Here is a 42,236-nt window from a genome sequence, read left to right as displayed (position 1 = left end):
CCGCTGCCGCCGCGCCGGCGCCGGCCGCCGCCGCTCCGGCTCCGGCTGCGGCACCTGCACCGGCCCCCGCGCCAGCCGCTTCGGCCGGCCCGGTCGAAGTCAAAGTGCCGGACATCGGCGACTTCAAGGAAGTGGAAGTCATCGAAGTGATGGTCAAAGTCGGCGACACGATCAAGGTCGATCAGTCGCTGCTGACCGTCGAATCGGACAAGGCCAGTATGGAAATCCCTTCGTCGCACGCTGGTGTGGTGAAGGAAGTGAAGATCAAGGTCGGCGACAAGGTCGCCATGGGTTCGATCGTGCTGGTGGTTGACGCCACCGGTGGGGCTGCCGCTCCAGCCGCTGCTGCGTCGGCGCCCGCTCCTGCCGCCGCCGCAGCACCTGCGGCGGCAGCTCCAGCGCCTACGGCCGCTCCTGCCGCCGCGCCGGCCGCGTCGCAAGGTTCGGTCCAAACCGGCAAGCTGGCGCACGCATCGCCGTCGATCCGCAAGTTCGCCCGCGAACTCGGTGTCGACTTGCTCAAGGTACCGGGCTCCGGTCCTAAAGGCCGTATCACCCAGCTGGACGTGCAGAACTACGTCAAGGGCGTGATCGCCGGCACCGTGGCTGCTCCTTCGGGCGCCGCCGGCGGCGGTTCCGGCGTTGGCGGTGGCGGCAACTTCAGCGTGCTGCCATGGCCGTCGCTGGACTTCAGCAAATTCGGTCCGACCGAACTGCTGCCGCTGTCGCGCATCAAGAAGATCAGTGGCCCGAACCTGCACCGCAACTGGGTGCAGATCCCGCACGTCACGCAGTTCGACGATGCCGATATCACCGATCTGGAAGCATTCCGCGTCGAGACCAACAACGCTAACGCCAAGAACAAGGACGCGGCCAAGCTGACCATGCTGGCCTTCGTCATCAAGGCATCGGTCGCCGCGCTGAAGAAATTCCCGTCGTTTAACGCCTCGCTCGACGAGAAGGGCGAGAACCTGATCCTCAAGCAGTATTACAACATCGGCTTCGCGGCCGATACGCCGAACGGCCTGGTGGTCCCGGTGATCAAGAACGCGGACCAGAAATCGGTCTCGCAGATCGCCAAGGAAATGACCGACCTGTCGCTGCAAGCGCGCGAAGGCAAGCTGAAACCGACCGACATGCAAGGCGCCAGCTTCACCATCTCGTCGCTGGGCGGCATCGGCGGCACGCACTTCACGCCTATCGTCAACGCGCCGGAAGTGGCGATCCTCGGCCTGTCCAAGGCGTCGATCAAGCCGGTATGGGACGGCAAGGCCTTCCAGCCTCGCCTGATGATGGGTACCTCGCTGTCCTACGACCACCGTGTGGTCGATGGCGCGATGGGTGCTCGCTTCTCCGTGTACCTGAGCGAAGTGCTCGGCGACATGCGCAAAATTCTGCTGTAAGGAGCGACTATGACCACAGAAGTGAAAGTGCCGAACATCGGCGACTTCGCAGAAGTTGAAGTGATCGAGGTGATGGTCAAGGTTGGCGACACGATCAAGGTCGATCAGTCGCTGGTGACCGTTGAATCGGACAAGGCGAGCATGGAAGTCCCTTCGTCGCACGCGGGTGTGGTGAAGGAAGTCAAAGTCAAGGTTGGCGACAAGGTCAAGGAAGGCGTGTTGCTGCTGGTGGTCGAGGAGGCCGCTGGTGCGGCCGTTGCGGCCCCGGCCCCGGCGCCTGCCGCTGCCGCACCTGCCGCGGCTCCCGCCGCCGCTGCGGCAGCTCCTGCTCCTGCAGCCGCCGCGCCGATCGCCGCGCCAGCCGGTAGCAGCTACTCCGGCCAGGTCGACATCGACTGCGACATGATGGTGTTGGGTGGCGGTCCTGGCGGTTACTCGGCCGCGTTCCGCGCCGCAGATCTGGGCCTGAACACGGTGATCGTCGAGCGTTACGAAACGCTGGGCGGCGTGTGCCTGAACGTCGGTTGCATTCCGTCGAAAGCGCTGCTGCACGTCGCATCGGTGATCGACGAGACGTCGCACATGTCCAACACCGGCGTCACCTTCGCCAAGCCGACCATCGACATCGACCAGGTACGCAAGTACAAGGAAGGCGTCATCAAGAACATGACCGGCGGTCTGGCCGGCATGGCCAAGGCCCGCAAGACGCAAATCGTCACCGGTGTCGGCCAGTTCCTGAGCGCTAACCACATCGAAGTGACCGCCGGCGACGGCAGCAAGAAGGTCGTGCAGTTCAAGCAGGCCATCATCGCCGCCGGTTCGGCGGTGGTGAAGCTGCCGTTCGTGCCTGAAGATCCACGCATCGTCGATTCGACCGGCGCGCTGGAGCTGCGTCAGATCCCGAAACGCATGCTGGTCATCGGTGGCGGCATCATCGGTCTGGAAATGGCCACCGTGTACTCGACCTTCGGCGCACGCATCGACGTCGTCGAAATGATGGACGGCTTGATGCAGGGCGCCGACCGCGACGCGGTCAAGGTCTGGCAGAAGTTCAACGAGAAGCGCTTCGACAACATCATGACCAAGACGAAGACGGTCGGTGTTGAGGCGCTGCCGGAAGGGATCAAAGTCACCTTCGAAGCCGCCGAAGCCGGCGCCACCGCGCCAGCGCCGCAGATCTACGATCTGGTGCTGGTCGCGGTCGGCCGCAGCCCGAACGGCAAGAAGATCGCCGCCGACAAGGCTGGCGTGGCCGTCAGCGACCGTGGTTTCATCCCGGTCGACAGCCAGATGCGCACCAACGTGCCGAACATCTTCGCCATCGGCGATCTGGTGGGCCAGCCTATGCTGGCGCACAAGGCGGTGCACGAAGGCCACGTTGCGGCGGAAGCCGCAGCCGGCCAGAAGTCGCACTTCGATGTGAAGGTGATTCCATCGGTGGCCTACACCGATCCGGAAGTGGCATGGGCCGGCATCACCGAGGACGAAGCGAAAGCCAAGGGCATCAAGGTTGAGAAGGGCCACTTCCCTTGGGCAGCCAGCGGCCGCGCCGTGGCCAACGGCCGCGCCGAAGGCTTCACCAAGCTGCTGTTCGACGCTGAAACGCACCGTATCATCGGCGGCACCATCGTCGGCACGCACGCCGGCGACATGATCGGCGAGATCGCCCTGGCGATCGAGATGGGCTGCGACGGCACCGACATCGGCAAGACGATCCATCCCCACCCGACCCTGGGCGAATCGATCGGCATGGCCGCCGAAGTGTACGAAGGCGTCTGCACCGACCTGCCGCCGCCGCGCAAGCGCTAAGTTATCGCATCATCACAAAACCGGGACTCGTTCCCGGTTTTTTTATTGTCAGGTTCCACATGTCTTCGTTTCCCTCCATTGTCCCGCTGCTGGTGTCGGTCGCGCTTTACACGAGCATCAACAAGCTGGCCGCTTTCCTGTACAAACGCGCGCGCCTGAGCTGGCGCGACGCCTGTATTTTCAGTTTGATTTTACTGACGGTGCTGGGCGCCGCCACGCTGCTCAATCGTCTCTCCGGCAACGTCGTGCCGATTGCGGTGCTGGTCGTCGCGGGTCTGGTGATACAAGCAGGTATCGGCGCCTGGTTCCTGGCGCCGCGCGCGCGAACCACCGCCGGCGCGCCGTTGGGCAGCAAGGGCGGGGCGGTGCTGGCGCTGATCGCCTATGGGTTGATGGGTGGGGTGGCCCTGTTGGCCGGACTGGCTATGAACAGCCTGAATATTTGATCAAACGGCTGCCGGCGCGGAGGCGGAGGCGGGCAAGCCGAACACACGGTCGAAGGCCAGGCTGAAAAGGAAGGTGTAGATCATGAAGAACACCACCAGGCCGACGTCCAGCACCAGCGCCTCCCACAGCGTGATGTTGAGCCACCAGGCGAACAAAGGCACCAGTATCACCACCAGGCCGCCTTCGAAACCCACGGCGTGCGCCACCCGGCGCGCGACGCTGCGCCCGCGCGTGGCTTGACGCGCTTCCCACGCCTCGAACACGCCGTTGTAGATGAAGTTCCACACCACAGCGACGGTGGACGAGGCGATGGCGGCGACGCCGGAATGGGTTGCGTCATGCCCCGCCAGCAGCATCAGGAAGCTGCTGGTGAGCACCACGGCGAATAATTCGAACAGCGAGACATAGACAACTTTTCGTTTCAAACCTTGCATGATATTTCCTCTAAAAACTATTGCCTGCATGGTAGTTGAGTATTTCTGATTGAAAAAGTCGACAGCTATCAATTTTTCTGACAGCATGTCACATGGCCTTTTCCAGTGACAACGTTTTGATCTTCCTTGCCGTGATCGATCACGGTTCATTTTCCGCTGCCGCCCGCGCGCTGGGGCGGGTGCCGTCGGCTGTCAGCATGGCGATCGCGCATCTGGAGGCGGAGCTCGATCTCCAGCTGTTCGAGCGGACTTCGCGCGATGTGCGGCCCACCGAGATGGCGCGCGCGCTCGAAGCGGAGGCGCGGCAGATGGCGGGGCAGTTGCGGCGGTTGAAGGCGCACGCGCTGTCGCTGCACCAGGGATTGGAGCGGCGCCTGACGCTGGTCATCGCGCCGGAGTTGCTGTCGGCCGCGTGGGGCGATCCGCTGGCGCGGCTGGCCGAAGAATTCCCATCGCTGGAAGTGGAGGTGCTGTCGGCGCCGCAGGCCGACGCGCGGCGCATGCTGCACGACGGTTCGGCGCAATTGGCGCTGTTGTACGAGCGTCCGCAGGTCGATGAGCACGAGAGCTTCCAGGAGCTTGGCAGCGAGGTGCTGGTGGCGGTGATCTCGCCGCGCCATCCGCTGGCGCGCGAGCGGAACGGGCATTTCCGGCTTGAGGATCTGGTCGATATCCGGCAGATCGCGATCGTTAGTCGAGAGGCGCACGAGGAGGATATGCGGGTGCTGGTTTCTCGCAAGCTGTGGCGCACCGATAGCCATTTGGCCACCTTGGGCATGGTGCAGGCGGGGTTGGGGTGGGCTTTTCTTCCTCGGAGGCTGGTGACGCCGATGCTGGAGGATGGGGAGTTGATCGGCATCGACTTCGCCACCATGAGCAATCAGTTGCGGTTGTGGGTGGATGTGGTGTGGCTTAACGACCGGCCGCTGGGACTTGGCGCCAAGCGGCTGATCGCGCTGATGAAGGACATAGCAGGGCTTGAGGCGCGGCCGGGGCATCCATAAGAGCCACGTAGGGCGGATTAGGCGGAACGCCGTAATCCGCCAATCTATGAGCCGTCGAGACGCATGCATTGGCGGATTACGCTGCGCTAATCCGCCCTACGTGTTTTAGACGAGTTTTAGATGAGAGGTCATCGCGTTAGCCGATATAAAAGGATCGCGGTGCGGATCGTTGCGCGTTCGACCGAGGCGATTTCCAGATCCTCGTCCGGCGAGTGGGCGCCGTTGCCGGTTACGCCCAAACCATCCAGGCTGTCGATCAGCGGCGCGATGAACTGGATGTCGCCGGCGCCGCGCTGGCCCGGCGGCAGCGCGGGAATCTCGCCCAGGCCGGCGTCGCTGCTGGCCTGCGAGTACGTCTTGAGAATGGCGATGTTGCCGGCGGTCGGCGCCATCGGCGGATAGGCGTCGTGGAAGACGATGCTGGCGCTGGTGCCCGGCAGGTTCTGGCCGACGATGGCGCGCATCTTGGCGCGCGCGCGGTCGCGCTGTTCGTAGCTCAGATAGCGCAGGTCGCCCTTGACGGTGGCGACGCGGGAGATCACGTTGGTCTTGCCGGCGGCCTGGCCTTTGTCGCCGATGGCATCGACGTCGACATCGGTGCCGCCCAATATCAACCCCGGGCTGAAGGTCAGATCCGGCTCGATCACCTGCTGGCGGAAGCCGTCGAGGATGCGCGCGGCCTCGTACACCGCGCCGTAGCCGGCTTTCTCGCTGAAGATGCCGCTCGTGTGGCCTTGCTTGCCCTTGACCTCCAGCTCCCACGACGACGACGCGCGGCGGCCGATGGTGCCGGTGTCCTTGCCGTCCTTGTCGCGCACCGTGCCCTCGAAGGCGAGCGCGATGTCGCTGCGTTTGGCGGCGGCCACCATGTCCGCGCGCGAGACTTCGATCGGCTCGCCCGCGTCCTCCTCGTCGCCGGTGAACATGACGGTGATGGTGGTGTCGTCCAGTGCCCCGACCTTGTGCAGCGCCCGCAGCGCTTCGATGATGACGACGTCGCCGCCCTTCATGTCGTTGACGCCCTGGCCGCGCACGCGGTCTCCTTCGCGCTTCCACAGCTGCACCGGGCTGTCTTTTTCAAACACCGTGTCGAGATGGCCGATCAGCAGCAGGCGCTTGCCCCGCTTGCCTTCACGCGTGGCGACCAGGTGGCCGGCACGCCGCACGGCCGGCGGCATCTCGATCCAGCGCGTGGCAAAGCCCAGTTGGTCGAACTGCTCGCGAAACAGCTTGCCCACCTCGCGCACGCCTTCGTGGTTCATCGTGCCGCTGTTGATGTTGACCGAACGCTCCAGCAGTTGCAGGCCTTGGGGCGCGTGGGCTTTGACCTCGGCGATGATTTTCTGCTCGGTGGGGGAGAGCGCGGCGGCATGGGCGGGGCCCGAAGCGGCCAGCGACAAGGTCAGTGCGGCAAGGGCGAACGGTGTCATTTTCATCGGGGTTCCGGGTGGCGCGATCGGTATCAGTTGTTAGCAATTGTAGCCGAGGGCGGTTTTGGGCGGCCACGGTCGCCGCGCGGCGCGGGAAGCTGGTATATTCCCATTGCAGATTTTTTTAAAGGATAACCATGTTTCGCTTGAAATTCGTTTTCGCCGCAGCCGCCCTGATGGCCGGTGCCGCCTTTGCCTCGCCTACCGCGCCGAAAAACGGCGCCGAGTACACCACCCTGAAGGCGCCGCAGCCGGTGCAGGCCGAAGGCAAAAAAGTCGAGGTCATTGAGTTCTTCATGTACCACTGCCCGGCGTGCTACGCGCTGGAGCCGGCCATGAACGAGTGGGTCAAGAAGCAGGGTGACAACATCGTGTTCCGCCGCATCCACTTGCCGCTGACCGGCGCCAACGATCCGGAGGCGCATCTGTTCCTGACCCTGGAGGCGATGAAGCTGGAAGAGTCGATGCACGCCAAAGTGCTGAGCACCTGGCACGTCGAGCGCCAGCGTCTGAAAAGCGACGAGGACAACATCAATTGGGCTGTCAAGAACGGCATCGACAAGCAGAAGTTTTTGGCCGTGTATAACTCGTTCGCGATCATCACGCGCTTGAAGAACGCCGGCCGCGTGGCCGCCACGTATGAGGTCAACAGCACCCCGACCTTGATCGTCAATGGCCGCTACCTGACCAATCCGACCATGGTCGACAGCAGCAATCCCGGTCAGATTCCGCGCCAGCAGCTGAACCAGGCCACTTTGCAGGTGCTGGACGCGCTGGTGGCGATGTCGCGCAAGTAAGGAATGGCGGCGAGCGCCGAATTCGTCGCCCACATGCGCGAGCAGTTCGCGCCTTTGGGCGGTGTGACCGATGCAGTGTTTTTCGGTGGGCGCGCGTTTAGCTGGCGCGGTAAGCAGTTCGCTTGGGTGATGGGTAGCACGCTGTATCTGCGCGCCGGTGATGCGACCCGCGCCGAGTTCGAGGAACACGGGGCGGAACCGTTTTCTTATTCGACCAAAAAGGGAGTTGTCCTGGTGCGCAAGTTTTATACGGCGCCGGAGTTTTTGATGGACGATGCGGAGCAGATGCTTGCCTGGGCCCGGAAAGCGGTTGCCGCCGCCGCGTAAGCGATCATGCGGCGCCGACGGAACCTGGCGGATTACGCTGCGCTAATCCGCCCTACGTGTTTTCGCGTTTTTCAGCCGTACCGTGTCTTGGCTTAATTGACCGTGAAGCGGGTCGGGATTTCGATACCGCCCGTGCGCGCGGCCTCGGCGTAGGCCTTCAATTCCTGGATCACGGCGTCCAGCTGCTCCTGTCCAGGATTGGCCTGGAAATTCTTGATGCGCTCGTTCATGAGCGTTACTTGTTTGCTCCAGTCCAGTCGATTCAATTTGCTCATGTGTGCTCCAATTTAAAAATCAAGTATAGAACAAACTGCAAAGTTGCACAGCTTCTAACGTAGCACGCTGCGCAGGAACAGATCGAGCCCCTCCGCCGCGCGCTGGCGCAACTCGTCCGTCGTCGGCGGCGCTTGGTTCGGGTACAGCAGGCGCGTCATGTGGTCGCCGAGCAGGCAGTTGGTCAGGTGTACCGCCAGCATTTCCAATCCCAATTCCGGCCTGAGTCGGGCACTGATCTCCGGCCGCACGAACAGGCGCTTCAGTTGTTCGCGCGATTGTCGCGGCCCTGCCTGATAGAACGTGTCCGCCAGCTCCGGCGTGCTGAGCGCCTCGGCCACCACCATGCGGTGCAGGCTGACGAACGACGGCAACGACACCAACTCCAGGAAGCGCAGCGAAAAGTCGCCGAGGATCTCCTCCAGCGGACGCGGGTCCGTTTCCATGCTGGCCATATCGGCGAAGAAGTGCGCCCGGCCCTCGCTGATGATGGCGCTCAACAGCCCCGCCTTGCCGCCGAACTTGACGTAGATCGTCCTTACCGCCACATGGGCTTCGCGGGCAATCATTTCAAGACTGACCTTGCTATAACCCTTTTCCAGGAACAAGTGCTTCGCCGTGTGCAACAGGGCCAGATGGCGCGCCTCCTTGTCGGCCGCGCGCGGGCGTCCCGCAGCCTTGCCGAAGCAGGGCGATGTGGGATCGGCGACGGCCTCGTCGGGACAGTCCGGCTCCGCTGAAGCGGTGGTTTGTAGGTCGGAAATTTTCATGGCGGCTAATGATAACGAATGCGACCATGCTAGTCCAAAAAAAAATGAAATGCAATCGTTTCATTTCTTGACTTTGGAATTGAACAGGCGAATAATGACCTTATTCCATTTCATTTATGCGGAGCAACACATGTCCAATCCACAAGAACAACAAAAAGTGCTCAGCGCCGTGCCACCAGCACAGGCCGCTGGCGCTCCAGCCTCGACAGCCGCCGCGCCCGCCGGTCCGGCCAAGCCGAACCGCAAGGTGCTGGTCATCGCAGGCCTGATCGCCATCGCCGCCCTGGCCGCCGGTGGACGCATGTGGTACCGCAGCCATTATTTCGTCGAGACGGAAAACGCCTATGTGGCCGGCCACGTCACGCCGGTGTCTTCGCGCATTTCCGGCGTCGTTACCAAGGTGCTGATCGACGATAACCAGATCGTGCGCGAGGGCGACGTGATCGCCGAACTCGATCCGTTCGACCAGGGCGTGAGAGTGGAGCAGATCCGGGCGCAGATCGCCAGCGCCGAGCAGCAGGTGGTGCAGTCCGAGGCCCAGATCGTCCAGACACAGGCCCAGGCCAGCGCCTCGGCGGCGCAGGTGGCGCAATCGCAGGCGCAGCTGGTGCGCGCCAACCAGGACGCAGAGCGTTACGGCCAGCTGTATAACAGCCAGATGAAGGCCGTCTCGAAATCGGAACTGGACACCGCCGTCGCCGGCCGCGCCAGCGCCATCGCCGACCTGGCCGCGCGCAAGGACAGCGCCTCGGCCGCCAAAGCGCAGATCGCGGCCGCCCGTTCGGCGCGCGACGTGCTCAAGGCGCAGGTGGACGTGCTGCGCGTGCAGCTCAAGGACGCGCAGCAGCAACTGGCGTACAACCGGATCCTGGCGCCGGTCGGCGGCCGTATCGGCAAGCGCACCATCGAGGTGGGCCAGCGCCTGCAACCGGGCCAGCAGATCGCCGCCATCGTGCAGGACAATGTGTGGCTGACCGCGAACTTCAAGGAAACCCAGTTGGCCGACCTGCAAAAGGGCCAGGAAGTCAAAGTGAGCATCGACGCGATGCCGGGCAAGGAGTTGATCGGCGCCGTCGAGAGCTTCGCGCCGGCGTCCGGCGCGCAGTTCGCGCTGCTGCCGGCCGATAACGCGACCGGTAACTTCACCAAGATCGTCCAGCGCGTGCCGGTCAAGATCGTGTTCAAGCCGGAGGACATCAAGGCCTTGAACGGCCGCCTGGTGCCGGGCATGTCGGCGATCGCCGAAGTGGCGGTGAACCAGAAGGATGACGCCCGGGCGCATGCCGCGGCACCGTCCAAAGTCGCGGCGCACTAAGGAGCCACTCCATGGCCAGCACCACGATCGATACGCCGGGCGGCGGGAAGCCGCTCGCCCCTCCGCAAGCACCGGTGATGCCAAGCGAGAAGGTCTCCGCCCGCACCTGGATGGCCGTCGCCGCCGGCATGATGGGCGCCTTCATGGCGGTGCTCGACATCCAGATCACCAATTCGTCGCTCAAGGATATTCTCGGCGCGTTGTCCGCCACGCAGGAAGAGGGCTCGTGGATCGCCACCGCCTACCTGGTGGCCGAGATCATCATCATCCCGATGACCGGCCTGCTGACGCGCGTTTTCGGCCTGCGTAATTACATGATGGGCACCACGGCGTTGTTCCTGGTGTTTTCCACGCTGTGCGGCTTCGCGTGGAACTTGCCGAGCATGATCGCCTTCCGCATGCTCCAGGGCTTCACCGGCGGCGCTTTGATCCCGATGGCGATGACCATCGTGATGACGTTGCTGCCGCCGTCGAAGCGCGCCACCGGCATGGCCATCTTCGGCCTGACCGCGACCCTGGCGCCGTCGATGGGCCCGACCCTGGGCGGCTATCTGAGCGAGATCTATGGCTGGCCGTCGATCTTCTTCATCAACTGGGTGCCCGGCCTGCTGCTGATCGGCGGGATCGGACTTGGCCTGGAAAAGCAAAAGTCGCAGCCGTCGCTGTTGCTGACCGCCGACTGGCTGGGCATCGCCTTCATGGCGGTGGGCCTGGGCAGCCTGACGATTTTCCTCGAAGAGGGCAACAGCAAGGATTGGTTCGATTCGGCCTTCATCATCACGTTCGCGGCGATGTCCATCGTCGGCCTGCTCGGCTGGGTGGTCAACAGCGCGCTGCGCCCGCAGCCCTTCGTCAATCTCGGGCTGTACGGCCAGCGCAATTTCGCCGCCGCCACCGCGCTGTCGATGGCGATGGGTATGGGCCTGTATGGGTCGTCGTTCCTGCTGCCGCTGTATCTCGGACAGATCGCCGGCTACTCGCCGATGCAAATCGGCGAGGTGATCATGTGGTCCGGCCTGCCGCAGCTGTTCATCATGCCGTTCGTGGCCAAGCTGTCGTCCAAGATCGACAATCGCATCCTGTGCAGTTTCGGCCTGCTGCTGTTCGGCGGCTCGTGCCTGATGAACGCCTATATGGACGCCACCACCGGCTACGACCAGTTGCTGTGGTCGCAGGTCGTGCGGGCGTTGGGCCAGCCCTTCGTGATGCTGACGTTGTCGAACTTCGCCATGAACGGTATCCAGCCAAAGGACATGCCGTCGGCATCGAGCCTGATCAACATGACCCGCAACCTGGGCGGCTCGATCGGCATCGCCCTGCTGGCGACGGCGCTGACGAACCGCGAGCATTTCCATTCGCAGCGCATCGGCGAGTCGGTGACCAACTTCGCCCTGGCCACGCAGGATCGTCTGGCGGCGTTGACGCAATCGTTCATCGGCCAGGGTATGGACGCCAGCACGGCGTCGGACATGGCGCTCAAGGCGGTCGACGGCATCGTGCGGCGCGAGTCCTTTGTGATGGCCTACAACGACGGCTTCTTCCTGGTCGCGATGGTGCTGTTCGCATGCATCGGCGTGCTGTGGTTCTCGGATAAAGTCAAAGCCCCGTCGGGCGGTGGCGGCGGCGGTGCGCACTAAGCCGGCGCACGCTAACACTAACTAATTTGTGAGGTAACACCATGTTCAATTCAGCTTTGAAGCGCTTGACGCTCGCTGTCTCCGTCACCCTGGCAGTGAGCGGCTGCGCCACCGTCGGCAGCGATTTCACCGCGCCGAAAAACGTCGCGGACGCGTCGTTCCGACATCTGCCGCAATCGGGCGCCAGCGAGGCGCATCTGCCGGCGCAGTGGTGGACGGTGTTCAACGACGAGACCTTGAACGGTCTGGAACAAACCGCGCTGCGCGACAATCCGAGCGTGAAGGCCGCCGCGCAGCGCCTGGTGCAGGCGCTGGAGCAGGCCGGCGTGAGCCGCGCCAGCCAGCAGCCTTCGTTGAGCGTGAACACCTCGGTGGCCAATTCGCGCACTTCGGCGGAGACCTCGCAGGGACTGGCGCTGGGCGGACGTTCGATCAAGGGTAACAACTACACGGTCGGCGCGTCGATGTCGTACGAGCTCGATCTGCTGGGCCGCGTGCGCCGTTTGGTCGAGGCGTCGGACGCGCAGGCGCTGGTGGCCGAGGCGGACCGCGACGGCGTGCTGCTGGTGCTGTCGTCGCAATTGGCGACGACCTACTGGCAGCTGCGCGGCCTGGATGCCGAGATCGCGATCCTGAAAGGCGCGCTCGATACGCGCCGCGAGAGCGAGGAGCTGGTGACGGCGCGCTTCGACGCCGGCCTGTCGAACGAGCTGGATGTATCGCGCGCGCGCATCGAGTATGCCAATGCCAAGGCCGATCTGCAGGAAGTGCAGCGTCAGCGCAACCTGCTGGAACATAGCCTGGCGACCTTGGTCGGCGCTTCGCCGTCGGCGATGCTGACGGCGGCCAACGCGAATGCGGCCGCGCTGCCGCAGCCGCCGGCGATTCCGGTCGGCCTGCCTGCCAGCTTGCTGGCGCAGCGTCCGGATTTGGCCGGCAGCGTGGCCAACCTGCGCGCGGCCAACGCGCAGATCGGCGTGGCCGAAGGCGCTTTTTATCCTTCTTTGACCTTGACCGGCAACTTCGGTTACGCGTCGGAGAGCCTGCGCAAGCTGGGCGAGGGCAGTGCGCGCCAGTTCAGCGCCGGTCCGCTGGCGCTGTCGCTGCCGATCTTCGACGGTGGCCGCAACAAGGCCAATCTGGCGATCGCCAAGGCGCGCTATGAGGAGGCGCTCGCCAATCACCAGACCACGTTGCTGACGGCCTTGCGCGAGGTGGAGGATGCGCTGTCGGATGTGCAGCAGCGCCAGTTGCAGGGCGAGGCGCAGTCGGCATCGCAGGTGGCGGCGGCGCGCGGTTATCTGGTGGCGCGTGCGCGTTATGAGCGGGGTGTGTCGACTTACCTGGACGTGACGGATGCGCAGCGCAGCGCGCTGACGGCCGATCGGGCGGCGGTGCAGATCAATACGCAGCGCTTGCTGGCGGCGGTGTCGGTGGCGCGCGCGCTGGGCGCGGGTTGGCAGCCGTCGGAGCGGCTGGCGGCGGTGGCCAATTAAGTTCTACGGTTACGCGATGAGGCCAGCGGCGGTGCGCCGCTGGTCCTGAGCGTTTTGGAACAGAACTACGAAGTCAATGGACCACGGTGACACGTAGGGCGGATTAGCGCAGCGTAATCGGCCATGCGTGCGCCGCCGACGGCCCATGCATGGCCGATTACGGCGTTCCGCCTAATCCGCCCTACGTGTTTCCATTGGATTTTTGGGTGGTGGCCGGGGTCCAGGTTGGGCCGAATCGCTCCACGATGAAGTCGATGAAGGTGGTCAGTTTTGGCGTGGCTTGCCTGTCGCGCGGGTAGACCAGGTTCATCGGACGCGCTGTCGGCATGTAGTCGCACAGCACCGGCACCAGCCGCCCGGCGGCGATGTCCTGCGCCAGCAGCACCTCCGCCTGCATCACCAATCCAAAATCCTGTAACGCGGCCATTCGCAAGGCTTGTCCGTTGTTGGCGCGGAAGCGGCTGGCCTCGATGTTGCGGTTGCCGGTCTGCCCCTGCAGGCGCCAGCGCATGTTGAGCGACCACGCCATGAAGTCCAGGCACTCGTGCCGCGCCAGGTCGTCCGGCGTTTGCGGCGTCCCGTGCTTTTCCAGATACGCGGGGCTGGCGCAAATCGCCATCGCGTAGTCGAACAGCGGCCGCGCCACCATCGTCGAATCCTCCAGCCGGCCGATGCGGATGGCGGCGTCGTATCCTTCCTCCACCAGGTCGACCGTGCGGTCGCTCAGGCTCAAATCCAGACTGACCTCGGGATGCCTGCGCAGGTAGTCCGTCATCGCCGGCGCGATCCATTCGGTGCCGAAGGATACAGGGGCGGTGACCTTGAGCCGTCCGCGCGGCACGCTGCGCATCGCTTCGGCGCCGGTTTCGGCGGCGGCGATCTGCGCCAGGATGGCCCGGCATCGCTCGACATACTGCGCGCCGATCTCGGTCAGGCTTTGGCGGCGTGTGGTGCGGGTGAGCAGGCGCGCGCCGAGCGTCGCTTCCAGCTGCGCGATGTGCTTGCCGACCATGACAGGGGAGATCTTGAAGTTGTCGGCGGCGGCCGTGAAATTGCCGGCGTCGACCACCGCGACAAAGATCTCCATGCTGCGCAGTTTGTCCATGATTGCTAACCATACGTTTGTAATGAACTTAATCTTAGCTCATTTATTCATCGTGTGATCGCCGCGATACTGGTCTCACTTAACCAGACAGGGAGTGGATCATGAAAGTAGTCGTTATCGGTGCCTCGGGCACGGTGGGCAAATCGGTGGTGGAGGAATTGGGCAAGCGTCACGAGATCGTGACGGTGGGCGTGGGCAGCGGCCAGTATCGGGCCGACTTCACCGACATCGCCCAAGTCCGGGCCGCGTTCGAACAAATCGGCAGGGCCGACGCGGTGGTGGTGGCCGCCGGATCGCTGCATTTCGGCCCGCTGGCCGACTTCACGCCGGAGCAGTTCCAAGTGGGCCTGAACAGCAAGTTGATGGGACAGGTGAACGTGGCGCTGGTGGCGCGCGAGTATCTGAACGACGGCGGTTCGATCACGCTGACCAGCGGCATCGTGGCCGGGCAGCCGATCCGCAACGGCGCCAGTGCGACGATGGTCAACGCGGCGGTGGAGGGCTTCGTGCGCGCCGCCGCCATCGAGCTGCCGCGCGGCCTGCGCATCAACGCCGTCAGCCCCACGGTGCTGGAGGAATCGATGGGCAGCTATGGCCCGTTCTTCATCGGCTTCGAGCCGGCGCCGGGCAAGCGCGTGGCGCTATCGTACGCGCGCAGCGTCGACGGCGCGCAGACCGGCCAAGTCTACCGCGCCTGGTAAGGGGCTGCCATGAAAGTGATCTTGATTGGTGCAACGGGCACCATAGGTTCCGCCGTTGCCGCAGAGTTGGGACAGCGCCATGACATCGTCGGCGTCGGCACGCGCAGCGGACAATATCAGGCCGATATCGCGGACATCGCCCAGGTGCGGGCGTTGTTCGCGCGGGTCGGCACGGCAGACGCGGTGGTGGTGGCCGCCGGCGCGCTGCACGTCGGGCCGTTCGACGAGCTCACGCCGGAGCATTTCCACGTGGGCCTGAACAGCAAGTTGATGGGGCAGGTGAACGTGGCGCTGGTGGCGCGCGAGTATCTGAACGACGGCGGCTCGATAACGCTGACCAGCGGCGTCGATACCGATCATCCGATACGCGGCGCGGTGGCGGCCAGCACCGCCAATGCGGCGGTGGTGGGCTTCGTGCGCGGCGCGGCGATCGAGCTACCGCGCGGGCTGCGCATCAACGTCGTCAGCCCGACGGTGCTGGAGGAGTCGATGCCGGTGTTCGGTCCCTTGTTTATCGGCTTCGAGCCGATCGCCGGCAGGCGCGCCGCGCTGGCCTACGCGCGCAGTGTGGACGGCGCGCAAACGGGACAGGTGTACCGGGCCTGGTAGGGACGTGTGGATTACAATGTGACCCTCACTCCACCCGAGGTTCGAATGAAAAAAATCCTGCTCCCATTGGCGTTGGCGCTTGCTTGCGCCACCGCCTACGCCGCGCCAGCCGACGTGGCCGACCTGAACAAAATGAGCAAGCGGTACGCGCCGATCGCGCTGACCGCCGACACCAGCAAACTCTCCGCCGGCGACAAGAAGGCCATCGTCAAACTGATCGAAGCGGCCAAGATCATCGATGTGCTGCAACTGCGCCAGCGCTGGTCCGGCAACGAGGCGCTGTGGGCCGCGCTGAAGAAGGACAAGACCCCGCTGGGCCAGGCGCGCCTGGGCTACTTCTGGCTCAACAAGGGGCCGTGGTCGATCCTCGACGGCCACGAATCGTTCCTGCCGGCCGAGATCGACGGCATCAAGATTCCCGCCAAAAAGCCCGAAGGCGGCAACTTCTATCCGGGCGACGCCAGCAAGGCCCAACTCGAAACCTGGATGAACGCCTTGCCGGCCATCGACAAGGAACAGGCGCAGTGGTTCTTCACGACGATACGCCGCAACGCCGACGGCCAGTTCACCACCGTCAAATATTCGGACGAGTACAAGGCCGAGCTGCAGCAGGCCGCCGCGCTGCTCAAGCAGGCCGCCGCCGCGACCGACAACGCGTCGCTGAAGAAATTCCTCGAACTGCGCGCCGACGCTTTCCTGAGCAACGATTACCTGGCGTCCGACTTCGCCTGGATGGATCTGGACGCGCCGGTCGACGTCACCATCGGCCCGTACGAGACTTATAACGACGAGCTGTTCGGCTACAAGGCCGCGTTCGAGGCCTACGTCAACATCCGCGACCAGAAGGAGACGCAAAAGCTCGACTTCTTCGCCAAGCACATGCAGGAGCTGGAGGACAACCTGCCGCTCGACGCGCAGTACCGCAATCCCAAGGTCGGCGCCATCGCGCCGATGGTGGTGGTCAACCAGGTGTACGGCGCCGGCGACGGCAACATGGGCGTGCAGACGGCCGCCTACAACTTGCCCAACGACGAGCGCATCATCAGCCAGCGCGGCTCCAAGCGCGTGATGCTCAAGAACGTGCAGCAAGCCAAGTTCAAATCGACGTTGACGCCGATCTCCAAGCTGGTGCTCAAGCCCGCCGACCAGAAGGATGTCGATTTCGACTCGTTCTTCACGCACATCCTCGCGCATGAAATCACGCACGGCCTGGGGCCGCACGTCACCAAGGTGGACGGCAAGGAATCGACGCCACGCCAGGACTTGAAGGAGGCCTATTCGACCATCGAGGAAGCCAAGGCCGACATCACCGGTCTGTTCGTGCTGGCCTATATGATGGACAAGGGCCAGCTGGCCGGCACGCTGGGGCAGGGCGAGGCGGCCGAGCGCAAGCTGTATACCACCTTCCTGGCGTCGGCCTTCCGCACCTTGCATTTCGGCCTGACCGATTCGCACGCGCGCGGCATGGCGATCCAGGTGAATTATCTTCTTGATAAGGGTGGCTTCGTGTCGCACGGCGACGGCACCTTCGCGGTGGATTTCAAAAAGATCAAGTCCGCGGTCATCGACCTCGACCGCGAGTTCCTGACCATCGAAGCCACCGGCGACTATGCGCGGGCCAAGGACATGATGACCAAGTATGTCGTTATCCGCCCCGACGTGCAAAAAGCGTTGGATAAAATGAAATCCGTGCCGAACGATATCCGTCCGGAATTCAAGACGGCGCAAAGCCTGCTGGCGAAGTAAGTCCTCACCTTGCTCAAACGGGGACCGTCCGGTCCCCGTTGTTAAACCGCCTATAGAATGGCGTTTCATACAAATAGTTACACTTTGCCTACGTAGAAAAAAACTTCCGTACGGCAATAAAAGTTTCCGTGGTCGTGATAAAGTTGGTTTGAGGAAACCAAATCATGATCACGCGCCTACTTATCTCCCTGCTGCTTTTGTGCTCCAGCCTCGCTTCCGCAGCGGAGCTGACCGACATGGAAACCCGCTGGCTCACCGCCGGATCGGCCATGCTGAAGTACGCCAAAAAAGAACTCAAACTGCCGATCGACATCATCGTCCAGCCCACCGGCAAGCCGACCGACGTGCCGTTGGCCCTGGGCTTTCAAGATGGACGTTGCAAGCTGGTGCTGACGATGCGCAACCGGACCAACGTCGAAGACGTCCTGTCGACCGTGCCGGCCGAGCAACGGACGCTGATGATCGAAGCGATGTTCGCGCACGAAGTTGGCCACTGCTGGCGCTACGTGCAGGGCCAGTGGCACGAGATGCCGGCCGGTTTCGAGGAGCATGCCGACACCGCCGCGCACAACCACGCGCAGGAACTGGAGCAGACCCGCCGCGAGGAAGGCTTCGCCGATCTGGCCGCGCTGGCATGGATACAACAGCGCCACCCGGAACAGTACGGCGCCGTCGCCGCGTGGATGCGCCAGGTGCGTCAACCGTCGCCGGCCAGCCCCGTCGTCGGCTCGCACACCACCATGGAGTGGCTGCAACTGGCGCCCACCGGCGACGCCTTCGCCGCCGAATTGCCGTTGTTCGAGCAGGCGGGCAGCCTGTGGCGCAAGGGTTTGCTGAACCAGGACGTGCGCCAGGATGCACGCCTGGAATCGCGCCAGGCCTCGCTGCAGCGCTAGCGGCATCGAAGTCACTCTGGCGTCGTTCATAGGCCACAAAATAGCATTTCCCTAACTCTGTTCGTTCCCGCACAGAGCTTTCTCTGTCGTCGGCGTTTAATGTGTCCACCAACCACCACAACAAAGGGACACATCATGAAAAAGCTCCTCTTCCTGGTCATGGCCGGTGCCGCCAGCGCCAGTTTCGCCGCCACTCCAGTCAACGACACGGTGGCCTACAAGGCAGCCACCAACAAGGCTGCCAACGATTACAAAACCGCCAAGTCCGCCTGCGACGCTCAGTCCGGCAATGCCAAGGACGTGTGCGAAGAGCAGGCCAAAGTGGCCCGCGCGACGGCCGAGGCCAACGCTACGATGCAGTACAAGAACGATAAGAAATCGATCGAAAAAGCCCGCACCGAGCTGGCCGATGCCCAGTACGGCCTGGCCAAGGAGAAATGTGATGCGCTGGAGGGCAACGCCAAGGATAGCTGCCTGAGCACCGCCAAGTCGCAGCAGGTCGCCGCCATCAACGCCGCCAAGGCCGGCAAGGACGCCGCCGACGTCGCCCAGACCGGCATCGACTGCAGCGCCATGACCGGCACCGACAAGGCATCGTGCGAAGCCCGTTCGAAAACCGAACTGGCCAAGGATGCGGTCGCCGACACCGTGATCACCACCAAGGTCAAAACCGAACTGATGGCTGAACCATCGCTCAAATCGCTGGACGTCAAAGTGGAAACCAACAACGGCGCCGTGGCGCTGAGCGGCTTCGTGCCGTCGCAGGCTGAAGCGGACAAAGCCGTCGATGTGGCCCGCAATGTCAAAGGCGTCACCGATGTGAAGAGCTCGCTGCGCATCAAGTAAGAGATAGTCTGTCTTACCCCCTGATAGGGGCCTCCGCCGAGGCCCCTTTCTTTTCCTTGCATTCATTATGACCATAATTTAAAATGGCCGGACTCAGCGGATTCACCCCGCCGCTTCCATCCTTGCAAGGAGCACCATGTTCGCACTATCCCTCTCCAACTGGCTGCGTCGGCGCGGCTTGCACTATTCGTGGGTGATCGTCGCCGTCACCTTCCTGACGGGGCTCACTTCGTCGGCGGCGCTCGGCCTGCCCGGCGCGCTGCTGCAGCCGCTGGCGACGGAGTTCGGCTGGAACGTCGAACAGATCTCGTCCGCGCTGGCCGTGCGCTTTGTGCTGTTCGGCTTGATGGGGCCGTTCGCCGCCATCCTGATGGAGCGCTTCGGCCTGCGCCACGTGGTCGTCACCGCGCTGACCCTGGTGGCCGCCGGCATGGCGCTGGCCACGCAAATGACGCAGTTCTGGCACCTGGTGCTGTTCTGGGGGATCATGCTCGGCATCGGCTCGGGCATGACCGCGCTGGTGCTCAGCGCCATCGTCTCCACCCGCTGGTTCGACAGCCACCGGGGCCTGGTGGTGGGCATGCTCACCGCCAGTTCGGCCACCGGCCAGCTGGTGTTCCTGCCCATCGGTGCCTGGCTGATCGAACGCTTCGGCTGGCGCATGGCGGTCATTCCCGTGTTCGCCGCCTGCGCGCTGGCCGCCGTGCTGGTGCTGCTGCTGATGCGCAACCGGCCGAACGAACTCGGCCTCACTCCCTACGGCGCCGCGCCGGGCACGCAAGTCGCGCCGCTGGCGCCGCCGATGCACGTCACTTTCGCCACGCCGTTCAAGGTGCTCGCCAGTGTCGCCGGTAATCGCGTGTTCTGGATCTTGTTCGGCACCTTCTTCATCTGCGGGCTCAGTACCAATGGTTTGATCCAGACGCACTTCATTTCGTTGTGCGGCGACGCCGGACTGGCCGCGGTGCCGGCCGCATCGGTGCTGGCGATGATGGGTGTGTTCGATTTGGTCGGCACCATCGGCTCGGGCTGGCTGTCGGACCGCTACGACAACCGCAAGCTGCTGTTCATGTACTACGGCTTGCGTGGGTTGTCGCTGTTCTGGTTGCCGTACTCGGAGTTCACGTTCTACGGATTGTCGCTGTTCGCCATGTTTTACGGCCTGGACTGGATCGCCACGGTGCCGCCGACGGTGCGGCTGGTCGCTTCCACCTTTGGCAAGGAGCGGGCGGGGATGGTGTTTGGCTGGGTGTTCGCCGGGCACCAGTTGGGCGCGGCGGTGGCGGCGTGGGGCGCGGGCAGGGTGCGGACCATGATGCTGACGTATAACCCGGCGCTGTTCGCGGCCGGGGCGGCGTGTTTGATCGCGGCCGGGGTGATTCTGCTGATCAGGCGGCCGGTGGTGGCGGCCGTGGCGGAGGTCAAAGCGGCTGCATGATGTGGTGGCGGCGGCGCGTGCATGGCCGATTACGCGCTGCGCGCTAATCCGCCCTACGTGTCTCCGTGGTCTGGCGAAGGCGCGGGTGATGGCGGCTGCTTGATGTACTGTTGGTAGCGCATGCATTGCGCCATGTAATCAACCTGTCACACCGGGGTGCCACAATGCGCACCACCCAATACAGACAGATGGAGATTGCATGCGCAACACCTTGAACGCCCGCCGGCCGCTGATCGCGGCCGCCGCCATGATGTCGCTGTTATCCGCATGCGGCAGCGACAGCGTCCCGACCACCGACCCCATCCCGGCCGACGGCTACACGTCCACCCCGGTCGCCTTCATGAGCGACGTGCACTTCGAGAACATTTACGGCGACTTCAAAAGCAGCCAGTTCTCCGGCATCCCCACCAAGGACGGCAAGAACGCCACCATCCGCACGATGTACGCGCAGCTGACGTCCACCCGTCTGTTCAACGAAAACTACTTCGCCTTCCGCGCCGCGCTCGACGATGCCTACGGCAAAAACATTCGCCTGGTCGCGCTGCCCGGCGACATCTCCGACGACGCCCAGCCGATCAACATCGACGGCCTGGCCGACATCCTGCGCGAGTACCAGGCCAAGGGCATGCGCTTCTTCATCGCTCCCGGCAACCACGACCCGAACGAGCCGTACGACGACGATGAAGCCGGCAAGAACGACTTCCTCACGCGCGACGGCAAGGAACAAAAGATCTACGCGCCCAACAACGCCGCCTGCAAGGCCAAGGACCCGACCGTGGTCTGCACCGCCCAACTGACCGAGCAAGGCTACGAGCGCCTGCTCACCAAGCTGGGTGACTTCGGCTACATGCCGAACAAGTCCGACGTCTATTGGGAAACCCCGTTCACCAAATACGCGGACGGCAAATACAGCTTCGACGCCGCGTCGGCCTCGTCCGCGCTGACCAAGCGCCAGTTCGAGATCTGCGCCGAAGGCGAGGGCGGCAGCTACAAGGCCGCCGGCGAAACCAAGCTGGGCAAATCCTACACGCGCTGCACCAACATCATCGACGCCAGCTATCTGGTGGAACCGGTCAAGGGCTTGTGGCTGCTGGCGGTCGACGCCAACGTCCACATCCCCAACGGCAAGTTCGACCCGGCCAATCCGACCGCCTTCGCCGGTTTCGACGGCGCCGGCAACGCCGGTTGGAACAAGGTGCTCACGCACAAGATCCATCAAATGGAGTGGATCAAGTCGGTGGCCGCGCGCGCCAAGGCGCAGGGCAAGCAGTTGATGGCGTTCTCGCACTATCCGACGATGGACTTCTACGCCAACCAGACCGACGCGATGAAGGCGGTGTTCAAGCCGGGCGCCTTCCAGGCCGCGCGCGTGCCGGATGCGGCCACCACCAGGGCGCTGGCCGCGACCGGCCTGCCGCTGCACATGGGCGGCCACATGCACTTCAACGGCACCAACGATTATCAGGACGCCGCCGGCAACTACCTGGTCAATGTGCAGTCGCCGTCGCTGGCCGTGTTCGGGGCCGCGTACAAGATCGTCAGCTACCAGAGCAAGGAGCTGATCGATGTGCAGACGGTTGGCCTGAACAACGTCGCGCGCTATAACGAGCTGTTCCCGTTGTATCAGACCGAGTACGACTACCTGCAGGGCAGCGTGCTGACCGGCGACGTCGCCAAGCGCTGGAACCGCAATATCCTCGACACCCGCTCGTATGGCGAATTCACCCGCACCTACTTCGGCGAGCTGTCGCGGCTGCGTTTCATGGACGAGTACTGGCCGTGCGAAATGAAGCAGGCGGCGACCTCGCTCGACGCGCGCCAGATGCTGATTTTGTCGCAGTTGCAGACCAGGGTGACCCTGGCGCAGTTGAAGGACAATCCGGGTGTGGTGCCGTTGACGGCCGCGTGTGCCGCCAAGGGGACCGCCGCCGAGGGTGGCGTGGCGGCGAGTCAGTTGACGGCCGATTGGGCGGCGGCGACGGCGAAGGCCGAGCAGCTGGCGTCGGCGGCCAATCTGAAGCTGGACGACTTTGCCAAGATCAGCGCGTATGAGTTCTATGGCGACTTCCATCGGACGGTGTACGCGGGTGAGCTGGCGTTGCGCGACATGGGCGCGCAGCGGGTGGCGCAGTACAAGGTGCTGATGGCGGCGTTCCCGGCATCGCCGGCGGCCATTGTGAAGATCGGCGATTTGCCGTCGGACCAGAACCCGGTGAACGTGCTGTTCCAGTATCAGTTCAAGCAGGTGTTCGGGATTCTGAAGGGGCTGGGTTCGGGCAAGCCGAGCGATAGCTTCCGTATCGACCTGAAGGCCAAGACGTTGACCAACACCAGTGCCACGGGGTTGAGTTTCAATTAACCCGCACCGCCATGCAGGGTCGTACCCATCGGGTACGACCCTTAAGCGTCAGCGCCAGCGTATCGCGGAAAGCATACGGGTCGGGTTTACTTCAAATACTTCGCCAGCCAGCCGTGTACCTCGCTGTAGAAGTACCGGCTGTTATCCCCTTTCAAAATCCAATGGTTCTCGTCCGGGAACACCAGCAGCTTGCTCGGCACATTCAAGCGCTGTTGCGTGGCGAAATTCATCAGCGCATTGTTGGCCGGCACGCGGTAATCGAGCTCGCCCACCGAAATCAAAATCGGCGTCTTGAACCCCGTTCCTTTCTCGTGATTCCCCGCCTGCATCACCGGGCTCTGCTCGCGCCACACCGGCAAATTGCCCCACACCGGCCCGCCGCTGTTGACCTCGCGCCCGAAGATGCTATCGCTGGTTCCCCACTGCATCACCAGATCCATCTCCCCCGCGTGCGATACGATCGCCTTGTAGCGCGTGGTGGTCGCTTGCAGCCAGTTGGCCAGATGGCCGCCGTAGCTGGCGCCGCCCGCCGCCAGCTTGGCGCCGTCGACGAAACCGTACCTGCGCACCGCCTCGTCGACCGCCTCGTTGACCTCGTCGCCCGGGCCCTTCAGCGGATCGCCCTGGATCGCGCGCGCGAATTCCTCGCCGTAGCCGGTCGAGCCCTTGTAGTCGGTCAGCAGCACCACATAGCCCGGCTGCGCCAGCAAGTGGTAGTTCCAGCGCAGCACGAACTGGTCGCGCCACATATTGGCGGCGCCGCCATGGATCACGGCGAACAGCGGATATTTTTTCGCCGGGTCGAAGCCGGCCGGCTTGACGATCATGTTGTGGATCATGCGTCCGTCGCTGGCCTTGAACCAGAAGTGCTCAGGCGCCTGCCAGTCGATGGCGGCCGCGCGCTCGGTGTTGAACGAGGTCAGGCGCTTCGGCGCGCCGTTGCCGAAGGCGTACACCTCGGGCGGATTGATGGCCGATTCCCACACGCCGACCAGCGCCTTGCCGCCTGCGCTGAGTGAGCCGATCGAACCGGTCGGCAGCGACGGCTCGGCGCGCAAGTCGCCGCCAGCGTAGTTGATCGAGTGCAGTTGCTCCAGACCGGCGTGCTCGAAGCTGAACACCACGCGGTTGCTTCCGTCCGGCAGCGCGAAGCGCGAGATCGAACGGTCCAGCGACGCCGTGAGGATCTTCGGCGCCGGATCGGCGATCGGCCAGGCGAAGCTGGCGATGCGGCTGACATCGTAGATCTTGCCCGGCTCCTCCGCCTCGGTCAGGCTGAACAAGGTTTTGCCATCCTTGCTGAACTTGAGCGCGCGGTAGCTGTGCTTGTCGCGCGTCAGCTGTTGCGCCTCGCCGCCGGCGGCCGGCACCGAGAAGATCTGCGTGTAGCCGGCCGCGCGCGCCGCCTCGTCGCGGTTGATCGATGCCGAGAACACCACGGCCTGGCCGTCCTGCGACCAGATCGCGTCGAGCGACTGGCCTTCGTCGCCCTGGCCGCCGCCAAAGCCCGGCAGTGCCGCCAGTTTGGTGCCGGACAGCAGGTCGCGCGGTTTGGCGCCGACCGCCGCCTCCATCACGAACAGGCGCACCTGCTTGTCGTCGAGCCATTTGTCGAAGAAGCGCGGCGGGAAGCTTTCGTACGCGCGCACGTTGTACTTGCGTTCCTTGCGTTCCTTGGCGATCTTCTTGATGTCGTCCTCGCCGGCCGCGCCGGGGAAGGTATCGCTGACGAACAGCAGTTGCTTGCCGTCCGGGCTGAATTTCGGCTGGCGCGCGCCCAGGGTCAGCGTGGTCAGGCGCTGCGCCTCGCCGCCGGCCGCGACGTCGATGCGGTAGATCTGGCCGGAGTCGTCGCCGTCGCGCTTGGCCACGAAGACCAGCTGGCGGCTGTCCGGCGACCAGTTCGGCGCGCCTTCGCCACCCTTGCTGAAGGTCAGGCGGCGCGCCGGCGTGTCGTCGGTCAGCGATTTGATCCACAGGTCCGACCATTGCTCCTTGCTGTCGTAGGCCGGATCGGTGACGGCGAACACGGCCCACTTGCCGTCCGGGCTGGCGGTCGGCGCGCCGACCCGTTTCATCAGCCACACGTCCTCGTGGGTGATCGCGCGTTTGGCGGGCGCGTCGGCCGCGAGGGCGTGGCCGCCGAGCGTTGCGGAAAGAAGCAGGGCGAGTAGGGAAAGGCGCGGTGGGGTCATGGCGTGGTCGTTAAAAAGACAAAACGACGATAGTCGCCAAAACTGCGGTTGCTGTCAATCAAGTTTCTGTGGGCCGCGCTTTTGGTCCGTGCTAGCGATCAATCCCATTTCTTCAGCAGGCGGGCCAGCTCGCCGGTTCTTTCCATCTGTTCGACGGCACGGCGCACGCGGGCCGTCACCGCCGGATCGACGTGCGTGCCCATCGCCATATAGGTCTCGGTCTGGTACATCACCTGCGGCAGGATCCTGACCTTGGCGCCGTAGCCGGAACGCTGCACGAAACTCTTCAGTCCCGGTCCCCGGTGCAGGAAGAACCGGCCCCGGCGCGCCACCAGCTTTTGCAGATTGTTCATGGGATCGGCCGCGCTGGCGCTGAAGCGCAGATTGCCGACGCGTTCCAGCGCCTCGGTGGTGCCGAAACCGCGATTGGTCAGTATCACGCCGTTCGCCCCCAGTTTGCGGACATCTTCCCAGTTGCGGATGACGACGGGGTCGTCGGCGCGCGCGAGCAAGTGGAAGCGCAGCGGCAGCAGCGGCAGGTCGATATAGTTGTATTGCACCTCGCGTTCGGGCGTGCGCTGGATCGCGCACAGCGCGTCGTGCTGGTGGTTGACCACCTCGGCGTGGGCGCGCACCAGCGGCAGCCACTGTTGGTCGCCGATGAAGACCAAGCCCGGATCGATGCGCTCGATGGTGCGGAAAATATCGATGCATACGCCGATGATGCGGCCGTCGCCGGCATCGATGAATTTGGGATCGGTGCCCGCCTGCGCCGCCACCCGCAGCGTGACGACCGGTCCGGCGGCAGCCGCTAGTGCCGGAATCGATGTCGCCAGCGCCAGATGGAAGGCGAGCAGGGCGCGTGCGCGCCGCATCAAGCCATTTCCTTCCGTAGGGTTGTCCACACGTCCATTCGCGTTCCAAGATCGTTTCTACATTTATTTTTGGAAAGTATAGCAGTGCGCAGATTTTATGAACACGAACGCGATTATTCAGGTCGCGTCGCAGGCTCGCCATGCCAAAGAAAGGTGTCGAGTTCGACGGCGCCGTGCGCAAGCACGCCTTCCGCCATCAGCCTCGCCGCCTGGCCGGGGATAGTGGCGAGCAATTGGCCGCGCGCGGTAACGATGCGGTGGAGCGGCAAGCCGTTGGCGAGGCTGCGTTTGATGTAGCCGGGAATGGCCCGGACAAAACTGTTGTCGGCGCCGATCGCCAGCGCGACATCGCTGTAGCGCACGACCCTTCCGCGCGGTATCGTCGCTACGAAATCGAGGAACTTTTGGTAGACCGATTCTGGCAGGGCGGGATAGCGGCCGGGGATCAATTCGAGGGCGTCGCCGCGTCGCAGCTGGCCGCCGCCGACGACCACGCCGAGGATGCCGCGCCGGCCGATCATGCCGGCCAAATCGGCGACCAGCGGCAGCAGTTGTTTGCAGGGTTCGCAGTGCATCGTCAGGCGGATCTCGACGCCGCCGGCACCGGTCAGCGCGCTGCCGGGCTGGAAGTCGCCGGGCGTGTCGGTCGCGATGACCAGGTTTTCGCGCAGCGCGCCGGGAGGCAGGGCCAGGGCCTCAAGCTCCGATGCGACAGTCACCAGGAGCTGGCGCGGACTGAGTCGGTGGGCGTTGAGGTCGCCCATGATGCCGAGCCCCGCAACCAGTGTCAGCGTGTCGGTCTCCTCCATGGGCTTGCCGTGGCGGGCTTTGACGAAGAGATGTTCTGCCTTGGCGGTCATGGCCACAGTATAACGTGAGGTCTAGATCATGATGGCCGGCAAAGTCCACCACAGGAACGTGGTATTTTTTAATAGACAATTAAATAATTTAACTTTAGCATGGCTTCACTGCCGTGCCGCGTCTGGCGCGTCTCTCCCTCCAGTCATGCCGGGCCGATATGCTTTTCAATTCGTTCAGCTTTATTCTGCTGTTTCTGCCGATAACAGCGCTGGGCTACTTTGCGTTGGCGCGGCACAGCCAGGTCCTGGCCGCCGGTTGGCTGGCGGCGGCCTCGCTGTTTTTCTACGGCTGGTGGAGCGTCGAGTACATTCCCTTGCTGCTCGCGTCGATCGGCTTCAATTATCTGGCCGGCCGGCGCATCGGCCATGGCGACGGTCCGGCCAAATTGCGCTGGCTGGCGCTGGCCGTCACCGCCAACTTGCTGCTGCTGTGCTACTTCAAATATGCGGACTTTTTCATCTCCGGCGTCAACGCCCTCGGCGGCACCGAGTGGCCGCTGTGGCATGTGGTGCTGCCGATCGGAATCTCGTTCTACACATTCACCCAGATCGCTTTCCTGGTCGACACCTACCAGGGCAAGGTGAAGGAATACCGCTTCGTCCATTACCTGCTGTTCATCACTTATTTTCCGCACCTGATCGCCGGCCCGGTGCTGCACCACGCCGAGATGATGCCGCAGTTCGAACGCAAGGAAAGCTACCGCTTGTCCGCCGCCAACGTCGCGATAGGCTTGAGCATCTTCGCCATCGGCCTGGCCAAGAAGGTGCTGATCGCGGACAACTTGTCGCCGCATGCCAACTTCTTCTTCAACCAGTCGGACCCGCAGGGATTGCTGGTCGCGTGGGGCGGCGTGCTGGCCTACGCCTTTCAGCTGTACTTCGATTTTTCCGGCTACTCGGACATGGCGATCGGCATCTCGCGCATCTTCGGCATCCGCCTGCCGCTCAACTTCGATTCGCCGTACAAGTCGGTCAACATCATCGAGTTCTGGCGCCGCTGGCACATGACGCTGTCGCGCTTTCTGCGCGACTACCTCTACATCCCGCTGGGCGGCGGGCGCCGGGGCAACGTGCGCCGCTACCTGAATCTGATGCTGACCATGCTGCTGGGCGGTTTGTGGCATGGCGCCGGCTGGAACTTCGCCGTGTGGGGCATGCTGCATGGCGCCTACCTGATGATCAACCACGCATGGGCGGCGCTGGCCGCGCGCCTGCGCCTGCGTACCGGCGCGCTGCCGTGGCGGCTGGCGGGCGTTGCGCTGACCTTCGCCGCAGTGTGCTTTGCGTGGGTGTTTTTCCGGGCCACCGATTTTTCGCGCGCGGTGACGATCGTCGGCGCCATGTGCGGCAACGACGGCGTCGAACTGCCGGAATCGCTCGCCGCCCATCTGCACGCGTTGCGGCCTGTGCTGGACAAGCTGGGCGTCACCTTTTACGTGGGCGGCGGAACACGCTTCGTGCAGACGTGGCTGTGGGTGCTGGTGGGGGCGGCGATTTGCTTCACGATGCCGAACACGCAGCAAATCATGCGGCGCTACGAGCCCGCGCTGGACTACAGGGCGACGCAGGGCGGCTCGCCGACCTTGCCGTCCGTGCCGCTGGCATGGCTGCCGAACCGGCGCTGGGCGGTGATGGTGAGCGTGCTGATGCTGGCCTGTCTGTTGTCGCTGGGCCGCCCGGCCGAGTTCTTGTATTTTCAATTTTAGGAAGCGCGCATGGGCGAGGACCGCAGCTACGCCGGGTTTATCAAGTGGATGGCAGCCTCGCTGCTGGCCGGCGTGCTGCTGACCGTGCTGTTTGTCGTGGTGGTCGATCCTTATCGGCTGTTCCGCCTGGTCGATATCGCCGGCTTCAACGCCGTCAAGCCGCGCCCCGATCATTACCAATCGGAGATCAAGCTGGCCGGTGCGCGGGCGCTGCGGCCGGCCGTCGTTTTGATGGGCAATTCGCGCGTCGATGTCGGCATCGATCCCGCCAGCCGGCAACTCGGTGGGGCAAAGCGTTCGGCCTACAACCTGGCGATACCGGGAACCGGTGTTGGCACTTCGCGCGAACAATTCGACCGCTTGCGGGCGGCCGGCGCGGCGCCGTCGACCTTGCTGCTGGGGGTGGATTTTTTTGATTTCCTGCTCGACCCGAATAGCGTCGAAGCGCCGGCTAAAAAGCCGCCGGCCGGCCTGGCGGGCCTGCGCTGGAAGATCGACACGGTGTTTTCGCTGAACGCCTTGTTCGATGCCGCGACGACGCTGAGGATACAAAACGATCCCGATGCCGGCACCATGACCGGTCGCGGCTTCAATCCGCTGTTCGACTATCTGCGCTTCGCGCGCCAGGACGGGTACTACAGCATTTTCCTGCAGCGCGCGCAGGTGAACGCGCGGAGCTTTTCGCTGGCGCCGCACGCCATTGTCCGAACGCGCAGCGACAGTTCCGCCGAATGGCGCGACTTGGGCGGATTGCTGGACGCCGCTGCACGCGAAAAGACCGAGATCCACCTGATCATTTATCCGTATCACGCGCAACTGATGGCAATGCTGGAGCAGACTGGCTTGTGGCCTGTGTTCGAACAATGGAAGCTGCGGCTGTTGCGCGAAGTTGCCCGGCTCAACGCGGCCCATCCCGAGGCGCGCGTCGTGCTGTGGGACTTCAGCGGCTACGGCGCGCTGCAATGCGAGGCTATCCCGGCCAAGGGTGACCTTGTGCACGGCACGCGCTGGTACTGGGAGTCGGGGCACTTCAAGTCCGCGCTCGGCGAGCGGATGCTGGAGAGGGTGTTCGGCGCGGCGGGAGCGGAGCCCCAGCCCGAGGAGTTCGGTTATCGGCTGGACGCGGCCAACTGGAACGAGAACCGCGACCGCATCGCGCGTGAACGCCGGGCCTGCCTCGCCGCAGAACCGGCGATGTTCCGCGACGCTGCCGCGATGGTCGCGGCTTTCCAGGCGCGGCATCCGAACAAACCCAATGGGGTCAGTGCCGACATTCGGACAGGAGCTCTGCCGTACTGAGGTCCAGTCCGTGTCCGAATGTCGGCACTGACCCCGCGCGGGGTTGGGACGCAAAAAAAGGCTAGGGAGACCATGCTCGCTAACCTTCGTTTGTACTGCTGAATTCGGTGGTAGGCCGTGCGGGATTCGAACCTGCGACCAACGGATTAAAAGTCCGCTGCTCTACCAGCTGAGCTAACGACCCCCGAAAGAGGCCGTATTATATACAGCCCCCGGAAAACTGCAAAGGGTTTTCTGAAATCATTTTATTGTTTCCTTCATCCCCAGCGCGGCCGTGACCTTGAGTACCTCGTCGGCGGTGGTCGCGCCCTCCTGGATCTTCATCGCGCCGGCGATGCGCAGCGGCTTCATGCCGTCGGCCACGCTTTGGCGCCGCAGCGCGTGGATGTCGGTCTCCTCGCGCACCTGTTCGCTGAACTCCTGCGTGACCGTCAGCAGCTCGTAGAGGCCGGTGCGGCCCCGGTAGCCGGTCTGGCGGCATTCCGGGCAGCCGACCGGCCGGTAGATCGTCGCCGGCTTCGGCAGCGCCCAGTCGCCGACGATGCTGTGCCAGATCTCGTCCCCAAGCTCGCCATCGGCGGCCTTGCAGTCGGCGCACAAGGTGCGCACCAGGCGCTGCGCCATGATGCCGATCAGCGTCGCCTCCAGCAGGTAGTAGGGCACGCCCAGCTCCAGCAGCCGCATCACGGCCGACGGCGCGTCGTTGGTGTGCAGGGTCGACAGCACCAGGTGGCCGGTCAGCGCGGCCTGGATCGCCATCTCGGCCGTCGCCAGGTCGCGGATCTCGCCGACCATGATGATGTCCGGGTCCTGCCGCATCAGCGCGCGCACGCCGTCGGCGAACGACAGGTCGATGCCCGGCTGCACCTGCATCTGGTTGAACGCCGCTTCGACCATCTCGATCGGGTCCTCCACCGTGCAGACGTTGACCTCCGACGTCGCCAGCGCTTTCAGGGTGGTGTAGAGGGTGGTGGTCTTGCCCGAGCCGGTCGGCCCCGTCACCAGGATGATGCCGTGCGGACGCTTGGTCAGCGCGTCCCAGCGCTCGGCATCGTCGAGCGGGAAGCCCAGTTCCGGCAGTGTCTTGACCACCACGTCCGGATCGAAGATGCGCATGACCAGCTTTTCGCCGAAGGCGGTCGGCAGCGTCGACAGGCGCAGCTCGACCTCCTGGCCGCCGGCGGTGCGGGTCTTGATGCGGCCGTCCTGCGGGCGGCGCTTTTCGATCACGTCCATGCGCCCGAGCAGCTTGATGCGCGCGGTCATGGCGATCATGACCACCGCCGGCACCTGGTACACCTGGTGCAGCACGCCGTCGATGCGGAAGCGGATCGCCGCCATCTCGCGTTTCGGTTCCAGGTGGATGTCCGAGGCGCGCTGTTCGAACGCGTATTGCCACAGCCAGTCGACGATGTTGATCACGTGCTGGTCGTTGGCGTCGACCTGCTTGTTGATCTTGCCCAGCTCGACCAGCTGCTCGAAATTGTTGCGCAGCGATAGGTCGTTGCCGTTGGATTTGTTGGCCTTCTTGATCGACTTGGCCAGGCTGAAGAACTGGCTGGTGTATTGCGCGATGTCGAGCGGGTTGGCGATCACGCGGCGGATCGCGCGGCGCGAGACCTTGGAGATCTCCGCTTCCCATTCGATCGAGCAGGGGTCGGCGGTGGCCACCACCAGCGTGTCGTGCGTGAGCTCGACGGGCAGGATGTTGAAGCGCGCCGCGTAGCTGGCCGACATGACGTCGGCCACCTTGGTGAAGTCGATCTTGAGCGGGTCGATGCGGATGAACGGCAGGCCGGTGCGCTGGGCCAGCCATTCGCACAGCGCGTCGAGCGTGAGCATCTTGTGCGGCGGTTGCGCCGACAGCAGCTTGGCGTGGGCCACCGCGCATAGCGGGTGCATCGGGCCGACCGTATTTTTCAGGATGGCCTGGCTTTGCGCGTACAGTTCCTTGACCTCGGTCTTGCGGATCATGCCGTCGGCCAGCAGCCAGGAGTAGATCTGCTGCAGATCGAGTGGGGCGGGTTTGGTGGCTGGCTGGGCGGAAGGCATCGTTGCGGTCACTTTCAAAGTTGGGCGGAACGGTCCTGCAACTGCGACTGCTTGCTCTGATTTCTTCTAAAACACGTAGGGCGGATTAGGCGGAACGCCGTAATCGGCCATGTATGAGCCGCTGGCAGCGCATGCATGGCCGATTACGCTGCGCTAATCCGCCCTACGTGTTTTAGATGTACTTGTCACACGGTAGCCAGGCTTTGCGCTAATCCTTTGACCCATGACTTTGCCGGGAGTTTGGTCTCGGTGACGATTTGCGCGGCGCGCTCGGCCAGCGCGTCGACATCGATCGCGCGCTTGCGCTTGAACGCGATGGCGACGACGTTGCCGTCGTGGACCTCCGGCAGGCACACCACTTGTTCGAACGCGAACTTGATCGCCTTGATGTTGCGCGCGTAGCTCGGGTGGTCGCCGAACAGGTTGACCGTCATGATGCCGTCGTCCTTCAAACAGGCGTTGCAGGACTGGTAGAACTCGGCGCTGTCGAGCACCGGCCCGCGCGCGGTGGCGTCGTACAAGTCGACCTGCAGCACGTCGAGCGCGCCGGCGTTGGCTTCGTCGTTGACGTAGTCGAGCGCGTCCATTTCCAGCACGCGCAGCCGGGCGTCGTTCGGCGGCAGCTTGAACATCGAGGCGCAGATGGCGATCACCGACGGGTTCAGCTCGACCGCCGTGACCGAGGCCGACGGGAAGCTCGCGTGGCAGAACTTGGTCAGGGTGGCCGTGCCCAGGCCCAGCTGGGCGATGGCCGCCGGCTCCTTAAGCCACAGCATCCACGCCATCATCTGTTGCGCGTACTCGAGCTCCGGCCAGTTGGGCTTGCGGATGCGCATCGCGCCCTGCACCCACTCCGTGCCGAAGTGCAGATAGCGCACGCCATCCTGCTCCGACAAGGTCACCGGCGCATATTTGGCCTTGCGCGCCGGACGGGAGGATTCTTCTTTTTCGATGGATTTACGTTTGATCAGCATGGGATGGGGTTGGGGGAGGGGAGCGGGAAGCCAGTCTGCATTATCCCGCGTTGCCTTACTTCAAGGCAAGCCAAAAACGGCAATGCCGGTCGATGGACCGGCATTGTTGGATGTTGCGGAGGATTCAGGCGATCAACGCTGCATCGGCTCGACCACCACGCGCAGGCGCACGCGCTCGCCCGGATCGTACGACATCACGCTGGTGTAGTTGCGGCCGCGATAGTCGTAGGTGACTTCGTAGCCCGAGGTGCGCGATTCCCAGTGGTCGACGGTGCGGCACTGCTTGACCTGCTGTTCCTGCACGCCGCCGCTGTTGGGCAGGTTCTGGTTGTCGACGCGGTCGCCGACCACGGCGCCGGCGATGGCGCCGGCGGCGGTGGCCACCGAGCGGCCGCTGCCGCCGCCGACCTGGTTACCGGCCAGACCGCCGATCAGGCCGCCGATGATGGCGCCGCCCACGCCGCGCTGCGGCGCCGGCTGCTGGACTTGAACGTATTCGGTGCGGCATTCCTGGCGCGGGCGGTTGATTTGTTCCACTTGCGGGGTGACGCGCACCACCCGGCCGAAATCCTCGAAATCGGCGGCCTGGGCGAAAGGCAGGGCGCTCACGCAAAGTGCGGATGCGATCAATTTGGCTTGCAAGTTCATTTGGTACCTCGTTGTCTGTCAGGGGTGTCTTATCAGGGATTCTGATATTGCATGCTTCCTATGGTATTCCCGTTGGCGAGCCGGGACCAGTGGCTAATCGGTATCTGTGGCAACAAATTGTAACAGCGGCCAAGGCTTGCCGTCGGCGCGCCCTAAGCCGGTCAGCAACCATTCCGAGTCGAAATTGTGCGGATTTGGGGCCAAAACGGCCCGCAAGTCTTCTATTTTTAACAAATATTGCGTGGGCAATCACATTCGTGTTGATCTGGAAGGAACAACACGTTACCCTAATATGCGTATGGGATTCGAGAAAGATGTTGAATCAGCCACGGCAAGCTTAGACCAGCGGGCCGTGTTAAGTGGACAGGTGCTCAAATTATTTACTCATTAATCAACAAGTTAGGCACTCACGACAGCAAAGTGGACACACCGTACATACCAGGTCAAATGGCGGAAAACGAGACGCTGCTGATGACCGTGCCGCCCAACCTCGTGCAGTCGATCCGCGCCTTCCGCGTGGTCGAGTTGCAGGAGGAGGCGGCCCGCCTGGGGCACCACTTTCTGTACGCGCACTGCAACGCCGGCGCGACCAAGCAGCAGGTGCTGGGCATCATCGCGGAATCGTTTCTGTTTCCTAAAGGTATAGGCAAGAATTTTGACGGGCTGCGCGAGACGCTGACCGAGACGATGTTCAAGGCCGGCACGCAGGAAGGTTTCCTGGTGGTGCTGGAGCAATTGCCCAATACCCAGAAATTTGACAAGGAAGCGCGGGAAACCCTATTGGACGTCTTCCGCGACGCTGCCGATTATTGGGCCGAAAAGAAAGTTCCGTTCCGGGTGTTTTACTCCTTCGAGTAAGCCGGAATCCCCCTCCGCATCCCGCTTCGAGCCAGGGGCGGATGCTTGCTGCGCCGCAGCAATTCTCGGCATTTTCTGGTCCGGTCCGTGTGGACAAGGTACAATGTCGGCCTATGAAAAACATCGTCATCCTTATTTCGGGTCGCGGCAGCAACATGGAAGCGATAGTCCGCGCGGCGCAAGCCGAGCGCTGGCCCGCCCGTATTGCCGCCGTTATCAGCAACCGCGCCGACGCCTCCGGGCTGGCGTTTGCCGCTGAACACGGAATCAAGACGGCTGTTGTTGCCAATAAAGACTATGCCAGCCGCGCCGAGTTCGACGCCGCTTTGCGGACCGTGATCGACGGCTTCGCGCCCGATCTGGTGGTGCTGGCCGGTTTCATGCGGATTTTGACGGAGCCTTTTGTCGCGCATTACGCCGGCCGTATGCTCAACATCCATCCATCGCTGCTGCCGCTGTTCCCCGGCTTGGCGACGCATGCGCAGGCGCTCGCCGCCGGCGTGGCCGAGCATGGCGCGACGGTGCATTTCGTGACGGCCGAACTCGACCACGGGCCGATGGTGGCGCAGGCCGCCGTGCCCGTGCTGCCCGGCGACACGGTGGAAACCTTGTCGGCGCGCGTGCTGGAACAGGAGCACGTGATTTATCCGCGCGCGGTCCGCTGGTTTGTCGAGGACAGGTTGACGATGGCGCAGGGCGAGGTCCATGTGGACCATACAAAATAAAATTTAACCAAGGAATTCCATGAGATTGCCACCAGCGATACTCGCCAACGCCGAAGAAGTGTTGCGCGAGATTTTGCGCTTTGCCGCGCCCGCCGACACGACGTTGTCGCGCTACTTTAAAGACCACCCGCGCCTGGGCGGCCGCGAACGCGGCGCCATCGCCGAGTGCATCTACAACGTGCTGCGCAACAAATCGTTTTATACCGATTTCTCCGAAGCCGGCGGTGGCGCCACGATGCGCCGCCTGACCCTGCTGGGCATGGCCGACGCCGTCGGCGTCGACTCGCTGGGCGGGCTGACGGAAGACGAGGTCGCGTGGGTCGAGCGCATCCTGCAGATCGACCGCAAGGTGATGCACAAGTCGAGCCGCTCGAACATGCCGAAGTGGTTGTTCGACAAGCTGGTCGAGCAGATGGGCGAAGAGGAAACCCTGGCGCTGGCCGACGGCATGAACCAGCCGGCGCCGCTGGACCTGCGCGTCAACGCCATGAAAGGCACGCGCGAGGAAGTGGCCGCCGGTCTGGCCGAGGCGCCGATCCGCAGCACGCCGACGCCGTATTCCCCGCTGGGCCTGCGCGTGCTGCAAAAGCCGGCGCTGCAAAACCTGCCGCTGTTCAAGAGCGGCCATATCGAAGTGCAGGACGAGGGCAGCCAGATCCTGTCGGCCATCGTCGGCGCCAAGCGCGGCGAAATGGTGGTGGACTTCTGCGCCGGCGCCGGCGGCAAGACCTTGGCGCTGGGCGCGACGATGCGCAACACCGGCCGCCTGTACGCGTTCGACGTGTCCGAGAAACGTTTGGCCAAGCTGAAGCCGCGCCTGGCGCGCAGCGGCCTGTCGAACGTGCATCCGGTGCAGATCGCGCACGAGCGCGACGCCAAGATCAAGCGCCTGGCCGGCAAGATCGACCGCGTGCTGGTCGACGCGCCGTGCTCGGGCCTGGGCACCCTGCGCCGTAATCCGGACGTCAAATGGCGCCAGCAGCCGAGCGCGATCGGCGAATTGCAGGTCAAGCAGGCGGCGATCCTGGACGGCGCCGCGCGCCTGCTCAAGGGCGGCGGCCGCCTGGTGTACGCCACCTGCAGCTTCCTGGAAGACGAGAACGACTTCATCGCCAAGCAATTCCTGGACACCCACGCCGACTTCGAGCTGGTGCCGATGAGCAAAGTGCTGGCCGAGCAAAAGATCGACCTGGAAATGGGCGACTACCTCAAGCTGCTGCCGCACAAGCACCAGACCGACGGCTTCTTCGCCGCCGTGTTCGAACGCAAGCCGATGCCGAAGAAAGTGGCGCCGGTGAAGGACGAAGAGGAAGCGGCCGACGAGGAGTAATCCTCGTTTGCAGCAACAAGTGAAAGACCGGGAGATTGACCTTGCCCGGTCTTTTTTAACATCCATACGACCGGCCCCGGCGTTTACGCTACGCTACGGCCTCCAGCCACACTCAGCATTAGACATGTCCAGACAACAGCCGCTTTTCAATCTGATCGAAGACCTTTCCGGCGACCTGCGCGACCCGGCCCTGCTATGGCAGATCGCCGCGATCGTCGTGTCGGTGGCGCTGGGATGGACGTTGGCGCGGCTGCTGCGCAAGTACACGGGACGCGATGAAAGCCGCAACGACATCATGCGCTTCGGCGTCGAGAGCGTCGGCCGGGTGGTGCCGCCGATGCTCGTGGTCGGCTTGCTGACGTTGTCGCGCATCGCGCTGCTCGAGTTTTACAAGCATCCCAACAATCTGCTGAAGGTGGCGATACCGATCTTCGGCTCGCTGGCGGTGATCCGCTTCACCGTCTACCTGCTGCGCCGCGTGTTCGCCCGCCGGGGCGAGATCAGCCCGACCATGCTGGCGTTCGAGAAGATCTTCCAGTTGCTGGTGTGGCTGGCGTTCGTGCTCTACATCACCGGCCTGTGGGACGATGTGTTCCTTTATATGGACAACACCATCCTGCCGATGGGTAAATACAAGGTGTCGATCGCCGACGTGCTGCAAGCGATCGTGTCGGTGATCGTGATGCTGATGCTGGCGCTGTGGGCCGGCACCGCGCTGGAGGAGTGGCTGATGCGCCTGCAGGGCATGCACACCAGCCTGCGCGTCGTGCTGTCGCGCACGGTGCGCGCCGTGCTGATCCTGGCGGCCGTGCTGGTGAGCCTGTCGCTGGTCGGTATCGACCTGACCGTGCTGTCGGTGTTCGGCGGCGCGCTCGGCGTCGGCCTGGGCCTGGGCTTGCAGAAGATCGCGAGCAACTATGTGTCCGGTTTCATCATCCTGCTCGACCGCAGCCTGACCATCGGCGACATGATCACGGTCGACAAGTACAGCGGTAAGGTCACGCAGATCAACACCCGCTACACGGTGTTGCAGGCGCTGGACGGCATGGAATCGATCATCCCGAACGAAATGCTGGTGTCGGGCGCGGTGCAGAATTCTTCGCTCTCCAGCAGCATGGTCAACATTTCCACCAAGGTATCTGTGGCCTACGACACCGACGTCGACATGGTGCTCGCACTGCTGGAGGAGGCGGCGTTGAGCGTCGAGCGGGTCAACAAGGAACGGCGGCCGTCGGCCACTTTGCTTAATTTCGGCGCCGACGGTCTCGATTTGCAAGTCGGCTTCTGGATCGACGACCCTGAAAACGGTCGCGGCGGCGTCACATCCGACGTCAACCGTGCGATCTGGCGCGCGTTAAAGGAACACGGCATTTCGGTACCGTTCCCGCAGAGGGAAATGCGCATTCTGGGGGCGTTGCCACCGGCGCTGGGCGGCGAAGAAAGCACGACCGTGCCAAAGGAAAACCCTGTGACCGCTGGAAATCCTTCCTCAAATCACCTTTGATTCAGCGTACAATTGCAGGTTGTTAGCACGACTAATGGACTTCCTGCGCCTGTCGAAAACGCAATATTTGCGGAGCCACCGCGATGCGTGACACGCCCACTTTGGAGTATTAATGAGCTTTAGTTTAAATGCGGTACTGGATTTTCTGTCTAACGGGGTCACGCGGTTTAGCGCCTGGGAAGTGTTTTTCTACACCTTGGCCGTTACGCACATCACCATCGCCAGCGTTACCATTTATTTGCACCGCCACCAGGCGCACCGCGCGCTCGAGCTGCACGCGATTCCAAGCCACTTCTTCCGTTTCTGGCTGTGGCTGACCACCGGCCAGGTCACTAAGGAATGGGCGGCGATCCACCGCAAGCACCACGCCAAATGCGACACCGAGGAAGATCCGCACAGCCCGGTGACCCGCGGCATCAAGAAAGTATTCTGGGAAGGCGCCGAACTGTATCGCGCCGAATCGAAAAACCTGGAAACCATGGAAAAGTATGGCCATGGCACGCCGACCGACTGGATGGAGCGCAATGTGTACACCCGCTTCAGCTGGCTGGGCGTGGTCGCGCTGCTGTTCATTAACTTCGCGCTGTTCGGCGTCATCGGTATTTCCGTGTGGGCCGTGCAGATGATGTGGATCCCCGTGACTGCCGCCGGCATCATCAACGGCATCGGCCACTACTGGGGCTACCGCAACTACGACTGCTCCGACGCGGCCACCAACATCATCCCGTTCGGCATCCTGATCGGCGGCGAGGAACTGCACAACAATCACCACACGTTCGCGACGTCTGCCAAGCTGTCGTCGAAGTGGTACGAGTTCGACATCGGCTGGGGATACATCCGCGCGCTGGAAATCATGGGCCTGGCCAAGGTCAAGAAGCGCGCGCCGGAGCCGAAGTTCGCCAAAGGCAAAGTGGAAGCCGACTTCGACACCCTGCAATCGGTCATCGCCAACCGCTACGACGTGATGGCGAAGTACGCCAAATCGATCAAGGCCGCCTGGCACGAAGAGCTCGAGCACCTGAAGACCAAGGCCGAACTGGAATCGCGTTTCCTGAAGTCGTCGCGCAAACTGTTGCAGCGCGAGCCGGGCAAGCTGGAAGCGCCGCAGCAGCAACAACTGGTGGAATTGTTCCAGCACAGCAAAGCGCTGGAAACCATGCATAACATGCGCGTGGAACTGGGCGTGATCTGGGAGCGTTCGCACTTCACGCGCGACCAGCTGCTGCACAAGCTGCAGGACTGGTGCAACCGCGCCGAAGCGTCGGGCATCAAATCGCTGCAAGAGTTCTCGTTCCGCCTGCGCAGCTACGCATAAGAAGCTTCAGCACCAACATCAAAGGCCCCGGACGTCAAACTCCGGGGCCTTTTTTACATCCGGACTCAACATTCGGGGTCAAGTCTGACATTCGGACACAGGCCCAACATTGGATGTGCGTTTGAAGCGCAAAACGGTGCCGAGGCATGTCCTAGGGTTGAGCACGTGTCCGAATGTCAGACTTGACCCCGGAGTTGCGGATATTTGAAGCGCAAAACGGTGCCGAGGCATGTCCTAGGGTTGAGCACGTGTCCGAATGTCAGACTTGACCCCGGAGTTGCGGATAAGGCTCAGCACGTGTAGAAATGGTGGACCTGACCCTAATGCCGCTAAGTTAAGCGTTCATCTAAATCACGTAGGGCGGATTAGCGCAGCGTAATCCGCCAAGCGCCGTCGGCGGCTCATGGCGGATTACGGCGTTCCGCCTAATCCGCCCTACGAAAATCGCCTTAACTTAGCGGCATTAGGACCTGACCCCGGAGTTGCTGCTGAGCAGGGACGTAAAAAAACCGCCGGGCTTGCGCTGGGCGGTTTTTTCGGAAGCGAAGATCGATTACTTGATCTTGGTTTCTTTGAACATGACGTGCTTGCGTGCTTTAGGATCGAACTTCATGATCTCCATTTTAGCAGGCGTGGTGCGCTTGTTCTTGGTGGTGGTGTAGAAGAAACCCGTGCCTGCGGTCGATTCCAGTTTGATTTTGTCGCGGCCAGTTTTTGCCATGGTAGCTCCTAATTAGACTTTTTCGCCACGGGCGCGCATGTCGGTCAGGACGGCATCGATGCCGACCTTGTCGATGACGCGCAGACCAGCGTTGGACAGACGCAGGGAAACCCAGCGGTTTTCAGATTCAACAAAAATACGACGGTTCTGCAGGTTAGGCAGGAAACGACGTTTGGTTTTGTTGTTTGCGTGGGAAACATTGTTGCCGACCATCGGCTTCTTCCCAGTAACTTGGCAAACACGTGCCATAACGCACTCCTTAAAAGACATTCCACAATTGGAAAAACGAGAGTATATCCAAAAAACTTAGCTTTTTCAATGACTTGTGAAAAACAATTGTGTCTTGATCATCTCAATAAATTTAACAATTGTGACTGTGCGCGGGATTTCCGGTCTTTCCCCTATGTAAACCTTGGCTGGATAGGGGGAAGTTCACATCTGGCCGTGCTCGGCGAACGAGTGAACCTGGTGGCCCGCTACCACAAAATGGTCGAGGATGCGGATATCGACCAGGGCCAGCGCCTGCACCAGCGCCCGGGTCAGCAGCAAGTCCGATTCGCTGGGATCGGGCGTGCCGGATGGGTGGTTGTGTGCGAGCATGACGCTGGCGGCGTTGCGCGCCAGCGCTTCCTTGACCACCTCGCGCGGGTAGACGCTGGTGTGCGTCAACGTGCCGCGAAACAATTCCTTGCTGTCGATTAGGCGGTTTTTGACATCCAAGAACAGCACGTGGAACGATTCGAAGGACTTGCCGCTGAATAGGAGCAGCAGATAGTCCTTCACCGCGCGCGGCGAACCCAGGGTGGTGCCGGCGCGCACTTCCTCCAGTATGGCCCGGCGCGCCAGCTCCATCACCGCTTGTAGCTGCGCGAATTTGGCCGGCCCGAGGCCGTGGATGGCCGAAAACTCCTGCAGGCTGGCGCCGAACAGCCGTTGCAGTGATCCAAAATGGTGCACCATGTGCTGGCCGAGTTGCACCGCGTCCTGTCCAGGAACGCCAATGCGCAGGAATACCGCCAGTAACTCCGCATCCGTCAGTGCACTCGCGCCTTCGCGTATCAGCCGTTCGCGCGGCCGCCGTTCGGCCGGCCAATCATTGATCGTCATGGGTATCCTCCGCACAGAAGACCCCATTGTGGTCAAAGCGGAAATTGAAATACTGATGGGAGTCTGATCAAACGCGATTTGATCCCATGTTACTTCATTCGTTCCCATTGCTTATAGACCTGGGCATCGTTGCGTTTTCCGATTACCAGCACCTCGACCGTATCGTCGGTAACTGCGTACACAATACGGTATTCGCCGGCATCGACCCTGCGTTCGCGGTTTTTCCCGCCTTTGAGCAGGGAGCTGTCATGTGGTTCAGGATTGCGCAAGAGTCCGAGGACCGCGCGGCCGATTTGCTTGTGGAGTTTGGGTTCTAGTCCGGACCAAAACTTCTCTGCATCATGAGTTAGCGCCAGCTTCCTCATTTTTAGCATCCCCCAAGACACCAAGTATGGCCTTCACTCGTTCGTAACCCACAAAGCCTTCTTCTCGGGCCAAATCCGCTTTCGCCAACCAAAGCTGGTCTTCCAAGTCTTGAATGCGGGATGCCATCGCGTCAAAATCTCGCCTTGAGAGGATATAGGCGGCGACGCGGCCTCGCTTGGTTATGCCGACGGGCTTGCGCGATGCCTCATCCAGCACTTCCCCGAACTGCGTCTTCGCGTCCTTGGCGGTATATAACTTGAGTGTCGCTGCGGTGGTCATTGTCATTCCTAAAAATGATGCGCTAGGGTCGAAACCAATATACACCCTTGCGCAGCACAGTCAATTGAGCCCAAATCGTCACAGGCGGCGGGCGCGAGGGGCAAGGTGGCTTACAATATAGCCTTTGCTAGCTCAACGAACCCCAGTCATGTCCAACGCGCAACCTGTCGTCACCAAATCGGCCTATCTCACCCTGCATTATCGTCTCGCCTCCCTGGACGGTACTGATATCGTCACTACCTTCAGTGGAAATCCCGCGACCCTGATGCTGGGCCAGGGCCAACTGGCGCCGGTGCTCGAGGAGTTGCTGATCGGCCTGCCCGAAGGCACGCACAAAACGTTCGAGCTGGAACCTGGCGTCGGCTTCGGTCCGCGCAATCCGGAACTGGTGCGCGAAGTGACGCGCGCGACGCTGGACGAGAACTCCGTACCCGGCGCCGACTACAAGGTCGGCGACCTGGTCGACTTCGCCGCGCCGGGCGGCGGCCGCTTCGCCGGCATCCTGCGCGAGCTGGGCGATGAAACCTGTCTGTTCGACTTCAACCATCCGCTGGCCGGCCAGCCGCTGAAGTTCGAAGTC

40 protein-coding genes and 1 tRNA gene (1 of these 41 cut by a window edge) are annotated in these 42,236 nt (G+C 63.0%); 24 read left to right on the top strand and 17 right to left on the bottom strand.

Annotated features, from left to right (window positions below):
- From aceF to MRBLMU1_RS11795, 3 genes are all read left to right on the top strand, one after another.
- A partial coding sequence (aceF, locus tag MRBLMU1_RS11805) for a dihydrolipoyllysine-residue acetyltransferase (protein ID WP_363501367.1) occupies positions 1-1,403 on the top strand: 1,403 nt, incomplete at its 5' end.
- A 9-nt stretch (positions 1,404-1,412) separates the two neighbouring features.
- The gene (lpdA, locus tag MRBLMU1_RS11800; RefSeq protein WP_363501364.1) at positions 1,413-3,212 is read left to right on the top strand and encodes a dihydrolipoyl dehydrogenase; all 1,800 of its coding nucleotides are present in this window, start codon (positions 1,413-1,415) and stop codon (positions 3,210-3,212) included.
- A gap of 59 nt (positions 3,213-3,271) precedes the next feature.
- Positions 3,272-3,658 carry a hypothetical protein gene (locus MRBLMU1_RS11795; protein ID WP_363501361.1) on the top strand — a complete coding sequence of 129 codons (387 nt, stop codon included), beginning with the start codon at positions 3,272-3,274 and terminating at the stop codon, positions 3,656-3,658.
- Here the strand turns inward: MRBLMU1_RS11795 and MRBLMU1_RS11790 are convergent, their stop codons facing one another.
- Positions 3,659-4,093, bottom strand: a complete 435-nt coding sequence (locus tag MRBLMU1_RS11790) for a PACE efflux transporter (protein ID WP_363501358.1) — start codon at positions 4,091-4,093, stop codon at positions 3,659-3,661.
- 92 nt (positions 4,094-4,185) lie between these two features.
- Here MRBLMU1_RS11790 and MRBLMU1_RS11785 point away from each other — a divergent pair, with 92 nt between their 5' ends.
- Positions 4,186-5,097, top strand: a complete 912-nt coding sequence (locus tag MRBLMU1_RS11785) for a LysR family transcriptional regulator (RefSeq protein WP_363501355.1) — start codon at positions 4,186-4,188, stop codon at positions 5,095-5,097.
- 128 nt (positions 5,098-5,225) lie between these two features.
- On the opposite strand, the gene MRBLMU1_RS11780 is transcribed toward MRBLMU1_RS11785, so the two are convergent.
- The gene (locus tag MRBLMU1_RS11780) at positions 5,226-6,533 is read right to left on the bottom strand and encodes a M20/M25/M40 family metallo-hydrolase (protein ID WP_363501352.1); all 1,308 of its coding nucleotides are present in this window, start codon (positions 6,531-6,533) and stop codon (positions 5,226-5,228) included.
- A gap of 131 nt (positions 6,534-6,664) precedes the next feature.
- On the opposite strand from MRBLMU1_RS11780, the gene MRBLMU1_RS11775 reads away from it, so the two are divergent.
- Both MRBLMU1_RS11775 and MRBLMU1_RS11770 read left to right on the top strand, forming a co-directional pair.
- Positions 6,665-7,324 carry a thiol:disulfide interchange protein DsbA/DsbL gene (locus tag MRBLMU1_RS11775; protein ID WP_315222847.1) on the top strand — a complete coding sequence of 220 codons (660 nt, stop codon included), beginning with the start codon at positions 6,665-6,667 and terminating at the stop codon, positions 7,322-7,324.
- Positions 7,325-7,327: 3 nt separating this feature from the next.
- Entirely contained in the window at positions 7,328-7,651 is a 324-nt protein-coding gene (locus MRBLMU1_RS11770) for a TfoX/Sxy family protein (RefSeq protein WP_363501349.1), read from the top strand.
- 92 nt (positions 7,652-7,743) lie between these two features.
- Here the strand turns inward: MRBLMU1_RS11770 and MRBLMU1_RS11765 are convergent, their stop codons facing one another.
- Both MRBLMU1_RS11765 and MRBLMU1_RS11760 read right to left on the bottom strand, forming a co-directional pair.
- Positions 7,744-7,926: a hypothetical protein gene (locus tag MRBLMU1_RS11765; RefSeq protein WP_363501346.1), complete on the bottom strand. Its 183-nt coding sequence runs from the start codon at positions 7,924-7,926 to the stop codon at positions 7,744-7,746.
- A gap of 54 nt (positions 7,927-7,980) precedes the next feature.
- On the bottom strand, positions 7,981-8,694 hold the full coding sequence (locus MRBLMU1_RS11760) for a TetR/AcrR family transcriptional regulator (RefSeq protein WP_315222851.1): 714 nt from the start codon (positions 8,692-8,694) through the stop codon (positions 7,981-7,983).
- A 130-nt stretch (positions 8,695-8,824) separates the two neighbouring features.
- Between MRBLMU1_RS11760 and MRBLMU1_RS11755 the strand changes: the two genes are divergently transcribed.
- The 3 genes from MRBLMU1_RS11755 to MRBLMU1_RS11745 are packed head-to-tail and all read left to right on the top strand — an operon-like array spanning position 8,825 to position 13,142.
- Positions 8,825-10,009 carry an HlyD family secretion protein gene (locus MRBLMU1_RS11755; protein WP_363501343.1) on the top strand — a complete coding sequence of 395 codons (1,185 nt, stop codon included), beginning with the start codon at positions 8,825-8,827 and terminating at the stop codon, positions 10,007-10,009.
- Between the two features lie 11 nt (positions 10,010-10,020).
- The gene (locus MRBLMU1_RS11750) at positions 10,021-11,646 is read left to right on the top strand and encodes a DHA2 family efflux MFS transporter permease subunit (RefSeq protein ID WP_363501340.1); all 1,626 of its coding nucleotides are present in this window, start codon (positions 10,021-10,023) and stop codon (positions 11,644-11,646) included.
- A 41-nt stretch (positions 11,647-11,687) separates the two neighbouring features.
- Positions 11,688-13,142 (top strand): efflux transporter outer membrane subunit, encoded by a 1,455-nt coding sequence (locus tag MRBLMU1_RS11745; protein ID WP_363501337.1) that lies wholly within the window; start codon positions 11,688-11,690, stop codon positions 13,140-13,142.
- Positions 13,143-13,323: 181 nt separating this feature from the next.
- Here MRBLMU1_RS11745 and MRBLMU1_RS11740 read toward each other — a convergent pair whose 3' ends face one another.
- Positions 13,324-14,247 carry a LysR family transcriptional regulator gene (locus tag MRBLMU1_RS11740; RefSeq protein WP_363501334.1) on the bottom strand — a complete coding sequence of 308 codons (924 nt, stop codon included), beginning with the start codon at positions 14,245-14,247 and terminating at the stop codon, positions 13,324-13,326.
- A 101-nt stretch (positions 14,248-14,348) separates the two neighbouring features.
- On the opposite strand from MRBLMU1_RS11740, the gene MRBLMU1_RS11735 reads away from it, so the two are divergent.
- The 7 genes from MRBLMU1_RS11735 to MRBLMU1_RS11705 all read left to right on the top strand — a co-directional run bounded on the left by MRBLMU1_RS11735 (position 14,349) and on the right by MRBLMU1_RS11705 (position 22,842).
- Positions 14,349-14,948 (top strand): short chain dehydrogenase, encoded by a 600-nt coding sequence (locus tag MRBLMU1_RS11735; RefSeq protein ID WP_363501331.1) that lies wholly within the window; start codon positions 14,349-14,351, stop codon positions 14,946-14,948.
- A 9-nt stretch (positions 14,949-14,957) separates the two neighbouring features.
- Positions 14,958-15,557, top strand: coding sequence for a short chain dehydrogenase (locus MRBLMU1_RS11730; RefSeq protein WP_363501328.1), 600 nt, complete (start codon positions 14,958-14,960; stop codon positions 15,555-15,557).
- 45 nt (positions 15,558-15,602) lie between these two features.
- Entirely contained in the window at positions 15,603-17,303 is a 1,701-nt protein-coding gene (locus MRBLMU1_RS11725) for a dipeptidyl-peptidase 3 family protein (protein WP_363501325.1), read from the top strand.
- A gap of 164 nt (positions 17,304-17,467) precedes the next feature.
- Positions 17,468-18,199 (top strand): hypothetical protein, encoded by a 732-nt coding sequence (locus tag MRBLMU1_RS11720; protein WP_363501322.1) that lies wholly within the window; start codon positions 17,468-17,470, stop codon positions 18,197-18,199.
- A gap of 135 nt (positions 18,200-18,334) precedes the next feature.
- Positions 18,335-19,045, top strand: coding sequence for a BON domain-containing protein (locus tag MRBLMU1_RS11715; protein ID WP_363501319.1), 711 nt, complete (start codon positions 18,335-18,337; stop codon positions 19,043-19,045).
- 136 nt (positions 19,046-19,181) lie between these two features.
- A complete protein-coding gene (locus tag MRBLMU1_RS11710) occupies positions 19,182-20,483 on the top strand; it encodes an MFS transporter (RefSeq protein ID WP_363501316.1) in 1,302 nt (433 codons plus the stop codon).
- A 199-nt stretch (positions 20,484-20,682) separates the two neighbouring features.
- Entirely contained in the window at positions 20,683-22,842 is a 2,160-nt protein-coding gene (locus MRBLMU1_RS11705; RefSeq protein ID WP_363501313.1) for a metallophosphoesterase, read from the top strand.
- A gap of 86 nt (positions 22,843-22,928) precedes the next feature.
- On the opposite strand, the gene MRBLMU1_RS11700 is transcribed toward MRBLMU1_RS11705, so the two are convergent.
- From MRBLMU1_RS11700 to MRBLMU1_RS11690, 3 genes are all read right to left on the bottom strand, one after another.
- Entirely contained in the window at positions 22,929-25,037 is a 2,109-nt protein-coding gene (locus tag MRBLMU1_RS11700; RefSeq protein WP_363501310.1) for a S9 family peptidase, read from the bottom strand.
- Between the two features lie 98 nt (positions 25,038-25,135).
- Complete coding sequence (locus MRBLMU1_RS11695; RefSeq protein WP_363501307.1) at positions 25,136-25,912, bottom strand: substrate-binding periplasmic protein; 777 nt, start codon at positions 25,910-25,912, stop codon at positions 25,136-25,138.
- A 113-nt stretch (positions 25,913-26,025) separates the two neighbouring features.
- Complete coding sequence (locus MRBLMU1_RS11690) at positions 26,026-26,772, bottom strand: MGMT family protein (protein WP_363501304.1); 747 nt, start codon at positions 26,770-26,772, stop codon at positions 26,026-26,028.
- A gap of 158 nt (positions 26,773-26,930) precedes the next feature.
- On the opposite strand from MRBLMU1_RS11690, the gene MRBLMU1_RS11685 reads away from it, so the two are divergent.
- Together MRBLMU1_RS11685 and MRBLMU1_RS11680 are read left to right on the top strand one after the other, a co-directional pair.
- Positions 26,931-28,478: an MBOAT family O-acyltransferase gene (locus tag MRBLMU1_RS11685; protein WP_363501296.1), complete on the top strand. Its 1,548-nt coding sequence runs from the start codon at positions 26,931-26,933 to the stop codon at positions 28,476-28,478.
- 9 nt (positions 28,479-28,487) lie between these two features.
- A complete protein-coding gene (locus MRBLMU1_RS11680) occupies positions 28,488-29,777 on the top strand; it encodes a hypothetical protein (protein WP_363501293.1) in 1,290 nt (429 codons plus the stop codon).
- Between the two features lie 108 nt (positions 29,778-29,885).
- Here MRBLMU1_RS11680 and MRBLMU1_RS11675 read toward each other — a convergent pair.
- The 4 genes from MRBLMU1_RS11675 to MRBLMU1_RS11660 form a co-directional block, all read right to left on the bottom strand.
- Positions 29,886-29,961 (bottom strand) — tRNA-Lys (locus MRBLMU1_RS11675).
- A gap of 56 nt (positions 29,962-30,017) precedes the next feature.
- Positions 30,018-31,829 (bottom strand): GspE/PulE family protein, encoded by a 1,812-nt coding sequence (locus MRBLMU1_RS11670; RefSeq protein WP_363501376.1) that lies wholly within the window; start codon positions 31,827-31,829, stop codon positions 30,018-30,020.
- 185 nt (positions 31,830-32,014) lie between these two features.
- Positions 32,015-32,803 (bottom strand): spermidine synthase, encoded by a 789-nt coding sequence (locus tag MRBLMU1_RS11665; RefSeq protein WP_363501290.1) that lies wholly within the window; start codon positions 32,801-32,803, stop codon positions 32,015-32,017.
- Between the two features lie 132 nt (positions 32,804-32,935).
- Entirely contained in the window at positions 32,936-33,451 is a 516-nt protein-coding gene (locus MRBLMU1_RS11660; RefSeq protein WP_363501287.1) for a glycine zipper 2TM domain-containing protein, read from the bottom strand.
- 471 nt (positions 33,452-33,922) lie between these two features.
- Between MRBLMU1_RS11660 and MRBLMU1_RS11655 the strand changes: the two genes are divergently transcribed.
- From MRBLMU1_RS11655 to MRBLMU1_RS11635, 5 genes are all read left to right on the top strand, one after another.
- Entirely contained in the window at positions 33,923-34,309 is a 387-nt protein-coding gene (locus tag MRBLMU1_RS11655; RefSeq protein WP_363501373.1) for a barstar family protein, read from the top strand.
- A 113-nt stretch (positions 34,310-34,422) separates the two neighbouring features.
- Positions 34,423-35,034, top strand: coding sequence for a phosphoribosylglycinamide formyltransferase (gene purN / locus MRBLMU1_RS11650; RefSeq protein ID WP_363501370.1), 612 nt, complete (start codon positions 34,423-34,425; stop codon positions 35,032-35,034).
- 19 nt (positions 35,035-35,053) lie between these two features.
- The gene (locus MRBLMU1_RS11645) at positions 35,054-36,364 is read left to right on the top strand and encodes an RsmB/NOP family class I SAM-dependent RNA methyltransferase (protein WP_363501284.1); all 1,311 of its coding nucleotides are present in this window, start codon (positions 35,054-35,056) and stop codon (positions 36,362-36,364) included.
- Positions 36,365-36,488: 124 nt separating this feature from the next.
- Positions 36,489-37,868 (top strand): mechanosensitive ion channel family protein, encoded by a 1,380-nt coding sequence (locus tag MRBLMU1_RS11640; RefSeq protein WP_363501281.1) that lies wholly within the window; start codon positions 36,489-36,491, stop codon positions 37,866-37,868.
- A 112-nt stretch (positions 37,869-37,980) separates the two neighbouring features.
- Positions 37,981-39,183 (top strand): DesA family fatty acid desaturase, encoded by a 1,203-nt coding sequence (locus MRBLMU1_RS11635; RefSeq protein WP_363501278.1) that lies wholly within the window; start codon positions 37,981-37,983, stop codon positions 39,181-39,183.
- A 553-nt stretch (positions 39,184-39,736) separates the two neighbouring features.
- Here MRBLMU1_RS11635 and rpmG read toward each other — a convergent pair.
- The 5 genes from rpmG to MRBLMU1_RS11610 form a co-directional block, all read right to left on the bottom strand.
- Positions 39,737-39,904: a 50S ribosomal protein L33 gene (gene rpmG / locus MRBLMU1_RS11630; protein ID WP_008451489.1), complete on the bottom strand. Its 168-nt coding sequence runs from the start codon at positions 39,902-39,904 to the stop codon at positions 39,737-39,739.
- 12 nt (positions 39,905-39,916) lie between these two features.
- On the bottom strand, positions 39,917-40,153 hold the full coding sequence (gene rpmB / locus MRBLMU1_RS11625; protein WP_026637479.1) for a 50S ribosomal protein L28: 237 nt from the start codon (positions 40,151-40,153) through the stop codon (positions 39,917-39,919).
- A gap of 183 nt (positions 40,154-40,336) precedes the next feature.
- Positions 40,337-41,011, bottom strand: coding sequence for a RadC family protein (gene radC, locus MRBLMU1_RS11620; protein WP_363501272.1), 675 nt, complete (start codon positions 41,009-41,011; stop codon positions 40,337-40,339).
- An 89-nt stretch (positions 41,012-41,100) separates the two neighbouring features.
- Positions 41,101-41,376 (bottom strand): type II toxin-antitoxin system RelE family toxin, encoded by a 276-nt coding sequence (locus MRBLMU1_RS11615; RefSeq protein WP_363501269.1) that lies wholly within the window; start codon positions 41,374-41,376, stop codon positions 41,101-41,103.
- Entirely contained in the window at positions 41,351-41,656 is a 306-nt protein-coding gene (locus tag MRBLMU1_RS11610) for a type II toxin-antitoxin system prevent-host-death family antitoxin (RefSeq protein ID WP_363501266.1), read from the bottom strand. The genes MRBLMU1_RS11615 and MRBLMU1_RS11610 overlap by 26 nt, the downstream gene beginning before the upstream one ends.
- Positions 41,657-41,804: 148 nt before the next feature.
- On the opposite strand from MRBLMU1_RS11610, the gene MRBLMU1_RS11605 reads away from it, so the two are divergent.
- Positions 41,805-42,236, top strand: the 5' portion of a protein-coding gene (locus MRBLMU1_RS11605) for an FKBP-type peptidyl-prolyl cis-trans isomerase (protein WP_315218796.1). It continues 21 nt past the right edge of the window; the window shows 432 of its 453 coding nt (coding positions 1-432); its start codon is at positions 41,805-41,807; its stop codon lies beyond the right edge, outside the window.

The sequence above is a fragment of the Burkholderia sp. LMU1-1-1.1 genome (genome assembly GCF_040675865.1).
Taxonomy (GTDB): Bacteria; Pseudomonadota; Gammaproteobacteria; order Burkholderiales; family Burkholderiaceae_D; genus Rugamonas.
The sequence above is the reverse complement of the archived record's forward strand: the minus strand, read 5'-3'. Positions and strand labels throughout refer to the sequence as shown.

What these genes read in the sequence shown, in the direction of transcription:
- lpdA (WP_363501364.1), top strand. Translation starts at nt 1,413, where the DNA reads ATGACCACAGAAGTGAAAGTGCCGAACATCGGCGACTTCGCAGAAGTT.
- MRBLMU1_RS11795 (WP_363501361.1), top strand. Translation starts at nt 3,272, where the DNA reads ATGTCTTCGTTTCCCTCCATTGTCCCGCTGCTGGTGTCGGTCGCGCTT.
- MRBLMU1_RS11790 (WP_363501358.1), bottom strand. Translation starts at nt 4,093, where the DNA reads ATGCAAGGTTTGAAACGAAAAGTTGTCTATGTCTCGCTGTTCGAATTA.
- MRBLMU1_RS11785 (WP_363501355.1), top strand. Translation starts at nt 4,186, where the DNA reads ATGGCCTTTTCCAGTGACAACGTTTTGATCTTCCTTGCCGTGATCGAT.
- MRBLMU1_RS11780 (WP_363501352.1), bottom strand. Translation starts at nt 6,533, where the DNA reads ATGAAAATGACACCGTTCGCCCTTGCCGCACTGACCTTGTCGCTGGCC.
- MRBLMU1_RS11775 (WP_315222847.1), top strand. Translation starts at nt 6,665, where the DNA reads ATGTTTCGCTTGAAATTCGTTTTCGCCGCAGCCGCCCTGATGGCCGGT.
- MRBLMU1_RS11770 (WP_363501349.1), top strand. Translation starts at nt 7,328, where the DNA reads ATGGCGGCGAGCGCCGAATTCGTCGCCCACATGCGCGAGCAGTTCGCG.
- MRBLMU1_RS11765 (WP_363501346.1), bottom strand. Translation starts at nt 7,926, where the DNA reads ATGAGCAAATTGAATCGACTGGACTGGAGCAAACAAGTAACGCTCATG.
- MRBLMU1_RS11760 (WP_315222851.1), bottom strand. Translation starts at nt 8,694, where the DNA reads ATGAAAATTTCCGACCTACAAACCACCGCTTCAGCGGAGCCGGACTGT.
- MRBLMU1_RS11755 (WP_363501343.1), top strand. Translation starts at nt 8,825, where the DNA reads ATGTCCAATCCACAAGAACAACAAAAAGTGCTCAGCGCCGTGCCACCA.
- MRBLMU1_RS11750 (WP_363501340.1), top strand. Translation starts at nt 10,021, where the DNA reads ATGGCCAGCACCACGATCGATACGCCGGGCGGCGGGAAGCCGCTCGCC.
- MRBLMU1_RS11745 (WP_363501337.1), top strand. Translation starts at nt 11,688, where the DNA reads ATGTTCAATTCAGCTTTGAAGCGCTTGACGCTCGCTGTCTCCGTCACC.
- MRBLMU1_RS11740 (WP_363501334.1), bottom strand. Translation starts at nt 14,247, where the DNA reads ATGGACAAACTGCGCAGCATGGAGATCTTTGTCGCGGTGGTCGACGCC.
- MRBLMU1_RS11735 (WP_363501331.1), top strand. Translation starts at nt 14,349, where the DNA reads ATGAAAGTAGTCGTTATCGGTGCCTCGGGCACGGTGGGCAAATCGGTG.
- MRBLMU1_RS11730 (WP_363501328.1), top strand. Translation starts at nt 14,958, where the DNA reads ATGAAAGTGATCTTGATTGGTGCAACGGGCACCATAGGTTCCGCCGTT.
- MRBLMU1_RS11725 (WP_363501325.1), top strand. Translation starts at nt 15,603, where the DNA reads ATGAAAAAAATCCTGCTCCCATTGGCGTTGGCGCTTGCTTGCGCCACC.
- MRBLMU1_RS11720 (WP_363501322.1), top strand. Translation starts at nt 17,468, where the DNA reads ATGATCACGCGCCTACTTATCTCCCTGCTGCTTTTGTGCTCCAGCCTC.
- MRBLMU1_RS11715 (WP_363501319.1), top strand. Translation starts at nt 18,335, where the DNA reads ATGAAAAAGCTCCTCTTCCTGGTCATGGCCGGTGCCGCCAGCGCCAGT.
- MRBLMU1_RS11710 (WP_363501316.1), top strand. Translation starts at nt 19,182, where the DNA reads ATGTTCGCACTATCCCTCTCCAACTGGCTGCGTCGGCGCGGCTTGCAC.
- MRBLMU1_RS11705 (WP_363501313.1), top strand. Translation starts at nt 20,683, where the DNA reads ATGCGCAACACCTTGAACGCCCGCCGGCCGCTGATCGCGGCCGCCGCC.
- MRBLMU1_RS11700 (WP_363501310.1), bottom strand. Translation starts at nt 25,037, where the DNA reads ATGACCCCACCGCGCCTTTCCCTACTCGCCCTGCTTCTTTCCGCAACG.
- MRBLMU1_RS11695 (WP_363501307.1), bottom strand. Translation starts at nt 25,912, where the DNA reads ATGCGGCGCGCACGCGCCCTGCTCGCCTTCCATCTGGCGCTGGCGACA.
- MRBLMU1_RS11690 (WP_363501304.1), bottom strand. Translation starts at nt 26,772, where the DNA reads ATGACCGCCAAGGCAGAACATCTCTTCGTCAAAGCCCGCCACGGCAAG.
- MRBLMU1_RS11685 (WP_363501296.1), top strand. Translation starts at nt 26,931, where the DNA reads ATGCTTTTCAATTCGTTCAGCTTTATTCTGCTGTTTCTGCCGATAACA.
- MRBLMU1_RS11680 (WP_363501293.1), top strand. Translation starts at nt 28,488, where the DNA reads ATGGGCGAGGACCGCAGCTACGCCGGGTTTATCAAGTGGATGGCAGCC.
- MRBLMU1_RS11670 (WP_363501376.1), bottom strand. Translation starts at nt 31,829, where the DNA reads ATGCCTTCCGCCCAGCCAGCCACCAAACCCGCCCCACTCGATCTGCAG.
- MRBLMU1_RS11665 (WP_363501290.1), bottom strand. Translation starts at nt 32,803, where the DNA reads ATGCTGATCAAACGTAAATCCATCGAAAAAGAAGAATCCTCCCGTCCG.
- MRBLMU1_RS11660 (WP_363501287.1), bottom strand. Translation starts at nt 33,451, where the DNA reads ATGAACTTGCAAGCCAAATTGATCGCATCCGCACTTTGCGTGAGCGCC.
- MRBLMU1_RS11655 (WP_363501373.1), top strand. Translation starts at nt 33,923, where the DNA reads ATGACCGTGCCGCCCAACCTCGTGCAGTCGATCCGCGCCTTCCGCGTG.
- purN (WP_363501370.1), top strand. Translation starts at nt 34,423, where the DNA reads ATGAAAAACATCGTCATCCTTATTTCGGGTCGCGGCAGCAACATGGAA.
- MRBLMU1_RS11645 (WP_363501284.1), top strand. Translation starts at nt 35,054, where the DNA reads ATGAGATTGCCACCAGCGATACTCGCCAACGCCGAAGAAGTGTTGCGC.
- MRBLMU1_RS11640 (WP_363501281.1), top strand. Translation starts at nt 36,489, where the DNA reads ATGTCCAGACAACAGCCGCTTTTCAATCTGATCGAAGACCTTTCCGGC.
- MRBLMU1_RS11635 (WP_363501278.1), top strand. Translation starts at nt 37,981, where the DNA reads ATGAGCTTTAGTTTAAATGCGGTACTGGATTTTCTGTCTAACGGGGTC.
- rpmG (WP_008451489.1), bottom strand. Translation starts at nt 39,904, where the DNA reads ATGGCAAAAACTGGCCGCGACAAAATCAAACTGGAATCGACCGCAGGC.
- rpmB (WP_026637479.1), bottom strand. Translation starts at nt 40,153, where the DNA reads ATGGCACGTGTTTGCCAAGTTACTGGGAAGAAGCCGATGGTCGGCAAC.
- radC (WP_363501272.1), bottom strand. Translation starts at nt 41,011, where the DNA reads ATGACGATCAATGATTGGCCGGCCGAACGGCGGCCGCGCGAACGGCTG.
- MRBLMU1_RS11615 (WP_363501269.1), bottom strand. Translation starts at nt 41,376, where the DNA reads ATGAGGAAGCTGGCGCTAACTCATGATGCAGAGAAGTTTTGGTCCGGA.
- MRBLMU1_RS11610 (WP_363501266.1), bottom strand. Translation starts at nt 41,656, where the DNA reads ATGACCACCGCAGCGACACTCAAGTTATATACCGCCAAGGACGCGAAG.